General features: G+C 58.2%; 41 protein-coding genes (1 of these 41 running past the window's edge). 15 read left to right on the top strand and 26 right to left on the bottom strand.

Translation table 11 applies throughout. The features are described 5' to 3' along the window. From LQ220_RS20670 to coxB, 3 genes are all read right to left on the bottom strand, one after another. Positions 1-1,555 carry the 5' portion of a PAS domain-containing sensor histidine kinase gene (locus LQ220_RS20670; protein ID WP_230190005.1) on the bottom strand. The gene continues 887 nt to the left of window position 1, outside the view, so only the first 1,555 of its 2,442 coding nucleotides appear in the window; its start codon is at positions 1,553-1,555; the stop codon falls past the left edge of the window. Positions 1,556-2,092: 537 nt separating this feature from the next. Beyond that, the gene (gene ctaD / locus LQ220_RS20665) at positions 2,093-4,585 is read right to left on the bottom strand and encodes a cytochrome c oxidase subunit I (RefSeq protein ID WP_230190004.1); all 2,493 of its coding nucleotides are present in this window, start codon (positions 4,583-4,585) and stop codon (positions 2,093-2,095) included. Further along, the gene (gene coxB / locus LQ220_RS20660) at positions 4,582-5,232 is read right to left on the bottom strand and encodes a cytochrome c oxidase subunit II (RefSeq protein ID WP_230190003.1); all 651 of its coding nucleotides are present in this window, start codon (positions 5,230-5,232) and stop codon (positions 4,582-4,584) included. Before coxB ends, ctaD begins: the two co-directional genes overlap by 4 nt. Before the next feature lie 30 nt (positions 5,233-5,262). Here coxB and LQ220_RS20655 point away from each other — a divergent pair, with 30 nt between their 5' ends. Beyond that, positions 5,263-5,793 carry a DUF2231 domain-containing protein gene (locus tag LQ220_RS20655; protein ID WP_230190002.1) on the top strand — a complete coding sequence of 177 codons (531 nt, stop codon included), beginning with the start codon at positions 5,263-5,265 and terminating at the stop codon, positions 5,791-5,793. On the opposite strand, the gene LQ220_RS20650 is transcribed toward LQ220_RS20655, so the two are convergent. Genes LQ220_RS20650 through LQ220_RS20635 form a run of 4 tightly spaced genes read right to left on the bottom strand, consistent with a single transcriptional unit; the run spans position 5,760 to position 10,033 of the window. Further along, a complete protein-coding gene (locus tag LQ220_RS20650) occupies positions 5,760-6,287 on the bottom strand; it encodes a CopD family protein (RefSeq protein WP_230190001.1) in 528 nt (175 codons plus the stop codon). The genes LQ220_RS20655 and LQ220_RS20650 overlap by 34 nt on opposite strands. Further along, positions 6,254-6,949 carry a cytochrome c oxidase assembly protein gene (locus LQ220_RS20645; protein WP_230190000.1) on the bottom strand — a complete coding sequence of 232 codons (696 nt, stop codon included), beginning with the start codon at positions 6,947-6,949 and terminating at the stop codon, positions 6,254-6,256. Before LQ220_RS20645 ends, LQ220_RS20650 begins: the two co-directional genes overlap by 34 nt. Before the next feature lie 25 nt (positions 6,950-6,974). Then, entirely contained in the window at positions 6,975-7,766 is a 792-nt protein-coding gene (locus LQ220_RS20640; RefSeq protein ID WP_230189999.1) for a formate/nitrite transporter family protein, read from the bottom strand. Beyond that, positions 7,763-10,033 carry an FdhF/YdeP family oxidoreductase gene (locus LQ220_RS20635; RefSeq protein ID WP_230189998.1) on the bottom strand — a complete coding sequence of 757 codons (2,271 nt, stop codon included), beginning with the start codon at positions 10,031-10,033 and terminating at the stop codon, positions 7,763-7,765. Before LQ220_RS20635 ends, LQ220_RS20640 begins: the two co-directional genes overlap by 4 nt. Before the next feature lie 392 nt (positions 10,034-10,425). On the opposite strand from LQ220_RS20635, the gene LQ220_RS20630 reads away from it, so the two are divergent. Beyond that, positions 10,426-11,196, top strand: a complete 771-nt coding sequence (locus tag LQ220_RS20630) for an HAD hydrolase-like protein (protein ID WP_354958321.1) — start codon at positions 10,426-10,428, stop codon at positions 11,194-11,196. Between the two features lie 13 nt (positions 11,197-11,209). Here LQ220_RS20630 and LQ220_RS20625 read toward each other — a convergent pair whose 3' ends face one another. Further along, positions 11,210-12,106 (bottom strand): MurR/RpiR family transcriptional regulator, encoded by an 897-nt coding sequence (locus LQ220_RS20625; protein ID WP_230189997.1) that lies wholly within the window; start codon positions 12,104-12,106, stop codon positions 11,210-11,212. A gap of 302 nt (positions 12,107-12,408) precedes the next feature. Between LQ220_RS20625 and LQ220_RS20620 the strand changes: the two genes are divergently transcribed. The 5 genes from LQ220_RS20620 (at position 12,409) to LQ220_RS20600 (ending at position 19,468) form a co-directional block, all read left to right on the top strand. After that, positions 12,409-14,568 (top strand): TonB-dependent receptor plug domain-containing protein, encoded by a 2,160-nt coding sequence (locus tag LQ220_RS20620; RefSeq protein ID WP_230189996.1) that lies wholly within the window; start codon positions 12,409-12,411, stop codon positions 14,566-14,568. Between the two features lie 76 nt (positions 14,569-14,644). Beyond that, a complete protein-coding gene (locus LQ220_RS20615; RefSeq protein WP_230189995.1) occupies positions 14,645-15,571 on the top strand; it encodes a phosphate/phosphite/phosphonate ABC transporter substrate-binding protein in 927 nt (308 codons plus the stop codon). Beyond that, the gene (locus LQ220_RS20610; protein ID WP_230189994.1) at positions 15,568-16,335 is read left to right on the top strand and encodes a phosphonate ABC transporter ATP-binding protein; all 768 of its coding nucleotides are present in this window, start codon (positions 15,568-15,570) and stop codon (positions 16,333-16,335) included. The genes LQ220_RS20615 and LQ220_RS20610 overlap by 4 nt, the downstream gene beginning before the upstream one ends. Further along, positions 16,332-17,333 carry a phosphonate ABC transporter, permease protein PhnE gene (gene phnE, locus LQ220_RS20605; protein ID WP_230189993.1) on the top strand — a complete coding sequence of 334 codons (1,002 nt, stop codon included), beginning with the start codon at positions 16,332-16,334 and terminating at the stop codon, positions 17,331-17,333. The genes LQ220_RS20610 and phnE overlap by 4 nt, the downstream gene beginning before the upstream one ends. A gap of 29 nt (positions 17,334-17,362) precedes the next feature. Then, positions 17,363-19,468, top strand: coding sequence for a phosphocholine-specific phospholipase C (locus LQ220_RS20600; RefSeq protein ID WP_230189992.1), 2,106 nt, complete (start codon positions 17,363-17,365; stop codon positions 19,466-19,468). A gap of 299 nt (positions 19,469-19,767) precedes the next feature. Here the strand turns inward: LQ220_RS20600 and LQ220_RS20595 are convergent, their stop codons facing one another. From LQ220_RS20595 to LQ220_RS20570, 6 genes are all read right to left on the bottom strand, one after another. Next, positions 19,768-20,145: a hypothetical protein gene (locus tag LQ220_RS20595; RefSeq protein ID WP_230189991.1), complete on the bottom strand. Its 378-nt coding sequence runs from the start codon at positions 20,143-20,145 to the stop codon at positions 19,768-19,770. A 330-nt stretch (positions 20,146-20,475) separates the two neighbouring features. Continuing rightward, positions 20,476-23,460 carry an amidohydrolase family protein gene (locus tag LQ220_RS20590; protein ID WP_230189990.1) on the bottom strand — a complete coding sequence of 995 codons (2,985 nt, stop codon included), beginning with the start codon at positions 23,458-23,460 and terminating at the stop codon, positions 20,476-20,478. Between the two features lie 178 nt (positions 23,461-23,638). Further along, entirely contained in the window at positions 23,639-26,110 is a 2,472-nt protein-coding gene (locus tag LQ220_RS20585) for a TonB-dependent receptor (protein WP_230189989.1), read from the bottom strand. Positions 26,111-26,198: 88 nt separating this feature from the next. Beyond that, positions 26,199-27,176 (bottom strand): FecR domain-containing protein, encoded by a 978-nt coding sequence (locus LQ220_RS20580; RefSeq protein WP_230189988.1) that lies wholly within the window; start codon positions 27,174-27,176, stop codon positions 26,199-26,201. Continuing rightward, complete coding sequence (locus LQ220_RS20575) at positions 27,173-27,637, bottom strand: sigma-70 family RNA polymerase sigma factor (RefSeq protein WP_230189987.1); 465 nt, start codon at positions 27,635-27,637, stop codon at positions 27,173-27,175. The genes LQ220_RS20580 and LQ220_RS20575 overlap by 4 nt, the downstream gene beginning before the upstream one ends. A gap of 1,170 nt (positions 27,638-28,807) precedes the next feature. Continuing rightward, entirely contained in the window at positions 28,808-32,824 is a 4,017-nt protein-coding gene (locus LQ220_RS20570; protein WP_230189986.1) for a hypothetical protein, read from the bottom strand. Between the two features lie 28 nt (positions 32,825-32,852). Between LQ220_RS20570 and LQ220_RS24960 the strand changes: the two genes are divergently transcribed. After that, complete coding sequence (locus tag LQ220_RS24960) at positions 32,853-32,978, top strand: hypothetical protein (protein ID WP_290369074.1); 126 nt, start codon at positions 32,853-32,855, stop codon at positions 32,976-32,978. A 232-nt stretch (positions 32,979-33,210) separates the two neighbouring features. Beyond that, complete coding sequence (locus LQ220_RS20565; RefSeq protein ID WP_230189985.1) at positions 33,211-34,329, top strand: amidohydrolase family protein; 1,119 nt, start codon at positions 33,211-33,213, stop codon at positions 34,327-34,329. 382 nt (positions 34,330-34,711) lie between these two features. On the opposite strand, the gene LQ220_RS20560 is transcribed toward LQ220_RS20565, so the two are convergent. Next, positions 34,712-37,042 (bottom strand): EAL domain-containing protein, encoded by a 2,331-nt coding sequence (locus LQ220_RS20560; RefSeq protein ID WP_230189984.1) that lies wholly within the window; start codon positions 37,040-37,042, stop codon positions 34,712-34,714. A 34-nt stretch (positions 37,043-37,076) separates the two neighbouring features. After that, positions 37,077-38,465, bottom strand: coding sequence for a ShlB/FhaC/HecB family hemolysin secretion/activation protein (locus LQ220_RS20555; protein WP_230190015.1), 1,389 nt, complete (start codon positions 38,463-38,465; stop codon positions 37,077-37,079). A 453-nt stretch (positions 38,466-38,918) separates the two neighbouring features. On the opposite strand from LQ220_RS20555, the gene LQ220_RS20550 reads away from it, so the two are divergent. Both LQ220_RS20550 and LQ220_RS25100 read left to right on the top strand, forming a co-directional pair. After that, positions 38,919-40,637, top strand: a complete 1,719-nt coding sequence (locus LQ220_RS20550; RefSeq protein WP_230189983.1) for a FecR family protein — start codon at positions 38,919-38,921, stop codon at positions 40,635-40,637. 11 nt (positions 40,638-40,648) lie between these two features. Then, complete coding sequence (locus tag LQ220_RS25100) at positions 40,649-40,951, top strand: PilZ domain-containing protein (RefSeq protein WP_354958329.1); 303 nt, start codon at positions 40,649-40,651, stop codon at positions 40,949-40,951. Positions 40,952-41,944: 993 nt separating this feature from the next. Here LQ220_RS25100 and LQ220_RS20545 read toward each other — a convergent pair. After that, complete coding sequence (locus LQ220_RS20545) at positions 41,945-43,420, bottom strand: PAS domain S-box protein (protein WP_230189982.1); 1,476 nt, start codon at positions 43,418-43,420, stop codon at positions 41,945-41,947. Positions 43,421-43,580: 160 nt separating this feature from the next. Here LQ220_RS20545 and LQ220_RS20540 point away from each other — a divergent pair, with 160 nt between their 5' ends. From LQ220_RS20540 to LQ220_RS20525, 4 genes are all read left to right on the top strand, one after another. Then, positions 43,581-43,850, top strand: coding sequence for a GlsB/YeaQ/YmgE family stress response membrane protein (locus LQ220_RS20540; protein WP_230189981.1), 270 nt, complete (start codon positions 43,581-43,583; stop codon positions 43,848-43,850). 16 nt (positions 43,851-43,866) lie between these two features. Next, positions 43,867-44,409: a hypothetical protein gene (locus LQ220_RS20535; protein ID WP_230189980.1), complete on the top strand. Its 543-nt coding sequence runs from the start codon at positions 43,867-43,869 to the stop codon at positions 44,407-44,409. Positions 44,410-44,503: 94 nt separating this feature from the next. Next, positions 44,504-44,791, top strand: a complete 288-nt coding sequence (locus LQ220_RS20530; RefSeq protein WP_230189979.1) for a hypothetical protein — start codon at positions 44,504-44,506, stop codon at positions 44,789-44,791. A gap of 371 nt (positions 44,792-45,162) precedes the next feature. Next, positions 45,163-45,975 (top strand): DUF1206 domain-containing protein, encoded by an 813-nt coding sequence (locus LQ220_RS20525; RefSeq protein ID WP_230189978.1) that lies wholly within the window; start codon positions 45,163-45,165, stop codon positions 45,973-45,975. Between the two features lie 422 nt (positions 45,976-46,397). Here the strand turns inward: LQ220_RS20525 and cobA are convergent, their stop codons facing one another. From cobA to LQ220_RS20480, 9 genes are all read right to left on the bottom strand, one after another. Then, entirely contained in the window at positions 46,398-47,174 is a 777-nt protein-coding gene (gene cobA, locus LQ220_RS20520) for a uroporphyrinogen-III C-methyltransferase (RefSeq protein WP_230189977.1), read from the bottom strand. Continuing rightward, on the bottom strand, positions 47,167-49,767 hold the full coding sequence (locus LQ220_RS20515) for a nitrate reductase (protein WP_230189976.1): 2,601 nt from the start codon (positions 49,765-49,767) through the stop codon (positions 47,167-47,169). Before LQ220_RS20515 ends, cobA begins: the two co-directional genes overlap by 8 nt. Then, a complete protein-coding gene (nirD, locus tag LQ220_RS20510) occupies positions 49,768-50,106 on the bottom strand; it encodes a nitrite reductase small subunit NirD (protein WP_230190014.1) in 339 nt (112 codons plus the stop codon). Continuing rightward, positions 50,106-52,604, bottom strand: a complete 2,499-nt coding sequence (gene nirB, locus LQ220_RS20505) for a nitrite reductase large subunit NirB (RefSeq protein WP_230189975.1) — start codon at positions 52,602-52,604, stop codon at positions 50,106-50,108. Before nirB ends, nirD begins: the two co-directional genes overlap by 1 nt. After that, positions 52,601-53,818 (bottom strand): alginate export family protein, encoded by a 1,218-nt coding sequence (locus LQ220_RS20500; protein WP_230189974.1) that lies wholly within the window; start codon positions 53,816-53,818, stop codon positions 52,601-52,603. The genes nirB and LQ220_RS20500 overlap by 4 nt, the downstream gene beginning before the upstream one ends. Next, entirely contained in the window at positions 53,818-55,056 is a 1,239-nt protein-coding gene (locus tag LQ220_RS20495) for a nitrate/nitrite transporter (protein ID WP_230190013.1), read from the bottom strand. The genes LQ220_RS20500 and LQ220_RS20495 overlap by 1 nt, the downstream gene beginning before the upstream one ends. Before the next feature lie 221 nt (positions 55,057-55,277). Then, positions 55,278-56,495 carry an ABC transporter substrate-binding protein gene (locus tag LQ220_RS20490; RefSeq protein ID WP_230189973.1) on the bottom strand — a complete coding sequence of 406 codons (1,218 nt, stop codon included), beginning with the start codon at positions 56,493-56,495 and terminating at the stop codon, positions 55,278-55,280. Beyond that, the gene (locus tag LQ220_RS20485; RefSeq protein ID WP_230190012.1) at positions 56,492-57,070 is read right to left on the bottom strand and encodes an ANTAR domain-containing protein; all 579 of its coding nucleotides are present in this window, start codon (positions 57,068-57,070) and stop codon (positions 56,492-56,494) included. Before LQ220_RS20485 ends, LQ220_RS20490 begins: the two co-directional genes overlap by 4 nt. A 328-nt stretch (positions 57,071-57,398) precedes the next feature. After that, on the bottom strand, positions 57,399-57,671 hold a 273-nt coding region (locus LQ220_RS20480; RefSeq protein ID WP_290369073.1), incomplete at its 5' end, for a TrmH family RNA methyltransferase.

Here is a 57,671-nt window from a genome sequence, read left to right as displayed (position 1 = left end):
GGCGCCGTGCAAATGAAAGCAATCGCTGTACCAATGTCTTCGCGCGCTCTGCTGATGTCAGAGCACCATTAAGGATGCGCTGTTCGCGCGGGCCGCCTATCCCAGCCCGCTGCAACATATCCAGGCCCCCGAGTATCGGGGTAAGCAAGTTGTTGAAGTCGTGGGCGACGCCGCCGGTCAACTGGCCCATGGCTTCCAGTTTCTGCGATTGGCGCAAAGCTTCTTGCGCCCTTTCAAGTGCGGCGGTTCGTTCCCGAACGAGGCGATCGAGTTCTTTGCTTGATCGGGAGAGAACATCGCGGGCTTTGACGATATCTTCGATGTCGGTACTCGTCCCGAACCACGACAGGATATTGCCGTTCTGGTCGACTTCGGGCGTCGCCCGGGTTTTGAACCAACAATAGACATCATCATGCCGCCGAATGCGGAACTCGATATCATAGTCGTGTCTGCCGGCAACCGCGCCCAGCCAATGATCTCGGGTTCTCTCGCGATCATCGGGATGAACGCGCTCCAGCCAGCCCAAGCCGAGCTGTTCTGCCTCTGCGCAACCTGTAAAATCTGTCCACTGTCGACTTAAATAGTCGCATTGTCCCTCAGCATCGCACGTCCAGACCAGTTGAGGAAGCGCCTCTGTGAGCGTGCGATACCGCGCATCGCTCGCCTGCAGCGCGATTTCTGCGCGATGGACCGCCGTCATGTCCTGCCCTTCAACAAAAACACCTATAATCGTGCCATCGTCGCCGAAAACAGGGGCGTACACAAAGTCGACAAGCCGCGGATCGATAGCCTCGTCCGGATCACGCTTGATGTTCAGGGGGACGCGATTGGCGGCAAACTGCTGGCCTGTCAGATACACTTGATCCAGCAGTTCGAAAAAACCTTGGCCTGCTGCCTCGGGGATCGCCTCGCGCACCGTGCGTCCCAAATAGTCGCGATCCCCCATCAGTCGCCGATAGGAACTGTTGACGAATTCGAACACGTGATCGCTGCCGCTCAGAACAGCAATAAATCCTGGAGCTTGCTCGAACATGCGTAGATGTCGCATGGCGCCCTCCGAGGCACGGCGTTCGGCCAACACCTGCTTGGTTGTTTCCGTGCAGATGACGAGGACGCCACCAACGCAGTTAGGTGCCGTTGCGTCGTCGATAGGACCGTAGCTGTATGTCCAGAAAACGTCCTCCAGTTTGCCGTTCCTGACAATCGGCAAGTGCTGGTTCTCGTGCCACGTGGAGCCTTTACCCTCTAGAACGAGATCGATCTGGGGTTTGATGCTGGGCCATATTTCACCCCAATAGTCCCGTGCCGGCTGCCCAAGCATCGCGGGGTGCTTTTCCAGTCCAAGTGACGGACGATAAGAATCATTGTAAAAACAGAGACTTTCCGCGCCCCAGAAAATAAAGATGGGATGTCTGGTCGATAGCATGGTTCGGACCGCAGATTTAAGACTGGCGGGCCATTTGTGCGGCGCGCCCAATCGTGTCTGCTCCCAGTCATGAGCGCGGATAAGAGCGCCCATCTCTCCACCGCCTGCCAAGAACGCTTCATTCTCCATACTTGTCGTGCGCCTGCTGGAAAAATCCGCCCCCCGAAAGATATCTATCTGATTTGATTGAGCGACGCACTTGTTTCTTTGCGTTCATAAGCGAAGCCTGCCGCAGCATCGCGCGTATATGTAAAGCAAGAACGGTGATTTGATCGCGCCCTATAGTACCAGGCTATAGATCGGGTAGAGAACCGAACTGGACGGGTGCCGTTGTAGTGGGGCTGATCTGCGTCAAGCTTGCCTAGCATGTAGACGACACCATGAGGGGCGTTCCCGTTAGAGCCGTTCCGAAAAAGCCGGCGATGCCGCACGCCACGGCCAGACTCCGTTCGAACCCCACTGGCATAATCCAAGCCCGACGGATGACAATGGCCCCACCAAATCCCAGCACGAGCCAGATACCAACCAATATCCATCGGAAAAGACTCCCGCCCGCTAGCGACACACTAATCCAACCGTTAGCGCAGCCCAGCCCGTGCAGGGCGTAGAGAAGGGAAAATCCGAACGCCCACCAGATCATTCCCATGCTCGCGCGCGCCAACAACATCATAGCGCGATGCTCGGCATGAAAAGACAAAGCAGTATGATCAGTATGACCATCCCAGAGTAATCGCCAAACAGCCGCGTGATCTCAAACTCCCGGAAACGCCTCGCCGAAATATAGCCTCCGCCAATGCGCGCGCGAACGAACGCCGCGCACAGCAGAGCGACCAGAGCATGCAGGATGCCATAAGCCAGCAATACCCATGCGACGGCTGCATATGCGTGGTTGCTGGGCGGCGGCAGGGCGGTGATGCCAATCACCAGCAGCCCAATGGCGGAAGCTCCGTGCGCACAGGCGGCCCCGATGGCGGTCTGTCCCGCCATTCCCAACGATCCTTGACGGCCTGAAGCCTCCGACCGCCGCGCCAGAAACACCGCTGCCGAACCCGAGAGCGCTGTCATTATGGCGACGCCCAAACCGCCGTCGATCGTCTGCGGCGGCGGCCAATTCGGCGCCACGACCCACAGAAATGCATAGCCGAATAGCAAGGACGCCAGCAGCACGGAATCAGCGACCAGCAGGAAAATACTCCCCCACCATGCCGGTCCGCCCGCCGCTTCGCGATGAACAAGGGCCGTCTGTCCCTTGCCGATTGCCATAGGCCCGACATCTGCGCGTGATCCCAGCGCCCATGCCCAGCGCCACCCAAGCCCGATGACTGCCATGACCGGCAACAGCGCCATCCAATAATATCCCATAAGCACGGACAGGAAAAAGCACCCAGTCACTGCCGCAGTGACAATGGGCAGGCGGCTATTGCCTGGCAGGATCACAACATGATCGATGGCGCCGCTGCTGCTGTCTACCGCCATTGTCTCGCGCCAGCCATGCCGCGCCTGCGCGAGGTAGCCCTCGCCACGCGCCAGTTTCAGCGCTAGCAAGGGGTCGCCGCTCAGCGGATCGCGATCCGCCACCTCTGGCTGGCTGGCGAAATTATAAGCGGGCGCGGGGATCGGCATAGCCCATTCCAGCGTCCCCGCTCCCCATGGATTGCGACGGCTGCGGCGGGACAGCGCGATTTGCAGACCTACGTCCAGCGCGAACAACGCAAAGCCGAACGCCATCACGAAACTGCCCACGGACGACAGCAGGTTGAGCCAGGTCCAGCCCATATCGTCCGTATAGGTGTAGATCCTGCGCGGCATACCTAGCAGGCCGGTCAAGTGCATGAGGAAAAATGTCAGGTTGAATCCGACAAGGATCATCCAGAACGCCGCCTCACCCAACCGAGGCACGCGCGACCTGCCGCTGAAATGAGGTAGCCAATAATAGGCGCCTGCCATCATCGGAAAGATGAAGCCCCCGACCAGCACATAATGCAGATGCGCGACGACGAAATAGCTGTCATGCGCCTGCCCGTCGAACGGCACCATCGCCAGCATTACGCCCGTCAAGCCACCCAGCACAAACACTAGAAAGAAACCGAGGAGATAGAGCATCGGCAGCTTGAGTTCCGGGCGACCGTTCCACAGCGTCCCGATCCACGCGAATATTTGCAGCGCGGTCGGCACAGCGACCAGCGCGGAGGCTGCGGAAAAGAACCCCAGCGCCATATGCGGAATGCCGGTCGTAAACATATGGTGGACCCACAGCCCGAAGCTGAGGAATGCCAGCGCGATCAAAGCCGCGACGATCGCGCCATATCCCAATATCTGCGTGCGGGCCATCACCGGCAGCACTGTCGAGACGACACCAGCGGCCGGCAGGAAGATGATATAAACCTCCGGATGGCCGAACAGCCAAAACAGATGCTGCCATAAGAGCGGACTGCCGCCGTGCGCTGGATCAAAAAAAGGCCAGTCGAACGCCCGCTCCAGCTCCAGGAGGATAGACCCCAGGATCAGCGGCGGAAAGGCGACGATCATCATCATTGCGGTGATCAGCAGATACCAGGCGAACGGCGGCATCCGGTCCAGCCGCATCCCCGGCGCACGCAGTTTCAGTATCGATACGCAAATCTCGATCGCCGCGGCCATTGCCGAAATCTCGACGAAGGTAATGCCAAGCAGCCAGACATCGGCATTGATGCCAGGCGTATAGATTTTGGACGAAAGCGGGGTGTACATGAACCATCCGCCATCGGGCGCGACGCCCAGCACCAACGCCGCGATCAGGATGGTTCCGCCGAACAGATAGCACCACCAGCCATAAGCCGAAAGGCGCGGAAACGCCATGTCGCGGCTGCCCAGCATCTTTGGCAACAGGTATAGTGCCAGTCCTTCGAACATGGGAATGGCGAACAGGAACATCATGATGCTGCCATGCATCGTGAACAACTGATTATAGATGGCTGGTCCAACAAAGGCGCTGTCTGGCGTCGCCAGTTGCGCGCGGATCAGCATCGCGAGTACCCCGCCGATAGCAAAGAAGGCGAAGGCGGCCAAAATGAAGCGCTTACCAATGTCGGAATGATTGACCGATATCATCGTACCGCGCCATCCGCGCGGCGTGCCCCAAATCTCGGTGAGCGCCCGGTGGTGACGCAAGGCGTTCACCGGCCGCCCTCCTGCTGGAACCGGGCCCAGTCCCGTTCATCATGGGCGACGACGCGGAACCGGTTGGTCGCATGGTTCAGACCGCAAAATTCCGCACATTGCCCCTCAAACACACCCGACCGATCGGCCTGAATGCGCAATATGTTGATCTGGCCCGGGATGGCATCCATCTTGCCCCCCAGACGCGGCACCCAAAAGCTATGGATTACGTCCGCAGATCCGACCCGCACGTCAACCGGTTGACCAACAGGTATATGCAGCACCCCGCGCGTCGCAATCACGCTGTTCGATCCGGGTTGCCTGAACGTCCAATACCACTGATGTCCGGTGGCTTCGACCGTTACCCGTCCCGGCACGGGTTCGGCAATGGACCCCTCACCGAGTATCAGCGCATAGCCCAGCAACGCCGTCAGCACCGCGCTAGGCATTGCCACGCCCAGCCAGCATATCCACAACCGCCCGCCGTTTTTGAAAGGACGATTGCGCGGCGAAAAAGCCAGCAACAATAGCGTGAGAACCAATAACGTCAGCATGGCTGCGCCCGACAGCATGACCCACCATAAAGTCGCTACATCGCTAGACGCCGGTCCCGCCGTGTCGAGCGTGGAGAGCGGCCCGCCGCATCCACCCACGATCATGGCTGGCATAGTTCGACCAAATCGGTGCATGATGCCCCGATGGCCGCACTCAATGAACAGAAGGCGGAAATCGAGGACGCATTGATCGACCCGGTTTCGGCGCAACCCCACTTTCACCGCACGGAATCGAAAATTGCGGTGGCCGGACACCCGGTCCACGCGATGCTTGTGGCCTTCCCGGTCGCGCTCGCCATGTGTACGCTGGGCGCAGACGCCTTTTACTGGTGGACAGGCGACATTTTCTGGGCGCGCGCTGCGTTGTGGGCCAGTGGCATGGCGTTCCTGCTGGGCGTGTTGGCGGGCATATCCGGAACGGTCGAACTGCTGCTGGTCGCAGGCATCCGTGCGCGCGCTGCAAGTTGGACCCACTTCATCATCGCGGTGATGCTGCTGTCGATTTTGGGCGCAAATTGGGGCTATCGGCTGACATCCGGCTTTGAACAGGCTGTGTTGCCTTGGGGCCTGCTCCTGTCCGCCTTCGCGGCTGCCTTCACGGCCGTCACGGGCTGGCATGGCGGAAAGCTGGTGTTCGATTATCAAATCGGCACCTCGTCCACCGGCAATGGCTGATCCTGCGGTCGCATAAGCCATTCAGGCGCCAGCTGATCGCTCAAGATCGGCTTGCTCAGCACGAGCAACAGGATCGCCACCGTCGCACTGGTCGCGATCGTGACGGTCATCGCCGGCCAGCCGCGCGGTGGATCGTAGTTGCCTTGCCGTTCGCCTGCAATCAGGGTGACATGCCCGATCCAGGCATGCAGTAATACCAGCACGCCCACTCCCACCAGCTTGGCGAACATCCACGGCACGAACAGGCCACGAAGAAAAACTAAGGCGGTGCCCATCACAATCGCGATGACCGCAGCTGGCGTGACGATGCCGGTATAGGCACGATGCGTCATCACGCGCAGGCGCGCATATTCGCTCTGATCGTCGTTGGCCTGATGCCGTGCCAGCACCAGTGGCAAACCTATCAGCCCCGCACACCACAGGCACAAAGCGGCGATATGCAGGAATTTGATCGCCACGATCATGCCGTAACGCTCGCCCGCATCCAACCGCACCGGGCGATCCATGCCAGCGCAATGGCATAGGGAATAACGCCCGGGACCCACATGACCAGGCCCGCCAACTGCTGATCGAGAAGCTGGGGCAGCCCCCAGGCGAGCGTCGTTCCGGCATGAGCGACATAGAGCGAAGCAGGAGCAAAGGTCAGCAGCGCCCCCAACATGCCCATCTGCGCCATCCCGGCGATCGTGCCCATTGTGGCGGACACTAGCGGCGCAGCAAACAGGCAGCGCCAGAACCAGATAGCCGATCCGAGCAGGCTCACCTGCATAAGCCAATAGATCCTCGCATCTGTGAGCGCCGCATCGTAAAGCGATGGCAAGTGCCAAGCCCACAGCAAGCCCGTAGCCGCAACGAACGCTGGGCCGATCATGGTGACCGTTCGGCTGGGAAAGGCCAGCGCGAACAGGGGCGCAGCAATCGTGACGATCAGGATATGGTGGACCGCGCGGGCCGTGAACAAAGCTACACTGATTGCACACAAGGGCGAGACGAACGTCACCGCCAGAACCGCGACCGCAGCCATTGCAGGGCCCACCTTGGGCAAACGCAGGGCAAACAAAGCACAAATTGCCAATCCCGCCAGCAGCACCGGGTCCAGATTCCAGACTAGCATGGCCTGATCGGGCAAGGGCGGCGGCCCACAATAGCTCGTCATTCGCCCCCCTTCGTCATACCAGCAATCACCCCGCCCTGCGCCAGACGTCATGGCCGTAGGCGACACCCAGTGCCACAGCGCCGCCGCCGACAATGTTACCCGCTGTGCTGACCGCGAGATTGGCAAAGCCGCCAACTAAATCCGGCACTTGACCAGCGTCCGCCAGCCAGCCGAGGGGCAGGATCGACATGTTAGCGATCGAATGTTCCAGGCCCGCACTGACGAAGACCGTGACGGGACCGACAATCGCCAAAATCCTGGCGGGTATCGTTCTAGCGCTCATGGCCATCCACACGGCCAGGCACACCAACATGTTCGCCAATATCGCTGAACAGAATATCGCGAGTGCCGACTTGCCCAGCTTGGTCTTGACCAGCGCGCTCGCCGCTTCACCTACGCCGTCGGAGAGTCCTCCTGCCGCATGGAATAATACAGCAATGGCAACGCTGCCAGCCAAGTTGCCGATCCACACAACCGCCCACGCCTTGGCCATTCGTCCGGCGCCCAGATCTCCCGTGAGTGTCGCAAGCGCCATCATCGTGTTGCCAGTGAACAGCTCCGCGCCCACGATCATGACCATCATGAGCCCGACAGAAAAGGCGATACCTGACAGCATATGCACAGACCCACCATCGCCCATATTCGCTTGTGCTACGAGCGAAGCGACTGATCCGAAGGCAATGAATGCACCCGCAAATATCGCCAGTACAATCATGCGCCCCGCAGGCTGCTGCGCCTTGGCTGCAAGCGCGGCGGGCGCAGCCTCGGCGATGGCGTCACCGACAGGGTCCTCGATTGTTTGTGCAGCGCTGCTCAACCTATCGCCTCGATCCTAACAGGCACCGCCTTACTGGCGGGAGTTTTCGAATGCTGATCATGGTGGGAAAGGGCAATCAGAGGATTGAGCTCAGGATAATAGCCTACGATCGTCCCATTGGGCAGATTGTAAGGTACGATCTCCAGTCGCTCGATACGTCGCACATGGCCGTCGCCAGCATCGCCCACCAACGTCACACGCTGCCCAGCGACCAGTCCGGCCCGTTCGATATCGGCGGGATTGATCAGGATGACGTCCCGCTTGCCCTCGATCCCGCGCAACCGGTCGCTATAGCCATAAATCGTCGTGTTGAACTGATCGTTCGACCGAACCGTGACCAGCCGATAGCGGCCCGGCGCGTCGGCCACATCGGTGGCGGCCAGCATTGCTGGGGCAGTGAACTGCGCCTTGCCGCTCTCAGTCTTCCAGATGCGTTCGCGCGCACCATTACCGCGATAGAAGCCGCCCGGCTCGAACATGCGCGCGTTCATGTCGTGAAATTCTTCGTGATACGTGTCGGCGATCAAATCGCGGACCAGCGCATAATCGGCTGTCCAATCGTCCCAGCGCACCTTGGGATTGGATGGCAGTGTCGCCTTGGCGATACCCGCTACGATTGCCAGTTCAGATTTCAGATGCTTGCTGGCAGGCTTCCTATGGCCAATCGACCCGTGGATATGGCTGAAACTATCCTCAATCGTTACCGTCTGCGCGCCACCTGCCTGCAGATCTTCTTCACTGCGGCCCAGGCAAGGGAGCAGATAGGCGATCTTGCCGTTGAACAAATGGCTACGATTGAGCTTGGTGGCAATCTGCACCGTTAACCGCATATTTTCCCATGCCGATTCGATCCGCCCCTGATCTGGGATCGCGCGCAGGAAGTTGCCACCCAGTCCGATAAAGGCCTGCACGTTGCCTTCGAGCAACTCTTCGCACACTTTAACCGTCGTCATGCCGTGCTCACGCGGCGGATCGAAGCCGAACTGCTCGGCCAACTTGTCCAATGGTACCAGCTCGGGCTTTTCGGAAATACCCACCGTACGCTGACCTTGCACATTACTATGACCACGCACGGGGCAGATCCCAGCGCCCGGCCGCCCGATATGGCCGCGCATCAGCAGCAGGTTCACCAACATCGCAATATTTTCAAAGCCATGCACATGCTGCGTCAGGCCCATGCCATAGACGCCGATTACCCGCTCCGCCTCCACATAGATGCGGCCCGCTTCCTCGATATCTGCGCGCCTCAGGCCCGACTCCAGCTCAATCTGTTCCCATGATGTCGCATCGGCGCGGGCGCGGAACTCCTCGAAACCGGTGCAGTGGGTATCGATGAAAGCACGGTCGATGATCGTACCGCCGCGCGCATCATCCTGCGCCAGTACATATTTGCACAGGCCCATAATGGCGGCGATATCGCCTCCGGCGCGCACCTGAAGATACTGACAGCTGATCTCCGTATCCTTGCCAGTCAGCATCTCGGTCGGACTCTGCGGATTGGTGAAAGCTATCAGCCCTTTCTCGCGGATGGGGTTGAAGGTCACGACCTTGCATCCCCGCTTCACCGCCTTCTGTAATGGATGAAGGAAACGTGGGCTATTGGTCCCCGTATTCTGCCCGAAAAAAAAGATCGCGTCGCACTGCTCAAAATCGTCAAGGATGCAAGTGCCTACCGGTGACCCCATCAACTGATTGAGTGTCACTGACGTCGTCTCGTGGCACATGTTGGAACTGTCAGGCAGGTTGTTATGCCCATAAAGCCGCGCGAACAGGGCATAGAGATAGGATGTTTCTAAACTCGCCCGCCCGGACGCATAGAAGACCGCTGACTTGGGATCTATCCCGCGCAATTCCGCACCGATGGAAGAAAATGCCTCCTCCCAACTGCAAGGCACATAATGATCGACGGCAGCATCGTAACGCATCGGTTCCGTCAGTCGCCCCTCATGCTCTAGGTCATGATCGCTCCAGCCGCGCAGGTCCGATACGCTGTGTTTCGCGAAAAAATCCGGTGTGCAACGATGGGTAGTAAGTTCCCATAAGGTGGCCTTCGCGCCATTTTCGCAGAACTCAAATGCATGAGGATGCTTCGGCTTGCCCCAGGCGCAACTGGTGCACATGACCCCCCCGGGCTTGTTCTGGTTGCGCAGTGTTTCGAGCGCTCCAGGAGAAGAAAGTTCGCGAGCCAGAGTGCCGATCATGCCGCGTACCGAACCCCATCCACCCGACGATCCGCCATATTCTACTGGGTCGGCTGAGTCCGCCATTTTCATTCTCCATTCAAACAGGCCCACTGGGATAAGCCACGTTGCAAAGAATAGGTTCCGCTCCTTAAATGATGTGACGAACTGGCAACATTGCAGAATTACAATGGCCCATGTCCTGCCGCCTCTAGAGGCTCGCATGGTCAGTCCTCAACACAACCATGAAGTATTGCATGCGTCGGCGCCAGATAGGCATATCGCTCACAAGGCTGATGCGCTTTTGATTGAGGAGCCGAGCAAAATCACATTATGCCTAGTTTAAGAGAGCGGTGCCTCAACCGAGATGCGATTGCGCAAAAGCAGACGCACCAAAACGACCCAACTTTTTTGAGTTTATCTCACTTTACAATCAAAATAATATGAGTATTTCGAGAGCCTCTCTGAGAGGGTGGCTAATGCAATTGAGTAATCCGCATGTTAGCATGCCCCCTTTTCGATCACCGCAACAAGCATTTCAGCGAGCCGCCGCCATATTTCTTGACTGGGACGGCTGCGTGATGATCGGCAGCAGGCTTGTGCCGGGCGCGCGGACATTGCTTCAGCGGCATGGCGATCGCATCGTCATCCTGTCGAATAACTCGACGCATTTGCCCGAGGATTTCTCCCGTATATTACAGCAGGCCGGTGTGCATATTCCGGCGGAACGGATCGTTCTGGCAGGCGCCGAGGCGGTTCGGTGGACCAGCCAGGATAAACATGCACGGGTCATGTTGCTCGGCTCGGCGCGGATCAAAGGATGTGCCAGGCAGATGGGCCTGACGCTCGTTCGTGAAGCACCGGACCAGATACTGTTGATGCGCGACACGCGGTTCACCTACGCCAAACTGTGCAGGGCGGCGAATGCGTTGCATGGTGGCGCCAGACTGATCGTTGCCAATGGCGATGTAACGCACCCCGGGACAGATGGGGAAATCGTACCTGAAACCGGAGCGGTTCTGGCGGCATTACTGGCCTGTGCGCCAAACACTCCCGTGATGACGGTCGGCAAACCCGGTCCGCTACTTTTCTCTCGAGCCTGCGACATTGCAGGCGTTTCCCCCGATCAGGCCGTCATGATCGGCGACAATCCGCTGACGGACGGAAAGGGCGCCACCGATTACGGCATCCATCCGATATTGATTGGGCCCGGCACCGAACTGACACTCGAGGACATGCTCGCCTGGTAAGCCCTCCTGCGGGTCAGAAACGCTTTATCGAAAGTACATCGAACGTCTGACGCAAGGTTTCGGTGGAACGCTCATAATCTGCCAAAGCAAGCGCAGCGATAAGAGCATCGACCACACATAGCTGGGCGATGCGGCTGGTCATGGCCTCCGTCCTGAAGCTCGTTTCGCGCGCCATTGTGAACAGCACTATATCGGCATAGGCCTGAATCGGCGAACGCGCGAAATTAGTGATGACTATGGTGTTCGCGCCCGCTTCCTTGGCCAGCCGGGTGGATGCCACTGTTTCATGCGTCGCACCACTGTGCGAGATTGTCAGCACCGCCACGTCTGGGTCGCAGCGCGATGCACTGATCGCCTGAACATGGCTGTCGACAACGACCCGCGCATCCAGACCGATACGTAACATCCGATAATGCGTGTCCTCTGCAATTGGAGCAGATGAGCCGATCCCATAGACTTCAACACGTTTCGCTGCGCGGATCATGTCAACGGCGCGAGACAGGGCAACCGGGTCTAACACCGACAGGGAATCCCGCAGGGCCTGAATACCCGAATGGAAAACCTTGCGGCAGATCGTATCCATGTCATCGTCGCGCGCGACATCTTCATGGATGAACTGAACGGGCTGCACGATCTCCTGTGCGAGGCTGAGCTTCATCTGCTGGAAGCCCGAAAGGCCAATCCCGCGACAAAAATTGATGATGCTGCCTTCGCTGACACCGGTTTCTTCAGCCAGTTCGGTCACTGACATGCTCACGATTTTTTCGGGCTGGGCCAGGATGTAGTCAGCGATTCGACTGGCCCCCTTTGCCATTCCGGGTTGGGCAACCCGGATACGGTTCAGCGTGTTGTCGATCGGACGATGATCTGTCGTCGGTAGAGCGCGGCGCTTGGATGTGGGTGTCGGCATGGTCGTCCTGATTGCTTCTCCATGCTGCCCTAGCAGAATTTCGATCTCATACAAAATTGAGCCAACCTCATTATGCTCGACATGATTGCACAATGATCAACAGTAAAACTCATTTTTTATGCAATTTATAATTGAGTAAGTTTCATTTAACTGTCACATCGCCCTCCTATCTGAGCCCTGCAAGCGATTGACGCGCTGCACCATCGAGTCGCCCAGCAGGCGCGGTGCAGCCCGGCAACGCCATTATTTCCGGGGGTTCCTTCATGCTGACACACTCACACAATCACGGCCGATCACAATGCGTGATCAAACATCTCGGTTTGTTGCTGGGCGTCAGCCTGTTGCCTTCCATCGCGATGGCGCAAGCACCGGCGGCATCTGTCGAAGCTGAGAACGATCCGTCCATCGTTGTTACCGGACAAAGGGTCGAAACGACCAAACTGGCCGCCGAAGCCGCCATCTACGGAAATAATGTTCAGATCGTCGACTCTCAGGCCATCGCCTCCAGCGGCGCCAGCAATTTCGCGGAAGTGGCGCAGTTCCTTATCAAAGGCGCGAACATCGGCTATTCGCCCGACGAAGGCGAATATACGATCCGCCTGGATGGCGGCGGCGACCGCGATACGCTTGTCGTGCTGGATGGCGTACCGCTTTATGATCGCGGCCCTGCGCTCGAAGACATCTGGGGTTCGACGACGATCGACCCGCACATGATCGAACGGGTGGAGGTGTTCCGCGGCGGCAACAGCCTCTTCTTCGGATCGAATGGCGGAATCGGCGTCATCAGCCTTGTCACCAAGCGCCCCGATGGCACCGACAAGGTGGAACTGGGCGCAAGCTATGGCGAGTTCAACTCGCGCGAGTTGTGGGGCAACGCGAAGTTCGCGCTGGACGCCGAAGGGCGTCACAGTTTCATGGTCTATGGCAGCAGCCAGCAGACCGACGGCCCCCGCATCTTCGCGCCGGAAAGCTTTGTCGACAACGTCGCGAAGGCAGGCGGCATTCAGAAATATCCGCTCAACCGGAACAATGTCGGCATCAAATATCTCTGGAAGGTGGACGACAAGACGGAGTTTCGCGCGAACGGCCAATACACGCAGATCGAGTTCCAGGATGCCTTCCCGGACAATGAGACATTCTCGCCCAACCGGGTGCGCTATCCCATCGTCGATTTCTCGATCGACCGACGCTGGTCTGACAAGGTTTACACGGAGCTGTCCGGTTACTGGAGCAATCCCAAGCTCAACAATACCGAGACATTTGCCGAAACCTGCACCAACCGTGCCGGCTGCGTGAATATCAATGGTCAGGCGATCCGCTTTGGCGACGCCACGGGTCGCTCGACTCCTTATCCCAATAAGGGGTTCGGTCCCAATTCCAAGGTCGGCGGTTTCCAGGAGCGCGGCCTTAATTTCCGCAACACCTTCACATTCCCAAAGCTGATCGAGCTCGTGGCAGGGGTGCAGGTGGTGTCTTACAAGGATGACTCCGACCCCGTATTCCCGGTGGGGGATTCCTCGACGACGATTACGGGACTGTATCTTGACGCGAGGCCGGTCCTTCCTTTCAGCCCGAATACGAAAATTTCGCTCGCCGTCCGTACGGATTTTGCCAAGAGTTTCGACTCAAAGACGATCTGGAAGTTCGGGTTCCGGCAGCCAGTCGGTCCATTCTACATCCGCGGCAATGGGGGCACGTCCTACAGCCTGCCGCGTACCAATGAGCTTTTCTCGATCAGCCCCACGCAGGTGGGAAATCCCAATCTTCAGACCGAAACGACCGAAACCTACAACGGCGCCGTCGGGTTCAGCAAATCCTTCGGTACGCTGCAGATCAACGCCGAAGTAGGCGCGTTTCGCACCGACATCAGCAACCGCATTCAGGGCACGTCCGGACTGACGCCGAACACCTGGTTCAATAACACCGCCGTCACCAAAATCCGGGGCATCACGGCGGACGTGGACTTCATTCTGGGAAAACAGTTCACGGCCAACATCAACTACACCAAACAGCAGGCCCGACTGGGCGGAACCGATTTTCAGATCAACGAGACGCCCGAATATATGATCACCGGCAATGTCGCGTGGCACAGTGCGAACGACCGGTTCCACATCACCTTGCTGCCCCGCTATCAGGGACCGGAATTTGCTACCGGCGGCCCGAATGTCCGCCAGCCTGACGGCACCTTGCGCGCCAGATACCGTCACAACTTCGGCAATTATTTCGTGATGAACGGTTCAATCGCCTATTGGGCGGGGAACGAGCGGCAGCACCGCTTCCAGATCCGCGTCGTCAATATAACCAACGAGAAATATGCCGAACGCTATGGCTACGGTAACCAGCGCTTCGGCTCGGCATTTCTGCGCGGCGAAATTGCGCTGAACAGCGACGCCTATTTCTACGGTTACGAGTTCGAGGGCAAACCGCGCGCAGTCTACGGCTCCTTCACGACCAGCTTCTGAGCGTTCATCGCCATGTCACAGCATTCTCCTATCCCGAACGCGGCTACCGATAGGGCGGGATAGGATGGATGTGCTTATGAAACGGTGGATGATCGCTACACTGCTGGTGCTGGCATTAGGGGGAGCAGGCCTGTTCTTGGTGATGCAGAAAGGTCCGCAGGCGCAGCCCCTTCATGTTCTGCTCATTCCAGCAGATGGCGGCACGGAAAGCGGCACGCTGGCGGATTACCAGCCGATCTTCAACGCCGTATCGCGCAGCACTGGGCTGACCTTCGACCTGAAGGTCGCGCAATCCTATGGGGCAGTGGTTGAGGGCATGTGTAACGGTGCCGCCGACATCGCCTTCGTCGGGCCGGTCACCTATCTGCAAGCGAAGGATCGAGGCTGCGCCGAATTGCTGGCGGTGGCGGTAAAATCCGGCGCGTCGGTCTATTATGCCGGACTGTTCGCGCGCAAAGACTCGCCCATCTCCGCGATCGCGGACCTGCGCGGCAAGCGAGTGGCGTTCGGTGACGTCAATTCCACCTCGTCCTTCGTCTTTCCACTGACGATGCTGATGGACGCCGGGATAGATCCAGCCAAGGATCTGAAGGACGTGCGCCTAACCGGCAGTCATGCCAGCAGTCTTGCGGCACTGTTGCAGGGTCGCGTGGATGTGGCCGCCCTGTCCTTTGAAAGCTACGAAAAAGCAGTGCGCGAGAATGTGCCCGGCGTACGTGACGTAAAGATCATCGCGCGCAGCGATCCCATCCCCTATCCGCCGCTTGTCGTTAACAGCCGCCTGCCGGTATCCACCCGGGATCGCCTGAAGACCGCGTTTCAGAATATCGCGCAGGAACCCGGCATCACTCCTGAAATGATCCGCGGCTATGGCGGCGGACAAGTCGACGGCTATGACGCGCATTTCTCTGCCGCGAAATTCGCACCCGCTGCGCAGAAAATGGCAATGGTCAGCGATGCGATGAAGGGGGAAATCCTCAAGAAATCGGCAGAACGGCGATGAACATCCAGTTCGAGAACACGACCGTTCATTACCCCGATGGGACATGTGCGCTGGACGCCGTGTCGTTCACCGTACCCGCCGGGCAATTCTGCGTCGTCCTGGGCCATTCGGGCGCTGGCAAGTCCACCTTGCTGCGCACCGTCAACGGGTTGTCGCCTGCCACTGCCGGACGGGTGATCGTCGGCGGCAAGACGGTCGATCGGAAGACGCTTCCTTTTTTGCGTCGGCGGATCGGCATGGTTCACCAGCATTATGGACTGGCCGCCCGGGCCAGCGTTGCCACGAACGTCATGGCGGGCGCCGTGCCTGCCATGCCAATGTGGCGTTCGCTGTCGGGGCTCTATCCGGCTGAATTGCAAGACAAGGTGTGCTCGCTCATCGCAGCGGTCGGCCTGGAGGAAGCCCATCTTCGCCGCCGCATCGAACGGCTTTCGGGCGGACAGCAGCAGCGTGTTGGCATCGCCCGCGCCTTCATGCTCGACCCTGCTGTCATCCTTGCCGACGAGCCGGTCGCCAGCCTAGATCCGCGGCTGAGTCGGGAGGTGCTAAATCTGCTGCGCACTCAGGCACTGAATCGCGGCGCGACCGTACTGTGCAGTCTTCACCAGCTTGATCTTGCAAAGGATTATGCTGACCGGATCGTCGCCTTGCAGGGCGGCCGGGTCATCTTCGACGGCCCGCCCGCAATGCTGGACACGCATGATGCGAAGCGCATCTATGCCAAAAGGGAAGCCGTCGTGCCTGCGGAGGAAGTGGCGGCATGACTGCGTCGACGCACACCGGATGGTCCTATCCGCGCCCTTATGGCAGCCGCACGGTGTTGGTGCTTATCGGCGCGGCGCTCCTGCTCTGGTATACAGGGCAGCGTGTCGAGATCGGTCGCATGATTGCCATGACGACGGAAGCCGTCGCGGTACAGTTCGGACCGTTCGGGCGATCGCAGGTCGCCGACGGCCTCGGCAATGCCATCGGGCAGCTTGTCCCCATCCAGTTGTCCGACAGGCAGGACATTGCCCGCATCGAGGGATTCGATCCCGACGACCTGCCGCTGCTTTCCCACCTCGAAACCGTCGAAAGTCGTGGCGAAGCAATCAATCCGCAGACGTTGCGCATGGAAAGCAGTCCCGTCCGCACGACCTATCTTGTACAGCCGCTGGGCTATGCATGGCTGGTCGCTACCAAGATGCTGGAGACGCTGGAAATCGCGCTCTGGGGCACAATCGTCGCCATCATGGTCGGCTTTCCGCTGGCGCTGCTCGGCGCGCGCAACATGATGCGGTTTGCGGCGATCCGCATGGTGGCGCGCAGCGTGATCGGCTTTTGTCGCGCCATTCCAGAGCTGGTCAGCGCACTGTTCCTGGTGATCGCTTATGGGTTCGGGCCCATCGCGGGCATATTGGCGCTGGGTTTGTACGGAGCGGGTTTCCTTGGCAAGTTCTACGCCGATGACATCGAGAATGCCGATCCCCGCCCGCAGGAGGCTTTGACTGCGATCGGCGCAAGCAAGATCGTTATGTGGCGCTACGCCATCCTGCCTCAGGTGCTGCCCCAATACATTGCCTACACGCTCTACATCCTCGACCGGAACGTCCGCATGGCGACCGTTATCGGTCTCGTCGGCGCAGGCGGCATCGGCCAGGAACTGAAGGGCCGCTACGACATGTATGAATATGGGCATGTCGGCACCATCCTGATCGCCATTTTCATCGTCGTCCTGCTGCTCGACCGCAGCGCGTGTCGACTGCGCAAGTCCCTTTTGTAAGCCGCCTCAAAACCATCGGAGCCTGTGCCATGTCCCTGAAGAACCGACGCGATTTCCTCAAGACCGCCAGTATTGCCGGAGGCATAGCCGCCTTCCCTGGCAGCATAGGCCGCGCGCTCGCCATCCCGCCCAAGCGCGTGACCGGCACGATCGCCGACGTGAAGCACATCGTCATCCTGATGCAGGAGAACCGCTCGTTCGACCATTATTTCGGTACGATGAAGGGCGTCCGGGGCTTTGGCGATCGGCATCCGATCCCGCTGCCCGGCAACCGACCTGTCTGGTGGCAATCCAATGGCGTGCGCGACTTGCCGCCATTCCATCTGGACACGGAGCGGACCAATGCGCTCAAGGTTCCCGGCACACCGCACAGCTTCTCAGACGCGCAGGCGGCATGGAACCAGGGCAAGTTCGGTCTGTGGCCCAAGTATAAAACCGATTATTCGATGGGCTATTACAAGCGCGACGACATCCCCTTTCAGTTCGCGCTCGCTGAAGGCTTCACCATTTGCGATGCCTATTATTGCTCCGTTACGAGCGGCACCGATCCCAATCGCATCGTTTTCTGGTCAGGCTCCAGCTTCGATCCGAAGGTAGCGTCGCAGGGCACCAACTGCCAGGACACGCATTCGGAACCCAACAACCTGCGCTGCTGGATCAAGGGCGCGTTGCCGGAACCGGGCTACACCTACGCGGGAAATGCGCTGGAATGGGCTACCATTCCCGAAGTGCTGGAAGAAGCTGGGGTCGATTGGCGCATCTATCAGAACCCCAACGACAACTGGACCGGCGCTATGCACGGCGGCCTCGCGTTCAAAGGCTTCCGCGAAGCCAAGCCTGATTCGGGTCTCTACAAACGCGGCATGAGCGAATTTTCGCTCGAACAGTTCGCGAAGGACGTGAAGGACGGCACGCTCCCCGCCGTGTCATGGGTTTTGCCGCCCAAGGAACGGTCGGAACATCCCAGCGCCTCCACCCCGATCGAAGGCGCTGCGTTCACGGCGCAAGTACTCGATGCGCTCACGGCCAATCCCGACGTGTGGAGCCAGACCGTTTTCTTCCAGACATTCGACGAGAATGACGGCCTGTTCGATCATGTTCCGCCCCCCGCGCCGCCCTCCTACAATCGCGACGGAACGATGGCGGGAAAGGCAACGCTCGATCTGGCTGGCGAATACTTCGACGATCATGAGGACAAATACACATCGCGCGACGACGATGTGAGCGGCACCACGCGCCCCTGGGGTCTTGGTCCCCGCGTGCCCATGTATGTCGTCTCGCCATGGAGCCGTGGCGGCTGGGTCAACAGCGAGGTGTTCGATCATACTTCGGTCGGCCAGTTCCTGGAAAAGCGCTTCGGCGTCACGATCCCTGGCATCAGCCCATGGCATCGCGCCGTGTGTGGCGACCTTACAAGCTGCTTCGATTTCACGCAGAACGGCGACAAGGCTTTCCCGAAACTGCCGGATGTCAGCAGGGCAAGTACGGTCCTCGCCGAGCATCTTACCCGCCCCAAAATCCTGCCTCCTCGCGCCCCGCAGGACATGTTTCAGGAAGCAGGCGTCCGTCGCTCGCGTGCCTTGCCCTACGTCCTTCATGTCGACGCGGTCGCCACCAGCGATGCGCTTACCCTGACCTTCACCAATGAGGGAAAGGCCGGCGCGGTCTTTCATGTGTACGACAAGCATCAGCTGAACCAGATTCCTCGACGCTATACCGTGGAACCCGGCAAGTCGCTCGAAGACAAATGGGCCGCCACGAAGGATAGCCGCTTCGATCTCGTCGTGCTCGGCCCCAATGGCTACCTGCGCGGCTTCTCCGGCGATCTTGCGCAAGCCGCAAGTGCGCCCGTTCTCAACGCACGCTATGATGCGAAGGGTAAGGCCGTCCGTCTGCGACTCGCGCACCGTGGCGCGACGCCCGCCAGCATCACCCTCGGCAAGGATGCTTATGGTATCCACAGCGACCGCATCGTCACGGTGGTGGGCGGCAGCAGCACAAGCGAGCGTTGGCAGGTGGCAAAGAGCGAGGACTGGTACGACCTGACCGTCGCTACGCCGGGCATGGACATACGCCTCGCAGGGCGTATCGAAACGGGACATCACGGGATCAGCGATCCACTCATGCGCGCCTGAAAAACGCCGTCCGCAAAAGGAAGGGGCTTGCCGATCCGTCGGCAAGCCCTTGCATCGTCATCGCTACAGCGCAATGCGGGACAACACTGATCGCGATTGGCATCGACAGGGTGCGGCCTCGATGTCGAGCAACTTCTGCCGGACGACCGGATCGCCATCCCATCCCTCGGAGTTGACCGCCGCCCGCTCCGGCGGCTTGTATCATGAGAGGCCAAGAGCCACGTCCGCTATACAGGCGTGTTTTAAGCTTCAGTCTATTGCCCGCGTCGGCAACCGATATGCGCTGACACTCTGGCAGTTCAGGAGCAAGGCTCTATCTCCCCCAGCCATGAATCCGCCTCATCAAATGTACTGAACGCCCGGCAGAACCCAAGGTCTTGCACAGTTCGGTTTATCTGCAGGCGCAGTAAGGCAGAGGGAATAATCATCGCATTGCGCTTGATAGGGTAGCGTCGACACAATGTCGCAAATTGCATATTGATCGCAACCACTTCCGGATTTTGGGTTGACCAATCCCGGAAATCGTCGAGCAGCGTAAAGGACTGTCCGCCTACCGAAGCGCCGTCGAGCGCCACTTTCATCTGTAACAACGCGGCATTCGCGGTTTCCGCTGACCAAAAGCCGCGATAACACGCCTCCAGGCGTCGCTTGGCCGGGTCAAAGTTGAAATCGATCAATAGCCTGCTCCCTCTTTGGCCCTGCTAGCCAACCACCCGACGAGCTACCGCGCGCCGGATGTCAGATAGAACTAACTTACTGAAAGACCGGGTTCAACTGTGCACGACGATGACAGAACCCTCTTTTAGCGTCGAGCGGTACGCTAGCCTAGGCGCAATCGCGCCCGCGATCTGCCACCCTCAGCGAGAGCGATGACAACGACGGAGCCCCTTGACCGGCCGGGAGCCTTTGCTGTTCAGCGGGAGCGCGTTGATCCTGGACGTGCCAATCGTGCCTCACGCCCCCGGAATATTCCAACGGGTAAGCTTAGGTCTCCGGACGGACCTGCTTCAGTTCAAGGGCAGTTCCTTCGGACCGTAAATCCGCCCGTTGACGATGACCTGCTTTACGTTGCGCGCATTGCGAATATCGAGCAGTGGATTACCATCCACAATGAGCAGGTCGGCGAGTTTGCCAACTTCGATCGAGCCTAGAGAGGCGCGTTGCCCGAGTAACTCGGCAGGAATGGTCGTAGCCATCTGCAAAGCCTCGAAAGGCGTAAGCCCGGCCCGCACAGCCAGTCCCAGTTCCTTGTGCAGTGTCAGGCCAGCCGGTGTTAATGGTGCGTCTGTGCCTGCCAGAAGGTGCACGCCGGCACGATGCAGCTTGACTATGCTCTTCCCGACATTTTCGCGAAGCTGCTGTGGCAAAGGTGGCCTTGCAGGCCCACTGTCCAAACTGCGTACCCATGCGGGTTGTGCTGCCCAGCGCGGGTCTGCCCGGTCGACATCCGTTGCGAGTTCGTCCATCGGCGCAAGCAACACCATTGTCGGCGTCAGTGTCATCTGCGATTTTGACAGTATTTGTACGACATCATCATAGACGTTATGGATGCCGCTAGTTTTGCTCGAATAGCCACGGCCGGAAGCGGAACTGTCGAAGTGCTCAACGCTGTCGCTACCAAAGCGGGCAGCGGGGTAGATTTCATGCGAACTGACAGGGATACCCAAACGGTGCGCACCCTCGACCAGGCGCTCACGCAAGGGTTCGCTCGTGTGGATATAGGTTTTGAGCATATCGTACTTCAGCCTGCGGGCCCGCTCGATCTCGCGATCAACTTGGGCGAGGTCAGCGACGGTAGTGGACATGTCCCAGTAGGCGCGCTCGCCTTCGAGAATATAGCCGGTCGTGAATATCCGCGGTGAAGGACGCAGGCCCGCGGCAGAGGCTTCACGCTCCTCGATTGCATCTGCGGCGATGCTGCCGGGACTACGCACCGTGGTTATTCCGTAGGCAAGCTGCAGCCGTCCAAACGCGCTGCCATATTCCTTGGCGAAATGCACATGAGCGTCAATCAGGCCCGGCATAACCGTCAAAGTGGACGCATCTATGAATTTATCAGCCTCGCGATCGGGTTTGTGCGGCTCGATGGCCACAATACGATTGCGCTTCACCACGATGTCTACGTTGGAGCGCACGTCTGGATGCACTCCGTCAACAAGCGTACCGGCATGGATCACCAAAGTGCCTGTGGGGATGTCACGCTTCCAATTCAGATCGAGAGGAACCTTGGCGCTTTGACCGTTGGATATCTGGACGATTTTGAGTTCGTCAACATCCACATAAAGCAGCCGCGAGGAGTCGCCTGTCCAGCTCATGAAGCTGGCGAGACCATCCGCAAGCTTCCGGGAAGCGCCTGTCGGCGCACCGTCCGGCGACACCTGCATGACCCACAGCGCCTGGTCCATCTGAAAGGCGATAAGACGGCCATCCGGCGACCAGACTGGGCCGTCTGAGGCCGAGCGCGTGCCGATCGAATGATGAGGGACAACAGTATAGTCGCGGGGTTGTCCTGTGCCGTCGGCCGAAAGCACGCGGATTTGATTTGTCGTGCCTACTTCGTAGGACCTGGATTTAGAATAATCATCCATCCGCGAAACCATGATCGACTGCCCATCGGCCGACCAGCTTGGATAGCCTGGCCCAAAACTGGCAGGCTGAACGGTCTGGATCTTGCCGGTGACAACATCAACTGTATGCACCACTCCGTAAAAGTCCTGCATGGCGCTGACGAAAGCGATTTTTTTGCCGTCAGCCGACCATGCGGGTCGCATTTCCGCGCCCGGCGCGGCGGTCAAAGGTCGATGGGTTCCGGCGGCAATGTCATATATCCACAGATCCATGCTTCCTGCACGGTCGCTGGAATAGACCAGCTTCATCCCGTCCGATGACCAAGCCGGGTCAGTCACGACAAACGGGCCTTCGGGCGTCACCGCGTACGGCTTGCCGCCGACATCCATCAGCCACAATTTCCCCAGCGCCGCGAATGCTATGCGCATGCCATCGGGCGAAATGACCGGCTTGAGCAGGCCCAGCACGCGCTCCGGCTCTGTCGAAGATAAATTCTGTGGGTGGCGCGTATAGGTCGGACGGCTGATCGGCAGTGTCGCGCTGAACTCTAGGGTAGTCGTCTTGCCGGTCGTCAGAGACCGGCGTTTGATCTTTCCATCGGCGGCATAGAGATAGTCGTCGGGGGACAGCCATGCGCCCCGGAAGGGATGCACGTCCTCGCTTGCCGAGATGACCTTGTCGCCCTCCATGAGTTTGGCGAAGCCGCCTGTAACCAGCCCAAACAGGACTTTTTTGCCATCCGGTGCCCAGGCAGGCGTGCCAAGCGGCGCGGTTATATTGCCCGGTTCCAGCTTAGCGTTTGCAAGCAGGCGTTCGACGCCGTCGACTGACGTAGCGTAGATGCCGGAGGCATTCTGCCGTTCAGAGGTATAGGCAATGCCCTTCCCGTCCGGCGCGTAGCTGGAGCGCATTTCGTCACTTTGTGCGTGCGTAATCTGGCGGAGCGCGCCGCTATCCAGAACTAGTTCCCAGATGTCGTAATTCCCGCTCCGCTCAGAGCTGAACGCGATCCGCTTGCCATCGGGTGAGCAGGCCGGCTCCCGCGCCTCAAAAGGTCCTGGCGTAAGCACCTTCGGGTCGCTTCCATCCGGCCTGATACTCCATATGCGCCAATGCCCATCGCGGTTCGATTGAAAGGCGATCCGACTGCCATCGCCATACCAGCAGGGCTGCCGCGCGTCATAGAGAGTGTCGGTCAGCGCACGGGCAGCACCGCCAGTCACAGGCATGCTGAACAACACGCCCTGCAAGTCCATCACCAACCTGCTGCGGCCTGGAGACAGCGCGATAGCCATCTCCGTTCCTTCATGCACGGTAATCTCGTTGACCCTGGGATCGCCCGGCGTGGCAGCGATCGCAGTGGGTGCCATACCGGCGGCAATACCGAACGCCGCGCCTAGTTGCGCTAAAATCTTAAGCTTCATAAATTCAACCCTGTCAAAAACACATACAAGGCGCCGTGCTCAAGGAGCCGAAAAAGTGCATCAATAATTCGCTGGAGAACTGGGAGTCATAGCGCCGGACCTCAGGTCGGCTCGGGCATCATGTACGAATGAATGTCAAAATCGCACATATTGCCCGAGCCACCTGTTCTCTAACGACTCAGAACTTACGCTCTAGAGTAAAGCCGATTGTACGGGGCTGGATATAGTTGAACCAATTAGGATTGAAATTATATTGGTTATTAAAACCGCCGCCTATCAACGCTTTTTTGTTGGTGGCGTTCTGCACGAACATATTCAGCTTCCAATCCTGGTATTTCAAGCCAGCATTGAGATCGACCTGCACATAGGAGGGATAATTTTGCCGAAGCGGTGCTTGAGCGAGCGTCGCGACTAATTCGCCCCTGCGCAGCCCCACATATGTCGCGGATCCTCCGATCGAGCCGGTGAGGTCACCGCCGAGCGAGCTTTCATAATTTGCTGACGCTCGCCCGGAATAACGGCTCGAAAACGGCAGCCTGTCTCCCTTCGCTCCATATACGGCAACAGTCTGGGAAAACGATTCGCGCAGTTCCGCGTCGGTATAGGACCCCCAGACCGCCAGTGTCAGACCTTTTTCGGGTCGTGCCTCCAATGACAGTTCGACACCCCGGCTGCGCGCCCTATTGGCGTTGGCGTTATAGGTAAATGTCCCTCCGGGTGAGACTTGAGTGACTTGTATGTCCTTCCAGTCGATGGTGAAAATGGACAAGTCGTAGGAGAATGCGCGCGCAAAAAAATCGCCCTTCGCGCCAATTTCGTAATTTACCGTCTCGTCGGCCTTGTACTGGCAAGGAATGCCGATGCTGATGTCACATGTCGCGTTCGGGCCGCCCGGTCGATACCCGGTCGCGAACCGCCCATAGATCATGTGATCCGGCGAGACCTTGAAGCGAGGCGTAATCTGGTACGTCAGCGCATGACCACTGGACTTGTAGACGGCTTCGAGAAAACCACCGGGAGTAAATACACCCATTTCGCGGTGATGCATTCGCTGACGATTTTCGCTGTACCGCAGACCTCCCTGAACGTCGAAGCTCTCGGACAAACGCACTGTAACATTAGCGAATCCGGCATATTCCTTGAATTTGAATCTGTCGCGCCAGATAATGGGATTGCCGATGACAGTGCCGGTGTCGGTGTCGGTGTCGGTGTCGGTGTCGGTGTCGGTGTCGGCATCGACTGCTCCGGTATCGATGTCATACGCAACCGATTCATGCGTGTAAAAAGCACCGACAATCACATCGATGGCTTCGCCGAAGGGCACAGCCACGCGCGCTTCCTGCGAAAATTTCTTCACGTCAAAGGGCAAAGGTAGCGTCGTTCCCCAGTTGGTCACACCGGCATCCGGGTAGATGCCGGGCCAGACACCGGTTAATGGCGCTGCCGAGAAATCCGCGAAGTCGAAACTCTTGCTCATGGAATAGGCAGTGAGCGACGTAATTTTTGCTACGCCGATCTGTCCCTCAAGAACGGCACTATACAACTGGTTCTTGCTATAGCCGTTGCCCGCGCCGAACAGGTCTGACTGGAGATAGCGCGAACCCAGTCGCACGTCGACATTGGCCGATCCAAAGGCCTTGCGGTCCTGGTACAACGCGCCCAGCTTGGCTGAAAACGCATCAGAGGGGCGCCAGAGCACAGAACCACGGACGCCCGATACCCTGATCTTGTTAACGTCCTGCTTTCCAGTGATGACATTGTCGATATAGCCTGGGTCTTGCCGTGAAAATCCCCCGACGCGAAAGGCCAGGGTGTCGCTGACGGGAATGTTGACGGACGCCCTTACATTATATCCGACGTCGCCAGCATGATTGATCGTGCTCAGGCCAGCGGCAACGGCTCCGCTGACGCGGTCCGTCGACGGGTCGATCGTCACATATTTCACCAGGCCACCCATGCTGCTGGCGCCGTAGAGTGTGCCTTGCGGACCGCGCAGCACCTCGATGCGGGCCAACTCGCTGGGATCGATATCCGGAGCGCCGCCGAACAACCCACCCTGACCTGTCGATGACCCATAAGGGATATCGTCAATTGTATAACCGACAATGGGATTTCCCGTCACCGGACCGGTAGTGATACCGCGAATTGCAAGATTAGACCGGTTTCGCGTTGTTTGAAGGTTGACACCGGGGATGCTGGAAAAGAAATCTTCGGCCTTGGTCTGGTTTTTGTCTAGAAGCGCGTTGCCGGTGACCGCCGTCACTGGAACCGGCACATCCTTGAGGCGCTCTTCGCGTTTTTGCGCCGTAACGACGATATCCTGCATTGAAGACGGCCTATCATCGTCGGCCCGTGCGCCGTTTCCCACCCGGACGATCGCCACCGATCCTGAAGCCCCCTGCTTGGCCAGGAAGCCGGAATTGGCCAGGATCGCGTCGAGAGCGTCGGATGGCGAAGCGATCCCGCTATAGCCAGATGAGCGGGCATTACGGAGGTCGTCCGCTTTGTAAACGACGGGGCGGCGCGATTGGCGGGCGTAAGCGTCAATAGCGCTCTTCAGGCTACCGCCTCGCACATTAAATGACGTCTGTTGCGCATGGGCTGTCGCGACAATGCACGTGCTTGCAGCGAGTGTTGCAATTAAACTCATGGTTCTCATCTGTCCCCCCCTTTGACATCCGACGGTCCCAAATCATCCGTCGGAGAGTAAGACAATCAGTCGCCACAAAACTGTAATCTCAACTTGAAATGCGTATGGCTTCCGGTGTTTCCTCAACCTTGAGACCATAGGCGTCGCGCAGCAGGCGGACAAAATCCACAGGCTTGGAAGCGGGGAAAATGCCGCCGATACGGATGTTGGCGGCGTCTTTATCAGTCACAATCAATTGTTGGCGATTATACCGATTGAACTCTGCGGCAACGTCCGAGAGGGGGTCCTGATCAAAGCTTAGCATACCTTCCCGCCATGCTAGGGCATTCTCGACCCGTTCGTCTGATTTGGCAGTTACCAAGGTGGCTGGCCCTTGGGTCAACGCGATTTCGCCAGAGGTGATCGTGGTTGACCGCATCGTTTCGGCACCCTGAATGTCATCAACCCTCACTCGACCCTCACGAACAAGTATGCTCACCTTGTCGCCGTCCCGCTTGACCGAGAATTTCGTGCCCAGCACGGTAATCCGACGGTTGCCCGCATGGACTACGAACGGTCTGCTCTTGTCGTGCTCAACTTCGAAATAGGCTTCGCCCTGATCGAGCCATACCTCGCGAGCGAAATCGGTGACGGCTGTTCGTACGTCCGAGGCAGTGTTCAGCTCGATCTTGGAGCCGTCCGGCAAGTCGATGGTCCTATGAGCACCGATCTTGGTATCGTAGCGCGTATTCGCAACTTCAGTTTTAGGTTGCTGCACAAAAACATGCGAGCCGAGACCGATCGCAGCGACCAGCGAGGCAGCGGCAGCCAGTGGCACCGCCCGCTTCACCCAATAATAGCGTGCCCGATTGTCGCACAGCGATTCAGGCATAAGCGAAGTACCAAGCGAGCCGATCCTGTCAGCTTCGCGCCACCCTTGTTCGAGCCTGATGAAAGTCACTCGGTGCAGATCGGATTTCGCAAGCCATTCGTCCAGCTCAGCCTGATCGCTCGTTGTCCAACCGGGCTCTTCGCGCGCGATGATCCATTGCGCCGCGTCGTCCTGTGTTTCGCGTACGCGGCTCATGAGGCGCCCCGGTCTCTACGCGCCATGTAGCGTCGACGTACTATTTTCCCTGCGCCCCCCAGCATATGATCGGCCAGGGCTTTCATTCCCATCATCAACTGGTGATTTACCGCATCTTTGCCGATACCCAGCCGAGCGGCCGTTTCCTGCACGTTGAGGCCTTCCACTTTCCGCAGCCACAATATCTCGCGCACTCGGGGAGTCATCTTGTCCAACCCTGCCTGAACGTGCCGGATCGAGTCCCGCGCGATCAGGTGCCGGTCCGTATCGAAAAGGTCGACACTGCCATCCAGTGTCTCCAGGTCCGCCACGAGCTCGAAAGATACGATCCGTGCCCATTTAGCCTTATTGATCAGGTGGTTTCGCGCAACGGTAAATATGTATTGGCGCGTGGTTAACGGAAGGCCTCGGCGCGCACCGCTATAGGCAAGTTCATAGATATCATGGGTAAGATCGGTCACGTCGTCTTCCACTCTCCAGTTGCGGCGAACGAAGTGCGTGAGCGACCTCTCGAGAGGTAGAACCTCCCGCCTGAACCACTCATCCAGTTCCTCCTGTTCGACCATGATCCTGGGTAATGTCCCTCTCTCGCCCTGCCTTATACTTTGCCAAGACAATCGACGAGGCGGTTGCTGTAACCTAAATTGATACAAACCGCTGGATTACGATCGCTTTACGTTATTAGCTTTAGGGGCCTGCAGGCGCCATAACTCAGACAGCATCGCCCGAACTTGCTCGGCAAGCGACACTTTATGAGGACGGCGCATTTTCGTCTTTCTCCGACGGAATGATCCAAATAGCCGCTTCGAGCTAGAACTTCTTCTACGCAGCCGCCCGAAGGTCGCCGGACCAAGTAAAAACGCGCGACAATAGCTTGAGCACGACCCGCACACCTCCACTTTGCTTAGGATCTCCAGCAGTGCGTGCGCCGTGAGGTCCGCAATAGGCCAGTTGCCGATGACGCTTTCGTCCCGCGGATATTCGCTTTCCGAACTTCGATAGCGTCGCGGCGTCCAGCGAGAATCTTCCGCGCTACCCTCCACCTCTGTCGAGCGTTTGCGAGCGGCATGCGTGATGGTCCCTTTTTCGCATACCGTCATGAAGGGGTGGCCGCCAATGAACCCTCAAGGACATGAAGGGACGATCGGCCAGTCGAAAAGCCAGGTTTTGCGATGTCTCTGGACGCTGAAAGAGACCAAATGGTGCCGGGGACGGCATCGAACTGACTTATTACGATTTTGAATGAAAACAAAATTTTCTACCAAATTGTCGACCGATACCATTAAAAATACCATCAATTTTAATTCGCTTTTGGTTCGATTCTTGTCTGCGTTAAATTGCATGTTTTTTGCGGCGAGCCGTTGTCGATGGGATCCTCTAATTGTTTCCTGACCATCTTCTTTATGCAGTTTATTGCCACTTTTCGATGCGCATAAAGTCGATCAACTTCTACGCTCTAAGAACCTCCAATATCAAAGCAAAACCCAGCGCATTATTTCTGAGATGCTGGAATTGGGACATTTGCGACAGTCGGCTTTTGGATTGCGAATCGAAGGAAGCGGAAACTCGCGCGGCAATCAACCGCGGTCACATTGAGTTTGCTGCGACCATATTCCTTCTCTCAGTGGCGCCTATACCACCGACTTTTCGAAGGGCCGCGATACGTCGATGACATAGATATCTATCAGCCTCCGGTGTGTCTCGGGCAGGCGGTTGATTAACATCTGCTCAAATGCCCACGGTGTCTCAGGCGCCGGAATCCCGTCCGGGTTCTTTGGCAACTGTTTGCCTGGAATGTTCCCGAACCAGATGACTATGTAAACGCCGCGACCCTCCGCGTGCCAGTCGCGTCCATAGAGAGCCGCGAGCTGCTGCAGGGGAGCAATCCATACAGCCTTGTGCCATTGACCCTTGATTTCTACGGGAAGTCCGATGCTGTTGCGAATAGCCGCAATATCCGCGCGCTTCTGGCGCGGCATATGCATTTCCGGCTCGAACCGGATCGCCTCGGGCAACTGTCCGGAAATGTGTTCGATCAAGCGGTTACGGCAGAAATTCTCGCCGCGCGGTTTGCAGCCGTCCCAATAAGCCTCCCACATGTCGGTGTTGGTGCCGTGCATGCGCTGCCGCAGTGTCGCGATCCGGTCGCCGAAATAGGCGCGCATATCGTCTACGCTGTCAGGCAGCGCTCCCGCCATGACCGCCTGGAGTTCCTCTACCCGAGGTGCCGTATAATCATGGTCACGTCGCACTTTGCGTTGCAGCGCAAGTGCATGTCGCATCGGATCCAAATAACTTGGCGCGGCATTCGCGATGAGGCGCTGGAGCGTGTCGGTTGCCTCGGCATCGTGCTCGCTCGCTATTGAGTAGATCATCCGTTCAAGGAAATCGCTGGCATCCCAAGGATTGCTGTCGCCCGAACTTGAGCTTGGATGAGGCGTTTTCGGATAGGCTACGCCAAACGCTTCGAGCAGAAAGGAACGCTGCGCGATCGACAAAGGCTGGAATTCGTCACGCCTTCCGCCCCCGACGCGATTACGCAAGGACCAAAAGAAGTCAGGATGATCGACGGCGGTGGCCGCGATTGTGTCGCGCGTCTCGCTGAAATCGGCAACGAAATCGACCGAAAGCCAGAGCCGCCTCATTTCTTTACTCTTGTCGGCGACGGTGCGTCTGGCAATTGCGATTCTTCGAATCGCCTCGCGAGGCGCATGCCTCACCGCACAATCAACAAGTTCGCATTCGACAGTGTCGGGAAGCGCGTGATAGCGTGCCAACCATTCGATAGCTAGCCGTCCTGCCAGCTTGGTCCACCGCGGCTCGTGTGTAAGGCGATAGAGATCACGCACATGAGTGGCGCTGCGCGTTAGCTCAGGTTCGATGGAGGTTCGGAAAAACGCTTCCGTCGCTGCCTCGTCGGGTAGAGCTGCCGCTTCGAAAGCCTCGATGATGTCGACCTTGTTTTTATAGTTGGATTCGTTCGACCGTCGCCAAGCCATGAATGCGGCTTCGAGGGCTGCGCGTGGCACGGTCGTAAGCGGAAGGCCGCGACGGATGAGCTCGGCTACGCCGCATATTATCGGTGCCTCGGCGTACCAGTGCTTATTTTCGGCATGACTCTGTGCGATCTCCTCGGCGGTTGGCAGATCGTCGCGGTTGAGCGTGGCGATGAACCCGTCGAGTGCAGCAGCGCCCAAGTTATCTCCCAGAAAAGCAACGAGCCGGGCCTCGGGAGGATCGTCGCGACTGAATTCGCTAAACCGCCCGAGATAGACGCAAGCAGGGTCGTAAAGTATATTGATATGTCCGGCCGCGACATCGCCGGAACGCTCGATATGGTCGTCGCGTACCGCACGATAGACCGCCTGACGGCGAGCCGTTTGCTCAGCCAGGCGCTGGGCCTGCTTGGTTTCATAGTCATATACGATAGGCTTAGACATCTCGCCGAGCACGGTTTCGAAAGCGGGATCGCCCCCCGCAATCTCAGCCGCGACCTTGCGTACGCTTTCTGAAAGTCCGTCCCTATATCGACAGAGGCTAACGAGCGTAGTCAATTCGTCGCTGTTGAATGTCGCATTCTCACGTTCGGCAGCATAGGTGCGCAGGAGCGCGATCGGGTCGGCGTCGTCGAGATCGAGCCCGAGCCCGGTACGGCCAAGTCGATAACTAGCGATGCGAACTTGATTAGGCGAGGATAGAAGCTGGAACGCTTGCAGTCCGTGGCGGAGGTCGAGGCGACCCTTCAGAAGGCTCGCCAGCTGTACGGTGGTGTCGCGACTATAACCTTCTTCACCGCGGACCCAACCAATCCAGCGCCATAGGCGCTCCGGTGTTACCTCCGCACCGACCTCCAGCGCCCGCACGACCGCCTGGCGGACGAGATCTCCAATTTGGTCCTTGGCCGAATGGTCGGCGGTTTCCATCAAGGGCTGGGCATAGCTGGTGAGGTTGTCGAGTATCTCACCAACATGATCGGCCGTGACTGAGGCGAACAGATCACTGGAAATATGAGCAAGGCTCATTCGGTCATCTTCGTGACCATCGACCGGGCTGACAGTGAGGCCGATATGGGCGAGTATGGCTTGAACACCCAATTCAGGGGGCACAGTGGAAATACCGATATCTTGGAGAAGCTCGGAAGCCAGCCGGTTCGAATCTTCGTCCCCAAAATTAAGGAGTTGTCGGATAACGGTTTCCGCATCGCCAAAGGCTTGGTAAGCTTGTAGTGCATGGGCGGCGCGCGAGCGTTCTGCGAAATAGCGGCGCTGATCAAACATCATCGCCCTGAGTTCAGGCAACAGTGCTGACGTCATTGCGCTGCCTTGCATCGCATCGATCAGTAACAGCGTGAGATGGGTATGCAGATCTGGCGTTTTGATGATCGCCAGGATCTGGTCCTTGATCTCGACGCGCAAAAGGCCGCTGGCTGGATGTTGGCCCCAATCCTCTGACCGAAAATAGGGGTCTTCTTCGGAGAGCTTGGCAAGTTCGCGCAGGAGCGAGCGCGCTTGGGAGAGCGGTAGCGTCTCAGCATCACCATAGCGCAGCACGGCATAAGGATCGGCCACGATACAGCGTTCGGCCAGCACGTCGTTAAAATGCGCAATCCAGGCATGCAGACCGCGAAGCGACGTCGGCACGCCATCCCCCTGATTAAACAAGCCAAAGATCCGTCGCTGGGAAATCCCTTTCTCAAATGAAGCTGCGAGCCACTTGGCGCCCAAATACTCAGCAATAACGCGGTGAGCAGGAATGAAGCGGTTTTCGCCATCGGCCTGGAAAAGCCGTGTGCGTAGCGCGTCGCCGGCCGCCATCGCCAGCGGTAAAGTCGCTATATCCGACATGTGGCAATAGCCCTCGGCTGTTTGGCCAACGGGACCGGTAAATACGCCAGTGCGGTCGCACAGCAGTTGCGTGGCGCAATGCGCCCCGGCTGCTAAAAGTAACTTGTCGTCGCCCCAAGTTCCTGGGCCAGCATCCTGATGCCGCTCATTTTTCTCAGCGAGCATGACCTGGCAGGCGCGACCGAACAGCTGCGCGCGGCTGCTGGGCAGTGCGCCATCACCGTCAGCGACCTCGCCCATGAGCTTGAGCGTTAAGGGGTTTTTGTAGATGTCTTCGAGACCGCGGGCCGCTAGATGGGTGAGCACCGCGTCAGCATCTACCTTTGGAAAATTCTGGGCCAGGAAAGCGCAGGCATCATCGCGATCGAATGGCTGAAGATGAAGCAGGATCGGCTTGCCGGGATAATCATCCTCGATCTTAATCCGATCCGCCGCCCCACGCCAATCCGCTTCGCGGCTAGATAGGACGAAGGGCGGATTGCCAATTTTCGACAGTTGAGTGAGGACCGCTTCGACGCCGCCGCCGATGGCTGTCGAAGCCACCTCGTCAAGACCGTCGATCACCAGTCGATCACCGGGAACCAGAAAGGATTCGGGACGCGCTGAGCGCACGAACGTGCCGGCAAGCACATAATGGTGACCTGGAGCACTGCCGAGCGCCTTCGCAAGCACGCTTTTTCCAAGGCCAGGATCGCCCAAGACGATAACGGGCTCCGCAATAACTAGAACATCGTCCTGGTCGATCATTGACCATTCGCCGGTCATTTGATCGTACTTCGCGAGCCGTCGCTTGATCGTTTCCATTTCACTGATCTAACGAACTAAGGCGTCAATGCCAGCTGTTGATGAGATCACCGCCATAGGCGGCGAGGACCTCTCCGACGCCGACGCCTTCCTCAACCGGATTTACCAGAAGAAGGTCAAGCCGTCGGTGAAGTGCCTAAGCTGCCGGCCCTAAGCCTGTTCAGCCGCAAATGGTCAGCATCGATCAGATGTCCAAATAAGCGAAGTTGAGCGGTCGCGCGGGTCGATAGCCGTCGGAATAGCAGACAGTCGGCTCCTGAGTATCGAAAATCAGGGGATGAACGACTTCACTGGGTCGCCTGCGACTGTCTAGCAGGCTAGCCACTTGCAAGCTGATCATTCTGCTTAGCGAATTAAGCTTGTAGGTAAGGCGGAGGAGGCTAACCATGAGCACGAGTCGTCGAGATTTCCTGGCTGGATCATCTGCGGGGTTCGCGGCCACGGCGCTTTCCACTAAGGTGCATGCACAAACACCTCGGGTGCCGATCCGCAAAATCGCTACGGAAGAGGCGTTTGCAACCGCTGAACTTGTAAAGGCTTGGCTCGAAATCGCTCGTGCGCAGCCCTCGTCGAGCCTTGATGTGCAGACCGGCATTCTTTCTATATTCGATAATCCTCGGCCGGGTTCCAACCAGGACAGGTTTCGGCGGCAATTGCTCGACTTGGATGCCGAACGACTTGCCAGCATGGATGAGGCGAGTGTCGACGTGCAGATACTGTCCGTGACGATCCCGGGCGTGCAGATGTTCGCGCCAAGTACTGCAAGCGTGGCCGCCATCGCTACCAACGACCATCTCGCTGCCGCGATCGCGCGGCATCCCAGGCGCTTTGCCGGTCTGGCCTGCTTGGCCCCACAGGATCCGGCCAGCGCGACCAAAGAGATGGAGCGCGCCATCACCAGACTTGGTCTGAACGGCTTCATCGTTAATTCGCATACCAACAATCTCTATCTCGATGATCCGAGCTTCGCGCCGATCCTGGAGGCGGCGCAGGCGCTCGACCGGCCGATTTATCTCCACCCGCGCGCGCCCTCGAACGGCATGGCGGGGCCGTTTCGCGACTACAGCATGGGCGGATCGATCTGGGGCTTCGGCGTCGAGGCCGGAACGCATGCCGTACGGTTGATCCTCAGCGGCGTATTAGACCGCTATCCGCGCCTGCGCATTGTCCTCGGCCACATGGGCGAGGCGCTGCCATTCTGGATGTGGCGGCTGGATCACATGGCGGCACGACGGGTGAAGGACGGGCGCATGAAGCCGCTCTCACTAGCTCCCAGTGAGTATTTCAAGCGTAATTTCGCGGTGACCACCAGCGGCTTTGAAGCACCGGAGATCCTCGACCTAGTGATCAAGACCGCAGGAATCGACAATGTGATGTGGGCGATCGACTATCCCTATGAGAGTTCGCTGGATGCCGTCGCCTTCATGAGCGCGGCGAAGTTGACAAACGATCAGCGCGCCAGCATCTTCCACCGGAACGCCGAACGCCTATTCCACTTGGCTTAGCGCGATGAGCGCCATGGGTGTTCACCGTAAGGATATTTGATTCGGACTTTTTCGAGCGGCGGCTTTGTACACTTTGCTCCTGACGCTGCCGGTCCTCATGTGGACACTCTCGGCGCACCCGATGGAGAAAGTGACCGGCCGAACCTAGGAACGAAAAATTGGGAGCTAAGCGGCCGGAATGGGTCGGCTTTGCCGATCGCCAAACGCCACGTCGTGGGACAAACAGGTCATTCGCAGGTCCAGCGACGAAGCGCACCTATCACCCTGGGACCGGACATTCGAGGGTTCCCCACAGCCTGCTCTCGAACGAGCTAGCTGGGCCGATTTCAGTCTATCGGCTTACCGAGTAAAGGAGAAATAGCGGCCCAGTCGCTTTCCTGCCTCAGCGCCGCGAGGTGGTCTCGATACCCCGCCTCCACGCAATAGGCCTTTCCGCGTCCAGCAACGCGCTTAGCTGCCAGACCGGTATCGGCCTGCTGATCAAGTAGCCTTGTGCCATGTCGCATCCGACCGAGCGCAAGAATTCGAGGCAGGCGGGCTCCTCAATCCCTTCCGCGACGACTTTGATTCCTAGGTCATGCGCAAGTTCTATCGTGGAACGGACCATCACTGCATCGTTGCGATTGCGATGTGCATGCTCAACGAAACTGCGGTCGATTTTCAGTTCGGAGAGCGGCAGCGTCCGAAGATAGGACAGGGTAGACTGTCCGGTGCCATAATCGTCCATCGATATGGATATGCCAAGGTCACGGAAGCGCTCAAGCTCTGCAATTGCCTGCTGCGGATTTTCAAGGGCCGCAGATTCCGTGACTTCGAATATTAGTGAAGAGGGTACTATTTTGCTCGCTCGAAGCAATTTGATTACATCCTTGCTGAAAGCGGATGCCCCCACGAGGCTGGCTGAGATGTTGACGGCCGCCGTGATGTCGTAACCTTGCACGTTCCATGCATCCAGATCCCGCATGGTGCGCGCAAGGACATAGAGCGTTAGAGGAGCGATGCGCCCCGTCTGTTCCGCCAAGGGAATGAAACGGTCTGGTGGAATATTGCCACGGGCCGCGTGCGGCCATCGCACTAATGCCTCAACACTGACGATCCGATTATCGACAAGCGACAGTTTCGGTTGATAGTGAACCTCAATTTCGTCCGCCATGATCGCTGCATCAAGTTCGCCCATTAGGCTGATCGATTGCTCTAGACCTTCGAAGTCCGCATTATCTTCTGCCCAGAACCTGCCTTTTGTTTGCGCTGTCTCTGCCGCAAGGATTGCCTTGGTCAAAGTAGCGTCGATGCCTGACCCATCCGACGCTGCGAGCCCGATACTCACAGTAACATCAATCATCCGCCCCGCGGCCTCGACGGGCTGCAGCAGTATCGCGCGCAAGCCATCCATCACTTCACCGCGGTCGACGGCGGGGGGCAGCACGAAGCCAAGCAGCCGGTCCCCCAGCCTATATATTTCTGCTTCATCTGCTGCCAGCCGTGCGCGGTCGGCGACACGAAGCACGACATCGCGAATTGCCTTCTGGCCAAGAACAGCTGTGACGCTGTCAAGATTGGCGAGGCTTGCGACGGCGAGACATTTTGGCACATCGGCATCAAGATTGGCGACCATCGCCCTGCGGTTGGGAAGGCCAGTCTCTTCGTCCACTAGCCTTTGCTCGCGCAGATTGCGTATCGTCAATCTTATGACGCTGCCAATGGAGACCAAGCCGATCAGCATCAGGGCAGGCGCCACCGGGTAGCTGCGATTTGCCCATGATTGCGCGGACAGGCAGGAGGCGAACGCTATCATTGTCCCTGTGGATGCAAGAACTCCCAGCGTTGTCATCCGCCTGCAACGCGTCAAGACTGTAGCAAAAAGAGTAGCTATCGCCAGACCGGTAAAAGGCCAGCCACTCGTCGGAACTCCCGAAAGCAAGGTGTCGGCGGCGAGAGCCTGCACGATGACACCTGGTATTACGCCCCATCCCGGAGTTGCATAGCGGTCCCCCATTTCAATCGCTGTCGCGCCGATCAGGACGGATCGTCCGCGCACGACCGTAGAGTCGAATTCCCCGTCCCGAACGGCGACAAAACTTAGCCGCGGAATGCTTTGGGGGCGGATAGCATAGTCGATAGGAAAGAAGGTGTCTGCGCTTCCGGCCACTCCACCAATGTAAGCAGATAGCGTCGGGCGCGGCACACCGGCTGTGATCGTACCGAAAGGTGCCTGGCGGACAGTTCCGTCATCGTCGGGCGCTATACTGACGGAGGCCAGCATAGTGTGACTCCGAAACATTGGCAAAGGGAGAGAGTCTATCGAGCGTATTTCGCCTGAACGCGCACGTTGCGCGAATGTCGGTAAGGCTACCAGTCCCCCGGACTGCGCGAGCGTCCGGGCAAACGCGCGGTCGCCTTCCGGCGTGGAAGAAGAGGAGAAGTCCACATCGAAGACGATGTTTACCGCTCCGGCACGACGCAGTTGCTCGACCACAGTTGCATAATGTTCGCGCGGCCAAGGCCACCGCCGGATCGCCGCAGCACTCGCCGCGTCCATTTCCACAACGACGACGCGCCCCGATGCCTCATGGCGCAGCATAGCGAATCGTAGTGGTTCAACAGCGTGCTCCAGCAGCCTGTCCATTCCGGTTGCCATTGCCACCAAAGTCATGACCACCGCGACGGCGACAATAGCTAGATCGCGCGTCCAGCGGCGCAGAGTTCGTTTCATGTCATCCTCGAAGAGGCGGCGGCGACATCCATTTTTAAAACGACCGCGCCATGCGAAGCGCGATACGAGGATTCCGATTTCGCGTGTCGAACCGATCCGCGTTCAGTGGCAGCGACACCTCCACTTGGCCGTTGAGCTTACCACGAGCCAGACGTGCACCTATGGAGGAGGAGACCAACGATCCGCCGCCCGCCCCGTGATCTAGATTGCTGACATAGCCACCATCGATGCTGGAGAATATCTGCAAGCTGTCGAGTATGCCCGGCACAAGTTTCCGTCCATCCAATCGTAGTTCGACAAGACCAAGCACCCCCTGATCACCAGATCTCTCGGCATAGTCATAGGCACGCCCGAACCCAGGCCCACCTGCGCCGATTTCGGCGGTGGCGAGGAGCGGTCGGCTCGCGACCTGCCCTGTAGAGGCGAGCGCCAGACTGACATTGTCGAGGATCCCCCCAGTCCATTCTACGGCGTAACTTGCGGTGAGATATCGCGCATCACCGTCCACGCGGGACAACATCGGATCTCCTTCGTGGCTTACGCCGGGTAAAGGCAACCCTCCTGTCAGGAGCAACTGGCTGCGCAACCTGCCGCTACCCAACCGGTTCACGGCCTCCAAAGATGCCGCAATGCTTGCCAGCCGATCGTCCCGCAGCCGCCTGCCTGAGAGATTTTGCTGGGTTCGTAGTGTCCGCAGTTCGATGTTGAGACTGTAATTCTGTGCCAGACTGCGCCGCAGCGCGCGACTGTAAGAAAGCGCTGCATCCACGCTTTTGCCGACGACATTCAAGCTACGCAACGATGCGCCCGGACGCGAACGGCCGTAGGAACCCGATAGCGCCAGCACTGAGCCTTTACTGTCGACTAGTGCGCTGTATCGGCCGCGCACAAAAACGAACTCTCTGGGGTCGATGGGCGTCTGGGCGACAAGCAGCCCGATCTCGTCACCTGAGGTAGCGACGCCGTGGAGGCTGGCCAACAGCGTTGAGCGGATAGGGCCAATCTCGGGGCTACCGCGATTGTCGACCTGCAAATAGGCGCTGGCTTTGCTCTGTTCGATCGTCACCAGCAGGATGTTAAAGCCATCCTGCTGGATGAACTGGCTGCCCGTTACAGTGACGCCGGGCAAATCGCCGACGAGTAGGATTGCGCGTTCCAGATCCTCTTTACGTGTGGGCTTTCCATTAGCCAGGGTAGCACTCAAAATGCGGTCTGCCGCCGGATTTGATGCACCCACCACCCGCACGGCATCGATCCGGCCTTCGTCAAGCGTGACCTCAAGGACGCCATTATCCATTGGCTGGGATGCTATGGTGGCCATCGCAAAAGGATATCCGCGCCTATGCGCGACCTTCGAAACGTCACTTGCGAGTTGCGAAAGTTCGGCACGCGTCAGGTGGCGCCCTACATAAGATACAATCACATCGCTAAATGCGGCTGGGGATATATCTGGCGCACCTAGGATCACGATGGCGGCTGGAAGCACGGTGCCGGATTTTGCGACGACCACGTTGGGCGCCTCCGGCAAGGACGGGAGCACAGGCGCGTTCGATGGCGGCAGAACGGCCTTCGGCAGAGAGCGTTGATTGATCGTAGGGTCGGCGCGGTCAAGGATCACTTGGCCATGGGCACTTACGGGAGCCAGGAAAACCGCGCTGATCGTTAGTGGGAAGATTGCCTGCAAGTCACCGTCCTTGATTTTTGGATTGCGACCTTCGTTATCCAGCAAACATCTCTAAAAAGTTAGCAAACTCAATGCTTAACTTGCGCGTTAAAATGACGGAAACCCTTTTCATGAAAAGCTTGTAAACGCGTTTACCGCCAAACCGCCGACACTGGATATGGTAAAACTATGTCCCATTCCGAGGAGATTTTCATGCACAAGCGCTTTCTCATTCTACTAGCCGCAACATGCTCGTCCACAGCGCTCGCGGGCACGCCCCAGTGGAAGATCAGTGAGACATCCGGCCCAGTGCAAGTCGCTCACAATGGGCTGGTGAGGGTTGCCTTACGCAGTGGCGCGGTGGAGGCAGGCGACACCGTCACTACTGGGCGCGGAGGACGTGCTGTTCTGGTGCGTGGCAGTGAATTCGTGATGGTGGCGCCCGGATCGCAGTTACGACTTCCCGGTGACGATCAGGCGACAGGCTTCACGCGTGTGCTTCAGGATTTTGGTAGCATCGTCTTCATGATCAAGAAAAAGATGACGCCGCATTTCGAAGTCAAAACGCCTTATCTCGCGGCTGTGGTGAAGGGCACGACGTTCACTGTCGCAGTCACGCAACAAGGAGCATCAGTGCAAGTGCTGGAGGGGGCTGTCGACGTTGCGACCGTGGACGGCGGCGCTCATGATCTCATCACCCCGGGTACCGTCGCGCTCGTTGGGGCAAGCAATCGTTTCCAGCTGAAGATAGATGGCGAACGCGGCAGCCGCGTGATTGATTCGCCTTCCAGCACGGGAGGGAGCGATCAAAGCAGCAGTGGCGATACGCCTTCTGCCTCCCCTCCCGCACCTCAGGATGCTACCGGGCCAATGCTCCCGTCTGCTCTGGAGGAAACCGCTACCGTTACTTCAGTCGTGTATTCCGAGCCGGTAGAATTATCGACGATAACGGGCGGACTAGTTTCTGGCATGAGCGGTGGGGAAATCGGCGGCGATTTGGCTGATGTCGCGCAGGCAACGCGGGTAGCAAACGAAGCATCAGCCTCGGTCGTGAAAGCTGTGGAGGTGGCAAGCGCGGTCCTGAGAGCGGAAAAGTCACAAGCAATAGCAACAAACGTCGCGCAGGATGAAATACTCGCCGTTAAACAGGCCGCTTCTACGCAGGCAACGACGGATCAGGCCATACTGGAAGCGCAGCGGGCCTCAGAAGCGGCAGTGCAGGCAGCAAACGAAAAAGCACGTAGCGACGCTGCAACGGCAGCGGCTTCGGCTGCTGCAGACGAAGCCGTCAGACAAGCTGCCGCAGCGGCTGACGAAGCTGCAAAGGCCGAAGCGGACGCAGCGGGTAAACTGGCCGCCAGCGAGGACGCCAGCGGCGCTGCTGCCGCAGCTGCTGTCGTCGCCCAGGCTGCACAAACGGCTGCTGCGGAAGCGGTTGCGCGCGCCAATAGCGAAACAGATGGCGCTGCGCGTGACGTCGCCCAAAAGATTGCGGCTGAGGCTGCTAAAAACGCAGACAAGGCAGTAAAAGAAGCCGAGAAGGCCAACAAAAATGCAGATAGAGCTGCTGCTGACGCCGCACGGTCGAAATCCGAAAAAGACGCAAGGGATGCCGCTAAAGCAGCACAGGACATGGCCGCAGATTGGGCGTCTAAGGAGGCCGACAAAGCTGCACAGGATGCCGCGAAGGCTGCGAACGACAAGGCATCCAAGGATGCAGAAAAAGCGGCCAAGGACGCAGAAAAAGACGCTGCAAAGCAGGCGGCCGAGGCGGCTAAGTCGCAGGAGGCTGCTGCCCGAGACGCTAAAAAACAGGCAGATGAATTGGCAAGGGCGCTAGCCAATGCGGCCAATGAGGCAAAGGATAAAGGCAAAGATGCCCATGAAACAGCAAAGGCTATCCAGGACCTTCTGAAGGGCAAAGGCGGATAATTGTGAAGCCTATGTTGAACAGGAGGCGGACGGATCAGGGAGATTTTCGTCTAAGTGATCGGCACAAGGTATTCATCCCAATCGAACTGCAATTTAACAGCGGCGTCATGCGCGTGCATATGTTGGATGTGTCCGAGAGCGGAGCGCGCTTCTGCGTGCAAGACAACAAAGGCTATCTAACGAGTGGGAGAGTCCACCTTCCTGAACTGCTGGTGTCGTTCCGAGTGACATGGCACAGCGGTCGATTTATCGGCGTCCGCTTCAAACGCATTCTGACATCAAACGAAATCGAATACGTGCTAGAAACAATCTAGCGTCCAGCGGGTTGCCCCGCCTTTTATCAAATGGCATTTGTGCTCCTTACGGCGAGATTATGGCGCGTCAAACCTTCAAGCATGCACGAATCGACAAGATGATTTCGGATGCGTCCGAAGGCCGGCTCATATTGATGTCAAAGGCCCATATTTGCTAATCCAGCAACACTGGGTCGGTACCGACATGGAGGAAATCGGTTCAAAAGGTGTGGTTGGTCATAGTTGTCGGTATGCGGATTGCTTCAAGATCGCCGGTCCAGCGGCATGGGTAGAGGCTCAAACAGCTCTCGCCGTTGCCATGGCCTTTCATGAGCTGGGGACAAGCGCGATTAGATACGGCGCTCTGTCGGTTCCTAAGGGTCTTGCGGACAGTTCCTGTGAGCCCGATAATGAGGGCAACCTCCGGATGCTCAATCTTTTTTGGGCCCGAACCAGGAGGTTCATCTGTATTTTAACCTTGCCGTAAAGGCTTTGGCTCACGATTGATCGAGCAGGCTTTTGGACAGGCTGCGCCCAACAATGCTCGCGTCGATTATGTCTTTAGAGGCATCACCTTCCACGTACGCTTCTGCCTCACAGAACGTCTCGTGAAGTGAGTGGTAACGCATAAGCACCTGCAGTTCCGCCAAGGGCTGCCATTTAGTTGTTGAGATTGACAGATTTGGAGCCCTTGCCTGCAATTTGATCAGACGTAAGGCAGTACGCAACGACTGTTGGGTAATCGGCGCCTTTTGTTGAATTTGATTTCAGCGCTATCGATTGCTGATTGCGGCAATCATTCATCGACAAATAAGTCGTCGCCTCCACGCTAATGCGCTCGCATTGGGAAAGATCTTCGTTACACCCGAACAACACCAAAAGGAGAGCAATAGGATTTGTTATTGCCGTAAGACCGTTTGCATTTCAAAGCGTTCCACAGCTTTTTGGCAGATGGTCTAAAACTGACGTTAATTCGCAGCGATGGCGCAAAGGGCGGCGTAGGCTTTTTCCGCATCAACCAGATCTTGCGCCCATTCCTCTTTCTCTTCCCCAAATGACAGCGCCGGTGCGCCGCGAAACGCCTGTCTTTGCATAGATTCGCGCGATATGATTTCTTAGAGTGTTACGAGAAATACTCAGACGGTCCGCTATCGCGGCGTCATCGAGATCCTGACACACCAGCTCTAAGATTTCCCGCTCGCGCGCACTCAGTTCTGCGTGGCCCGTAGGCGGTGCTGGCCGACGAAGCGTAGCGAGTTTGTCGATTATGGACCGACTTAGCCAGCTTGCGTCTTTCATAACCGCTTCAATGGCCTCAACCAACTCAAGCTCCGATCGTCTACGCTCCGAGATATCATGAAAGGCCCACAGCAAAAACGTAGTACCTTTTAGCCCCACAGTCTGAGCCGACACGAGACAGTCTATACGGGTTCCGTTACGATGCTTGAGCCGACAGTCCCAGTTTCGAAAGCCTCCAGTTTTTCTGACTTCATCGTTCGCGAAAGCGTGATGGTCAGCGCTTTCCCAAAGTTGCAAGGCGTCCATAGTATGACCCACAGCTTGATCATCATCATGGCCGGTAAGCGCACGGAATGCTGCATTGACCATTGCTACGGTGTGCTTGGGCTCTTGCGTCAAGACCATCGCTGAGGGCGCTATCTCAAAAATGGAGGAAAGGTGACGCTCGCTGGCTGCCAGAGCGTGTTCAGCTAATCGACGCGGTTCCAAGTCAGCAAAGGTAAGCAATAGCGCATCGTCTTCGGTAACGTCAATCGGTTGCCCTGCGAACAGAACAAGCCGCCGTGATCCATCCTTGACGAGCAGTTCCGCCTCGGCCTGCTGCACTACCTCCCCCGCCTCGATCTGCCGTTTCACCTTGTGCGGTTCTGCAAGCGCACCAAGCAGGTCCAGACCAAATACGGTTCGGCCAATCACATCATCGAGGTTGAACCTCGTCAATTCTAGAAATCCCGGATTAGCCTGAGAGATGCGCTGGTCGCGCATGCTGATGATCAAAGCGGGGGCCGGGTTAGCCTGGAACATGGCGTTGAAACGGGTTTCTGCATTGAACTGCTCAGAAACGTCACTGATGACCAAGGCCAGACAATCTGGATCACCGCCATCTTCATCCATTGTGACATCGCGCACGTTATGTATCCAGCGTACGTCCTCCTCGCCCTTCGGCATGACCTCTACTGTGAGATCGGGAAAGGTTTCGCCAGCGAGCAAACGAAAAAGCGGGTATTCACGATGCTTAAGGACACGATGACTTGCGTCGCGCAGCGAAAAGCGCTGGGCATATTCCTCTGCTGTTTGCCCAAGCTGCGAGGGCGATGACACCCCGTGCATACGTAATGCTGCGGTATTGGCACTGATTATCGTGCCAGCAGTATCGATAAGGATCACCCCATCGAGGAACTGTGCCATCAATTGTTCAAGGTGGCGGAGCGAGGGCTGCTTGGCGATTTGGCGTGATTGATCATCAGACATGACCGCAGAGCGTTCAACGACCGATCATGGTTCCAGAGCATGTCACTAGTGCAGATAGTAAATTTATACCCATCAGCGACCTGTGACCATTGTCTTGACGTTGAACATTCCCTTGGCCCAAACCGTTTAAGCACCCTGCACATCAGATAGGGAGTTTTTTATGGGACTGATCATTCTTCTAATCGTCGGCGGCGTAGTCGGATGGCTAGCCAGCATCATTATGCGGACTGACGCTCAACAGGGCATCTTTCTCAACGTTGTTGTGGGCATCGTCGGCGCAGTGCTTGCAGGGTTAATCGTGACGCCCTTAATCGGTGGTGCGCCCATAACCAGCGGCTCGATCAGCATTCAATCTGTTCTGGTTTCGCTGGTCGGCGCCGTAGCGCTGCTCGCCATCATCAATCTTTTTCGTCGCGGCTCTGTTCGCTAACACAGGATAATTTATCATGGATTCTTTCATCGCCTCGGCCCTTTTTGACTCCGTGACGGAAGCAGAAAACGCAGTTGCCGAACTTCACGCCGCTGGCGTACCTCAGAGCGCTATCTCTATCGTTACACAACAAGACCATAGTGCGATGTCGAATGACACCGTGAACGGGGATAGCACTGGCCCGGATGAGCACGGCAGCGTTCTTCGTGGGATACTTGGCGGCGGAGCACTCGGCGCCGGCCTTGGTGTTGCAGCCCTTGCAATTCCAGGCGTAGGCCCCTTGGTTGCTGCAGGTGCGATTGCTGCTGCCGCCATTCCAAGTGCAGTTGCCATAGGAGCTGTAGCGGGCGCGGCTGCGGGCACATTGAACGAGACGCTGGTCGAGCATGGCGTCTCCAAAGAAGATGCTGTGTATTACAGTGATAATTTAGGCGCCGAAGGGATTTTGGTATCGGTGGATACGCCTTCCAGTGCCATATCCACTGAAACCGCCTCTGACATACTGTATCGCAATGGTGGTCACACTTCCACACGGTCACGCTTGTCGTCGTCTTTGTGAAAGCAAAGGCAAGCCTTAGACCTACGTTACTTTAGCGGAACAAAATGTTTTGGTGTCCGTTCGGCAGGATAGAAATCAAGAGGAGGAATAAGGCATGGTTGACGTTCGCAATGATCCCTATGGTGATCGTACGGTCGTGAGAAAAAGCGGGTCGGGCAAGACCATTGCCATTATTCTGGCTGCGGTTCTGGTGATTATCGGCGTGTTGTTCGCCACAGGGTTTTGGAAAGCCGACGTAACGGGTGGAGATATTCCCGAAGTTAGCGTTCAGGGCGGAGCTCTTCCTAAGGTCGATGTCGACAGCAAGGAAGTTGTGGTCGGAACCAAGACGGAAGAAGTGGAAGTGCCCACCGTTGGCGTTAAGGACAATGGCGAGGATTAAGCATGTTTGGCCAAACGAAAATGGCAAATGTCGTTTTTGATGTGGAAAAAGATGGGTTGTTGCGAGCGTATTTTTTGCTGAGGAACCAATTTCTGCAGTGAGAATTTTGTTTGTCGCAAACCTTGCGACCCGAGGTTGATCCTGCCCACCTTCTCCGGAAGGTGGGCATTTTTTATAATGGTTGGTAGTAAACTTCAAAGTCTTCCTCGACTTAATTACGGCCCAATCGCCAAGGGTTCAAATAGCGATTGGCGCCATGTGTGAACTTCGGCTCCGCTATCTTTCAACGGTCAAGTCCAGAGGCTGACAAAGCTGATGCACGAAAGGAACGTAAGTCGTGGCCGCACATTAGCGTCCAAAAGGAGGGCGATATGCACTATAATGAACGGATGACATTGTTTGCGCGGATTGGCTTCGCTGCCCGAGGTCTGGTGTATCTAATAATAGGATGGTTCGCGCTCGATGTCGCTGTGAACGGCGGTCAACTAAAAGATAATCAAGGTGCCCTTGGAACACTAGCCTATGCTCCATTCGGTCACGTCCTGCTTGGAGTTTGCGCCCTAGGATTTGCTGGCTATGCCGTCTGGCGGTTGACTGACGCAATTATGGATCCCGAGAACCGTAGCCGGGATACCAAGGGGAAGTTTGCCCGGGTTGGTAATGCCTTGAGTGGAATTACGCATATTATACTAGCCGTTGCGACGACGCGCTTGGCATTTAGGAAAACTTCAGCGCAACAAGGTAGTCCGGGCGATCAAAACGCGGAAAGCTGGTCAGCCTGGGTCCTCGAACAGCCCGGCGGCGTTTTCCTCTTGGTGTTGGTAGGAGTTCTTCTTTGGGCAGTTGCAACCGCTCAGGGTCGTAAGGCCTATAAGGCGCGGTTCGACAAAATGGGTGGAGATGTTCCTGCCCCGGATTATGTGCGCTGGATAGGACGCTTTGGATATGCTGCTCGTGCATTGATTTTTGCTATGATCGGTTCATTCGTCATCATGGCGGCGCTCAATCATGATCCGGATCAGGCGGGCGGTTTGGGTGAAGCGCTACAGCAATTGAGGTCCCAGAGTTATGGCGCGTTGCTATTAGCGGTCGTGGCCGTTGGTTTAGCGCTATTTGGCCTATTCAGCTTGATCGAGGCAAAGTATCGCCGAATTAAAGTTATAAAGCCTGACTTTATTAAATAGCCCATCGCTGGCAACGTTTCTCCAGTTGTCGGGCATCGTGATGCTGTCTAAAGGCTAAGTAATCGATGTCTGACAATTGCTATAGCATGGCCAGCTATCGGAATACCGTCGCCGCAAAGCCGACACTCGCATAAAGAGCCATTGTTGCAGGCGCGCTTTGTTGGTCCTCAGGTCCGGACCGGCATCTTTCCCTGAGGTTCCATCGAAATTGGCCGATAGGTGAGGTCGGCTCGAATCTTGGACGTGGAGGTAGCTGCCGTACAGGCGGCTTTGCGGTCCGACTTGCGCCAGCACGCATTGATATGATCGGGGCGATCTAATTGAGACTCCTGAGATTTTCCGACATCGTGCTTACTACCACCGACATCTTTTTTTTGGCTCTATCAAGAGAGTCCTGGTCCTAGAGTTGGCGCAGCGAGCAATTAGTTTCGAGCAGCGAAATAAGCGTGTTCCTCCTTGGCATTGCCTTGCCCGGCAAGTGCCATTCCTATTAACAAGACTGCAGGGCCATCGCGCAAGGCGGCGGCAGTCGCAATTTCCAGCAGGTCCAGTCGTGTTCGCACGACGCCCTCATTCGGCAGGCTGGCATTTTCAACGACTATCGCCGGTGTGTCGCGCGACAATCCGGCTGCGATCAGTTGCTGCGATACCATCCGCGCGGCCGCTTTGCCCATGTAGATGCAGAGCGTCGTCGCAGGATCGGCCAACCGCGCCCAATCGATGTCGAGCGTAGCCCCCGCCCGGGCATGAGCGGTCAGAAGGGTCAGTCCGCCGGCCATGCCACGCATAGTCAGCGAAACTGTGGCACTGGCAGCAGCCGCACTAGCAGCGGTGATGCCCGGGCAAATGTATACGCCGATGCCGTGCTCGGCCAGATGCGCGATTTCTTCCCCGGCCCGGCCGAAAATGCCAGGATCGCCACCTTTCAACCGCACGACACGCTGGCCGGATAATGCGGCGTCGAGCAACAGCTCGTTGATGCTGCGCTGATCTTTCGAATGACGCCCCGAACGTTTACCCACGCTGACACGGGGGGTCGTATCGGGAATAAGCGCAAGCACTCCGGGACCGACCAGCGCATCGTAGAAAATGATGTCGGCATTGCGGATCAACCGCTCGGCTTTTCGCGTCAACAGATCGGGGTCGCCGGGGCCGGCCCCCACCAGCCATACATCTCCCGGTGCGATCAAATCATCCATGCGCCAGTTCCTTTTGCCGGGGGATTAGGTTTGCGATGGCGGGTCGGCATGACCCGCAATTCGTACCTGCGTTGATGGCTTTGCCCACAGCCTCGACGCTGATCAGGCTTTGATCCGCGATGGCGCTGACGATGGTTTTCAATCCGATATCGAAACAGACGCAAACGATAGGGCCGCGATCAGCGACCGGGGTAGCGGGCCGCCCGGCTAGCACCTCTATCATTGGCGTGTTCCCCTGCCCCAACCGGGCAACGAGCCATTCGCGCGGAGGCAGGCCGCCGCTGCGCGATGCGAAGAGCGCAGCATGTAAATGGCCATCGACGACCACAGCAGATCGGATCACGCCGCGCCGCGCGTCGATCATCTCCGCGCGTTCACCTTGCGGAAGCAGCGCGACGAGATCGGCAGGGTCGCCGTCGCCAGCCAGTTCGATCAGCCAGCCATTTGCTGTGCGGATTGCCGTCCAATAAGCGCAATCCGGTGCGGCGGGGCGCGTGCGGGTGACGAGGAACGCGGTCCAGCCCGGCTTGTAGGCGCTGGCCGTTGCAGGGATGTTCTTGAAGCCCGGTTGTCCTGACACGGGATCGCGGTCGTTGCCGGGCAATAGCCCCGTCCGACCGCCGCCGCTGGTCTGGTCGCTCCAGTGAATGGGCACGAACATTTCGCGGCGACGCTGATCGGCCGTTGCGGCGACACGGAAAATCGATGCGCCATGCGGGGTTGCCACGCGCGCCAGTCCGCCATCGGTCAGACCGAGACGCCGGACGGTATCGGGATGAATCTCCACAAGAGGCTCGCGGCGATGCTGGGACAGTTTTGGCGACAGGCCAGTGCGCGTCATCGTGTGCCACTGATCGCGATAACGCCCCGTATTGAGGCGCATCGGCATTCCACGGGAGCCATCGGCGCGCGGAACATAAGTGACCGGGATCAGACGCGCCTTGCCGTCTGCTGTAGGATAATCGCGCGTGGCAAAGGGCGATGCACCACCCCACTGAAACGGCGCCATGTCGTCATAGTCTGCATTGCTCATCGTGGCCCGATCCGAGATGTCGAGCACCCGCGTTCCTGCATTCTCAAAGCCTGTCTGCGCTGCAAACTCGCGAAAGACGCTCGCTGCATCGGGGTAGGCAAAGGCTTCTGAAAACCCCATGCGTTTGCCGACTTCCGCCACCTGCCACCAGTCCGCGCGCGCTTCGTCTGGCGCCGTCATAAAGCTGCGCTGGCGGGAGATGCGACGCTCCGAATTGGTGACGGTCCCATCCTTTTCGCCCCACGCCAATGCGGGCAGTCGGACCTGTGCGTAGCGTTGCGTGTCGGTGTCGGCGATGCAGTCCGACACGACAACGAATGGGCAATTGGCCAACGCGACGCGCACCATGCGTGCATCCGGCATCGACACGGCGGGGTTGGTCGCCATGATCCACACGGCCTTAATCTTGCCCTTCGCCATAGCGTCGAACATATCGACGGCTTTCAGGCCCGGTCCGGGGCAGATGGTGGGCGATTGCCAGAACCGTTGTGCGCGGTCCCGCTCGGCATCGCTGAACCCCATATGCGCGGCAAGCATCGACGCCAGACCGCCGACTTCGCGCCCGCCCATTGCATTGGGCTGCCCGGTGATGCTGAACGGGCCTGAGCCGGGCTTGCCGATGCGTCCCGTTGCCAGATGCAGGTTGATGATCGCATTGGCCTTGTCCGTGCCGCTAGTCGACTGGTTCACCCCTTGGCTGAACAACGTGACGGTGCGCGGATGGTCGGTGAACAGATCGTAGAAGGTGGCCAGATCGGCCGGGGCAACATCGCAAATCGCTGCGACATCGGATGTCGCTATGCTTTCCCAAAAGCCGTCGTTTACGCTGGTTCGGGTTGCAAGATGACCCCCATCCAGCTGCCAGCGTGCCTTCATTTCCAGCAACAGTCCGTTGAACAAGGCGATGTCTGTGTCGGGAGCGATGGCCAGATGCAGGTCGGCTCGCTCGGCAGTTTCCGTGCGGCGCGGGTCGATGACGACCAGTTTCGTGCCGCGCGCCGCGCGCGCGGCCTCGATACGCTGCCAGACGACGGGATGGCACCAGGCGGTGTTGGAACCGACCAGAAGGATGAGATCGGCCTGATCCAGATCCTCGTAACTGCACGGCACCACATCCTCGCCAAAAGCGCGAACATGCGCCGCGACGGCGCTGGCCATGCACAGCCGCGAATTGGTGTCGATATTCGCCGTGCCGATGAATCCTTTCATCAGCTTGTTGGCAGCGTAGTAATCCTCGGTCAGCATCTGGCCCGATGCGTAGAATGCGACGCTGTCGGGACCATGTTCGGCGATGGTTGCGGCGAAGCGGCTGGCGACGAGATCTAACGCCTCGTGCCAGCCAGCCCTCTCCGAACCAATCATCGGGTGCAACAGCCGCCCCTCAAGGCCGATCGTTTCTTCCAGATGCGTGCCCTTCGAACACAGCCTGCCATTGTTAGCTGGGTGATTGGGGTCGCCCGCGATGGTCGCCCCGCGCCCGCCAGTGGCAGTGGCCAGTACGCCGCAACCGACACCGCAATATGGGCAGGCCGTCTTTACCGTTGCGGGCACGGACGTCATTCAGGCAACTCCGGCCAAGGCTTCTGCGCGACCGATCAATATGCGGCCGCCGTCGATCTTGACGGGGATGACCGGTACACAGCCCTTATCCTCGCCCAGCGCCTGCCCCGTCACCAGCGAGATACGCCAATTGTGGAGCGGGCAGGTGACCGTCGTATCGTGGACGATGCCCTGACTGAGCGGGCCAGCCTTGTGCGGGCAGGCATTAGCCAGCGCATAGACCTCACCATTGGCGGTGTGGAAGATCGCGATCTCCTGCCCCCCGCGCACGGGAAGCGTACGTGCGCCCAGCGCGGGAAGCTGATCCACGGGACCGATATCGAGCCATTGCGGTTCCATCATGCAAGCTCCATCACGGGTCTGGACGGGGTAGGCGTCGGCCGTATTTCCGCCAGATGCTGATGGAGCTTGTACTCCTCCCCTGCGGCCCGCTTCGCCCACGGGTCGTCCTGCATAAAGCTTTGCGAATAGAGGAAGCGCGCACGCAACGCTTCGCGCCCTGTGGCGTCGTCGACGATTCGCTGCTTGATATACTCCAGCCCCACTCGCTCAACCCAAGGGGCTGTGCGATCGAGATATCGCGCTTCTTCGCGATAAAGCTGGATGAAGGCCGCGCAATAATCGAGCGCTTCTTGCTCGGTCGTGACCTTGCACAGAAAATCCGTGCCGCGCAGCTTGATGCCACCATTGCCGCCGATCGACAGTTCATATCCGCTGTCGACGCAGATGACGCCGAAATCCTTGATGGTCGCCTCCGCACAGTTGCGGGGACATCCCGACACCGCAATCTTGAATTTATGCGGCATAAAGCTGCCCCAGGTCATCTGTTCGGTCTTGATGCCGAGGCCCGTCGAATCCTGTGTGCCGAAGCGGCACCATTCGGAACCGACACAGGTCTTCACCGTCCGCAGCGCTTTGGCATAAGCATGGCCGCTGACCATCCCGGCGGCGTTGAGATCGGCCCAGACCGCTGGCAAATCCTCTTTGCTGATCCCGAAAATGTCGAGCCGTTGCCCGCCGGTGACTTTCACCATTCGCGCTTCATATTTTTCCGCCACGTCGGCGATGGCGCGCAATTCCTTTGGGTTGGTAACCCCGCCCCACATACGGGGCACCACTGAATAGGTGCCGTCTTTTTGAATATTGGCGTGCATCCGCTCGTTCACGAACCGCGATTGATTGTCATCGACGAATTCGCCCGGCCAGGCGCAGAGCAGGTAATAGTTGAGCGCAGGCCGACAGGAGGAACATCCGTCAGGCGTGGTCCAGTGCAGAGCTTGCATTACCTGCGGTATCGCCTTCAATTCCCGCTCGAGAATGAGGCGGCGCACGTCCTCATGCGTAAAGCTCGTGCATTTGCATACCGTTGGCGCAGCGCGTTCTCCGGCATAATCGTCGCCCATCGTGATGGCGAGCAACCCTTCGACCAGACCCGTGCACGATCCGCAGGAAGCCGACGCTTTCGTACAGGCGCGCACAGCGTCCAGCGTTTCCGCGCCGCCGCAGATCGCCGCCACGACCTTGCCTTTACTCACTCCGTTGCAGCCGCAGATTTCGGCGTCGTCCGCCAGGGCCGCGACTGCCCCATTAGGGTTTGCCGATGCCGCTCCTCCCGATGCGAAGGCCTGCCCGAAGATCAGGGCGTCACGGATTTCGGCGACATCCTGCTGGCGCTTGAGCAAATCGAAATACCAGTTGCCGTCCTGCGTATCGCCATACAGCACCGCGCCGATCACGCGGTCGTTCTTCACCACCACGCGCTTGTACACCCCGCGCGAGGCGTCCCGCATCACTATGTCCTCGCAGCCTTCGCCGCCGGAAAAATCACCTGCAGAAAAGACGTCGATGCCTGACACCTTCAGCTTCGTTGAAGTGACCGATCCAGTGTAACCACTTGGCGTCGCGACCAAAGCGTCGGCCAGGCTGCGGCACATGTCCCACAAAGGCGCGACTAGGCCATAGACGTTCCCGTTATGCTCGACGCATTCGCCGACCGCGAGGATGTTGGCATCCGACGTGACCATATGATCGTCGACGTGGATGCCGCGACCGATTGCGAGTCCGGCGTCACGAGCGAGCTTGACGTTCGGGCGGATGCCCACTGCCATTACGACCAGCAAAGCGGGAATGTCGCGCCCGTCCTTAAGTCGCACGCCTTCGACCTTGCCCTGTCCGTATATCTCCGCAGTATCTGCCCCGGTCAGGATCGTCTGGCCACGCGCCTCCAGCGCATTTTTAAGAAGCCAGCCCGCCGCTTCATCCAGTTGCCGCTCCATCAGCGTCGGCATCAGATGTAACACCGTTACGGTCATGCCGCGCAGCGATAGCCCGTGGGCTGCTTCCAACCCCAGCAAGCCGCCGCCGATCACGACAGCACTTCTGGGCACATCGTCTTCGCTGGCTGCCGCACGCAGCATGGCACCCACATCATCCATATCGCGAAACGTGACGACACCTTGCAGGTCGTGGCCCGGACAAGGAATGATGAATGGGTCCGATCCCGTGGCCAGCAGGAGGCGATCATAGCTTTCGGTGCGACCCGACCGGGCCGTCACGGTCTGAATCTTCCTGTCGATAGCAACAACCGGATCGCCTGAGACCAGATCGATGGCATTGTCGGCATACCAAGCAAGATCGTTGATGACGATGTCGTCGAACGATTTGTCTCCGGCCAGAAGCGGCGACAACATGATCCGGTTGTAGTTCACCCGTGGCTCAGCGCCGAAGATCGTGATCCGATAGCGATCGGGATCACGCGCCAGTATTTCCTCCACCGCACGGCACCCGGCCATTCCATTCCCGACGACGACCAGATGAGGTTTTTGAATCTGAGTCATATTGTCCATTCCAACGAGAGCCAGACCTTGTGCGTGTCGGTCGCGTAGCTGTCGGCTTTGTAATCCGCATATTTGATGAGGGCGCTCGTGCGTCCGCGTTTGAACGTGGCCTGCACGTTCAGCTCGTCACCATAATGGCGATCGCTGCGTTCGCTGCGAAACCGATGGTAGACCGCGGTCAGGGCAATCGCATCAAACGGTCCGGCCTTTTTCCATCCATAGCCTATCGATCCGTAAGCGTCCGTCAGTCCCTCGGGCGGTGTGACCAGGAACTTGTCGGCCCAGCCGTTGAACTTGTGGAGCGTGGCCAGCGGCGTCTGGAAACTCGTCACCGCCACGCCGTCATCGGCGCCCAGAACTTCATAGCCGCCGCCAAGCCGCAAAGCCGCGAGATCGAGTGTGACGTCGGCAGCATAATAGTCGGCGGAGTAGCGGTTTGGATTGTTATGGTAATCGCTCTGCCGTGCGTAGCTTAGCATGTAGCCCAGCTTGGCCTTGGGCGTGAACGCATGGGCGCCAGCAAACCGTGCACCATAAGTTTGACTGCTGTTGCGCAGCACCAACGCTTCATTCTGATCGACGAGATAGGTAAAGCCCGTCAGCGTGCCGACATTGGTGGTCAAAGCCAGATTGGCGAAAATATTCTTGCCATCGATCGATTCATACCGCGCCGGGCCGAAGCGATTGCCGCCGTCGATGCCCCATATTGTCCGGTTGGACCAAGCGTAGGTCACATCGGCTTTCAGATGGGGGATGGCTGACCATTCGATGCGCGCGGCATCGAACGTCTGCTCATTGTCGCGCCACGCAACCGATCCGACGAAGCGCTGATCCTCCAGGTTGATGCGCTGCCGTCCGACAGTGACCAAGGTGTTGGGCAAACCACGATACCGGATTTGCGTGCGGTTCAGGCCGATTGTCTGCGGATCCGGTACGATGGGGAAGGCCGTCTTGCCATTCACGCCACTATTATAGTTGCCGTTGATCGCAAGAATACCTTCGCCCTCGATCAGCACCGTAAAGTCGCCGCGCGCGGCTTCTACGCCTGCACGAATACGTGCGGTAACCGCATCGGCATCGCGAGCCACGGAATCCTGATCGACATGCTCATAACGGATACGCGCATCGACAATTGGCTTAAGGGTGATCGGATCGGCGAGGGCTGGTGAAGAAACCAGCCCTCCCGCCAGCAGAAGGACGTGACGGACGTTCATCAGACCCGCACCCCAGCAGCAGCCGAGCCCCAGGTGGCACGCCAGCGGGTCTTGACCGAGAGCAAACCGATCAGTGCGATGGCCGCCAATCCTGCGAAGATGAGGAAGCCCGCCGCCGGGCTGCCTGTCAGTTGCTTGGCAAAGCCCAATGACGAGGCAAGATAGAAGCCGCCAACACCGCCGCCAAAGCCCACGAGGCCCGTCATTACCCCAATTTCGGCACCAAAGCGTTGCGGCACCAATTGGAACACCGCGCCGTTGCCGAAGCCGAGCGTAGCCATCACCAGCAGGAACAGTCCCATTGCTACCACTAGCGAAGACGGGTTGGTACTGATCGCCAACAGCGTGATTGCGGCCAGGCCGTACACGAAGGTTAGCGTCTTGATGCCGCCGATCTTGTCGGCAACGCCTCCACCGATTGGGCGGACCAACGAACCGATGAATACGCAAGCGGCAGTGCAATAGCCTGCCACAATGGGGCTAAGCGCGAACTGGTCGGTGAAGTAGATGGACAGGCTGGCGGCAAGGCCGACGAACCCGCCGAATGTAACGCCATAGAAAAGCATGAACCACCAAGCGTCGGCCTGACGAAGCACATCGAGATAGGCCGCGAAACGCTTAGGCGCGGGTTGGCTGGGAGAGTCCTTGGCAATCGTCATATAGATAGCGAACACGATAATCAGAGGGATGGCGGCAAGACCGAAAACAGCGTTCCACCCAAATGCTTTTGCCAGCATCGGCGCGAACAGAGAGGCCAGAACGGTGCCGGAATTGCCCATTCCCGCAATACCCATTGCCTTGCCCTGATGCTCGGCAGGATACCAACGTGATGCCAGCGGCAAGGCCACCGCGAAACTGGCCCCTGCAAAGCCCAGGACGACGCCGACGGCAAGTGTGCCTTCGAAGCTTTCGATGCCGAAGAACCATGCACATAACAAACCGACTATAACAACGATCTGGCCGATAGCGCCCGTACGCTTGGGTCCAATGCGGTCGACCAACACACCGTTGACCAACCGCAGGATGGCCCCAGCCAAGGTAGGAATGGCGACCATCAACCCTTTTTGCGCCGGGGTTAGGCCAAGATCCTTGGAAATGATCGGCGCGAGCGGACCCAGAAGCACCCACACCATGAAGGCGAGATCGAAATAGAGGAATGCCGCGATCAACGTCGGGCGATGCCCGGCATTCCAAAAGCTGGCACCATCGGACGCAGGGTGCGCCTGAGCGCTTCCCATTGCTCCCGTTGCGGCGATATTCAATTGCGTCATCGTCTCAATCCCCTTTGAGAAAACGCAAAAAAGCCGCCACGTCGCCTGCATGAATGCAGAACGCGACGGCGACTTTGCCAGAATGTTGGTGATGCCGACTCGACTGCTTCGTTGCAGTGGGTGGCTATGCGCTAAAGGATGGCTTCGTTACGGAAACGGCGCAAGCCTTTTTTGCAGTGCAGCGTGATTTAGTCTGGCCTGCCCTGTGCGATGTAGGATTCTAGAGCTTCGGGATCGAAACTGCGCGCATCGAAAAAGCTGTCCGCACCCAGGATCAAACGCCCTTGCGTGGTGCCGACACCCAAAGCATCGTTTATGCCCCCTTCCAATTTCGAACTGGCACCGGGTAACGGCACCCCGAGCGGACGAAGCGCAGCGCGATAGATATCGGGGCGGAACACCTGTTGCGCAGCGCGATAGTCGGCTTCGACATAGTCCAGATGCCCGGCACTGCACATCTGGGCATACAACCAAGCGGCTTGGCTCTGCCAAGGGAAGTTGGCGGCCTCCCGATGCTGGAACATGAATTCTGGCACATGGATCGCCGGTGCGTTCTGCGCAAAAATGATGCGATCCGACACCGCGTGGCGGATGAGCGCCGCAGATCCGTCCAGATAGGCAGGACGTGCCAGGATTGTAGCGATTTCATCCAGCCTGCCTGGATCGACGAATGCGATGCCAGCCCTATAGAGCGCTCGGATCAGACGATGCGTCATATCCGGCTCGGCTTCCATGCGCTCAGTCCGCATCGCCAGAACCTTTTCCACGCCGCGCAGCCAGATTTGCGATGTAACTGCCACAATCGCCCCTACGCCCCGGTCCACAGCCACGCTGTTCCACGGCTCGCCCACGCAGATGCCATCGACGGTTCCATCCGCCAATGCATCGGCAGCGAAAGGCGGCGCGACCGTCACGATTTCGACATCGGCGTCAGGATCGATGCCACACCCATTCAACCAATAGCGCAGCATGTAGTTATGGCTCGAATAGCGGTGCACGACGCCAAAGCGTAGCGGCTTTCCGCAAACGGCCGCTTCCTGCGCTACTTTGGCCAAACGCCCGCCGATGGCAGTGACATCTCCCGGCGCGCCAATGGTGGTGATCCTCGCCGCCAGTTCCGGTCGAACTGTGATGGCATTGCCGTTTAGTCCCAGAACGAATGGCACCGACAGCGAGGCAGCAGGCCTGCCCAGCCCAAGTGTCGTCGCGATAGCCAGTGGTGCGACCATATGGGCAGCGTCGCTATGGCCATAGAGTAGCCGGTCCCCAACGGTGGCCCAGCTCAAATCGCGGACGAGCGTCAGGTCGATACCTTCGTCCTCCGCAAAACCGAGTTCACGGGCAAGGACAGGTAACGCGGCATCGACCAGCGGAAGAAAGCCGATGCGGTAGGGCGTGTTCGTCATAAATCCCCCATCAACCTGTCCGCCGTGACAATAGCGTCCGCGACGTCGCCAATACGGCGACCGCTATCCATCGCTGCTTTGCGTAACGCAGCATAAGCGGCGGGCTCGTCCATTCCCCGCTTTTTCATCAACAACGCTTTGGCTTGGTCGATCGCCTTGCGCTCCGCCAGCGCGCTTCGCGCCTCGTCCAATTCGGTGCGCAACCGGGAATAGGCCCGGAAGCGCCGGATCGCCAGTTCCAGGACTGGCCTTATCCGTTCCTTCTTCAGGCCATCGACCACATAAGCCGACACCCCCGCATCGATCGCCGCTTCCATACCGGCCGTATCGCTTTGATCGACGAACATGGCCACGGGGCGTGCCATCGCCCGCGACAGCGCGAACAGTTCTTCAAGCTCATCGCGATGGGGATTGGCCAGATTGATAAGGATGACATCGGGGGAAAGACATTCCAAACGTGCTGCGATACCTGCTCGATCTGCGAAGGTCGTGACATCGGCCAGACCTGCCTCGCGCAGGCCTTCTTCGATCACTGCCGCCCTGACGGGGCTCTCATCGATGATCGCGATACGCAGTATGGTCTCCTTGGTTGCGTTGCAGCATATAACGCTTGCTTAGGGCAGAACAACATACTTCCGATTACGCCGGTGCGATGCTGATGAGCCACCAGTTCCACGTCGGCCCCAGCGAGGCTGCGTAGCAGTCAAGCCGTTGCCCCACCCTTGAATGACTGGTTTCGGCGAGACCTGACGTTTGCCGTGGTCCACTTGAACGGCATTAGTTGGTCGCGTTCTGCCGGAATAGCTGCCGGTCTGCGCATGGGGGGGGCAAAATTTCGCGGCTAAATGGCGAGGATGGGTCGAACATTACGATGTTTGTTCGAGCTGTTTTTTATACGGACGACTATCCGCTAGGCTGTCCCGGCACCTCGCTGCCTTTTGTGTTGAAGGCGGAAATGTGGTGGAGAACAATACCGGACGTGGTTGCCACGTTGAGCGAGTCGAACCCGGCGCTCATCGCAATCTGGACGCTGTGGGCACGCTGGATATTAGTAGCTGAAAGACCGGGTCCTTCTGCGCCGAGGAGGACTGCTGTTCGCGACCGGGGACGCCAGTCGTTCAGCATGCACTTGCCAGCAGGGCTGAGCGCTACCGGATCAAAACCGTGATGCTCGAG

This window comes from Sphingobium sp. CECT 9361 (assembly GCF_918741285.1).
Classification (GTDB): domain Bacteria; phylum Pseudomonadota; class Alphaproteobacteria; order Sphingomonadales; family Sphingomonadaceae; genus Sphingobium.
The sequence above is the reverse complement of the archived record's forward strand: the minus strand, read 5'-3'. Positions and strand labels throughout refer to the sequence as shown.

What these genes read in the sequence shown, in the direction of transcription:
- coxB (WP_230190003.1), bottom strand. Translation starts at nt 5,232, where the DNA reads ATGCCAGCCATGATCGTGGGTGGATGCGGCGGGCCGCTCTCCACGCTC.
- LQ220_RS20655 (WP_230190002.1), top strand. Translation starts at nt 5,263, where the DNA reads ATGGCCGCACTCAATGAACAGAAGGCGGAAATCGAGGACGCATTGATC.
- LQ220_RS20645 (WP_230190000.1), bottom strand. Translation starts at nt 6,949, where the DNA reads ATGACGAGCTATTGTGGGCCGCCGCCCTTGCCCGATCAGGCCATGCTA.
- LQ220_RS20635 (WP_230189998.1), bottom strand. Translation starts at nt 10,033, where the DNA reads ATGGCGGACTCAGCCGACCCAGTAGAATATGGCGGATCGTCGGGTGGA.
- LQ220_RS20630 (WP_354958321.1), top strand. Translation starts at nt 10,426, where the DNA reads ATGCAATTGAGTAATCCGCATGTTAGCATGCCCCCTTTTCGATCACCG.
- LQ220_RS20625 (WP_230189997.1), bottom strand. Translation starts at nt 12,106, where the DNA reads ATGCCGACACCCACATCCAAGCGCCGCGCTCTACCGACGACAGATCAT.
- LQ220_RS20615 (WP_230189995.1), top strand. Translation starts at nt 14,645, where the DNA reads ATGAAACGGTGGATGATCGCTACACTGCTGGTGCTGGCATTAGGGGGA.
- LQ220_RS20610 (WP_230189994.1), top strand. Translation starts at nt 15,568, where the DNA reads ATGAACATCCAGTTCGAGAACACGACCGTTCATTACCCCGATGGGACA.
- phnE (WP_230189993.1), top strand. Translation starts at nt 16,332, where the DNA reads ATGACTGCGTCGACGCACACCGGATGGTCCTATCCGCGCCCTTATGGC.
- LQ220_RS20600 (WP_230189992.1), top strand. Translation starts at nt 17,363, where the DNA reads ATGTCCCTGAAGAACCGACGCGATTTCCTCAAGACCGCCAGTATTGCC.
- LQ220_RS20590 (WP_230189990.1), bottom strand. Translation starts at nt 23,460, where the DNA reads ATGAAGCTTAAGATTTTAGCGCAACTAGGCGCGGCGTTCGGTATTGCC.
- LQ220_RS20585 (WP_230189989.1), bottom strand. Translation starts at nt 26,110, where the DNA reads ATGAGTTTAATTGCAACACTCGCTGCAAGCACGTGCATTGTCGCGACA.
- LQ220_RS20580 (WP_230189988.1), bottom strand. Translation starts at nt 27,176, where the DNA reads ATGAGCCGCGTACGCGAAACACAGGACGACGCGGCGCAATGGATCATC.
- LQ220_RS20570 (WP_230189986.1), bottom strand. Translation starts at nt 32,824, where the DNA reads ATGGAAACGATCAAGCGACGGCTCGCGAAGTACGATCAAATGACCGGC.
- LQ220_RS24960 (WP_290369074.1), top strand. Translation starts at nt 32,853, where the DNA reads ATGCCAGCTGTTGATGAGATCACCGCCATAGGCGGCGAGGACCTCTCC.
- LQ220_RS20565 (WP_230189985.1), top strand. Translation starts at nt 33,211, where the DNA reads ATGAGCACGAGTCGTCGAGATTTCCTGGCTGGATCATCTGCGGGGTTC.
- LQ220_RS20560 (WP_230189984.1), bottom strand. Translation starts at nt 37,042, where the DNA reads ATGAAACGAACTCTGCGCCGCTGGACGCGCGATCTAGCTATTGTCGCC.
- LQ220_RS20550 (WP_230189983.1), top strand. Translation starts at nt 38,919, where the DNA reads ATGCACAAGCGCTTTCTCATTCTACTAGCCGCAACATGCTCGTCCACA.
- LQ220_RS25100 (WP_354958329.1), top strand. Translation starts at nt 40,649, where the DNA reads ATGTTGAACAGGAGGCGGACGGATCAGGGAGATTTTCGTCTAAGTGAT.
- LQ220_RS20545 (WP_230189982.1), bottom strand. Translation starts at nt 43,420, where the DNA reads ATGTCTGATGATCAATCACGCCAAATCGCCAAGCAGCCCTCGCTCCGC.
- LQ220_RS20540 (WP_230189981.1), top strand. Translation starts at nt 43,581, where the DNA reads ATGGGACTGATCATTCTTCTAATCGTCGGCGGCGTAGTCGGATGGCTA.
- LQ220_RS20535 (WP_230189980.1), top strand. Translation starts at nt 43,867, where the DNA reads ATGGATTCTTTCATCGCCTCGGCCCTTTTTGACTCCGTGACGGAAGCA.
- LQ220_RS20530 (WP_230189979.1), top strand. Translation starts at nt 44,504, where the DNA reads ATGGTTGACGTTCGCAATGATCCCTATGGTGATCGTACGGTCGTGAGA.
- LQ220_RS20525 (WP_230189978.1), top strand. Translation starts at nt 45,163, where the DNA reads ATGCACTATAATGAACGGATGACATTGTTTGCGCGGATTGGCTTCGCT.
- cobA (WP_230189977.1), bottom strand. Translation starts at nt 47,174, where the DNA reads ATGGATGATTTGATCGCACCGGGAGATGTATGGCTGGTGGGGGCCGGC.
- LQ220_RS20515 (WP_230189976.1), bottom strand. Translation starts at nt 49,767, where the DNA reads ATGACGTCCGTGCCCGCAACGGTAAAGACGGCCTGCCCATATTGCGGT.
- nirD (WP_230190014.1), bottom strand. Translation starts at nt 50,106, where the DNA reads ATGGAACCGCAATGGCTCGATATCGGTCCCGTGGATCAGCTTCCCGCG.
- nirB (WP_230189975.1), bottom strand. Translation starts at nt 52,604, where the DNA reads ATGACTCAGATTCAAAAACCTCATCTGGTCGTCGTCGGGAATGGAATG.
- LQ220_RS20500 (WP_230189974.1), bottom strand. Translation starts at nt 53,818, where the DNA reads ATGAACGTCCGTCACGTCCTTCTGCTGGCGGGAGGGCTGGTTTCTTCA.
- LQ220_RS20495 (WP_230190013.1), bottom strand. Translation starts at nt 55,056, where the DNA reads ATGGGAAGCGCTCAGGCGCACCCTGCGTCCGATGGTGCCAGCTTTTGG.
- LQ220_RS20490 (WP_230189973.1), bottom strand. Translation starts at nt 56,495, where the DNA reads ATGACGAACACGCCCTACCGCATCGGCTTTCTTCCGCTGGTCGATGCC.